The following is a 56,530-nucleotide window of genomic DNA, read 5'->3' as shown; positions in this document are numbered from 1 at the left end:
CACCGCAACCAGCAGGTCTCCGAGTTTCAGGGCCCTCAACACCAGCAGTTCCGGCTTGTTTTGCTGCACCGAATGACCGTTCAATCCGTGTCCTTTCCCCAAGCTTGGAGTCTAGCCCCAAGAGAAGTACTGCCCGACTTGTTTAGCAAGGACTGTAACGGGGAACGGACTGGATATGGGAAGTGACAACTCATTACCGCTTCGGGCTGTCCTGTTCGACCGGGACGGCACGCTGGTACAGGACGTGCCTTACAACGGGAACCCTGACCTGGTGGAACCTATGGGTCATGCCGCGCTTGTTTTGCGGGAGCTGCGTGCATTGGGACTGGCCACCGGCGTCATCAGTAACCAGTCCGGAATTTCCCGTGGTCTCTTGACCCAAAGCCAGGTCAGCAGCGTGAATTCGCGCATCGAGGAGCTGCTGGGGCCCTTCGATGTCTGGGAGATCTGTCCGCATGCGCCCGAGGACGGCTGTGGCTGCAGGAAGCCGGCCCCCGGAATGATCCTTGCCGCTTGCCGCCGTCTGGGAATCTCACCGGCGGAGGCGGCCTACATAGGGGACATCGGCTCTGATCTGCATGCCGCGGCAGCCGCCGGGGCCAGAGGTGTCCTTGTCCCGACGCCCGCGACCCGGACCGAAGAGGTGGAAGCCGCCGTCGGGAACGTTGCCGCTGACCTTAGCGCTGCCATCCGGATGCTCCTGGACGGTCCGCCGTGAGCCGCGTCCTGGTAGCCCGCCTCGACAGCGTGGGCGACGTCCTGCTCGCAGGTCCTGCCGTTCGGGCAGTTGCCCATGGCCGGCGCTCGGGCGCCGGACGCGCTAATGACGTTGTCATGCTGTGCGGGCCCCAAGGCGAAGCAGCGGCGTCCATTCTTCCCGACGTCACCGAGGTCTTCAGCTGGCCGTGCCCTTGGATCGCGAATCCCGCCCCACCTGTCAGCCCACGGCACCTGGACACCCTTACCGACTACATCCGGCACTCAAGGATTACCGAAGCAGTAATCCTCACGTCCTTTCACCAATCTCCGCTGCCCTTGGCACTGCTGCTCCGCCTGGCCGGAGTCATCCGCATTACGGGCGCCTCAACGGACTACCCCGGCTCTCTCCTGGACATCAGGCTGCGGCCCGGCGAAGATTTTCCCGAGGATCAACCCGAGGCCGAGCGCGCACTTGGCATCGCACGCGCTGCCGGATTCGAACTACCCCCGGGCGACGATGGCAAGCTCAAGGTGGTTCCCGTCCCCGACGTCACAGACCTTGTGGGGGAGGAGCCATACATCGTGGTGCATCCGGGGGCAACAGCGCCTGCGCGCGCCTGGCCGCCCCTGCATCACGCTGCCGCCGTGGAACTGCTCGAAGGTGCAGGTCACCGGGTGGTGGTGACAGGCGCTCCGGCGGAAAGGGCCCTGACGGCAACCGTCGCCGGGCCTTCCGGGATCGACCTCGGCGGCCGCACCGATCTGCGGACCCTGTCCGGTGTCCTCGCCCGGGCCAAGGCCGTGGTGACCGGAAACACCGGACCGGCGCACCTTGCCGCCGCTGTGGGAACACCCGTGGTTTGCCTCTTTTCCCCCGTGGTTCCCGCTGTCCGCTGGGCCCCCTATGGGGTTCCGCTGGAGCTGCTGGGTGACCAAAACGCCGCCTGCAGGCTCAGCAGGGCAAGGGAATGCCCGGTACCAGGGCATCCCTGCCTCAGCTCCGTGGCGCCTGAGCAGGTGGCGGATGCGGTGGAACGTCTGATCAGCGGAGTGTCTTCCCTCAGTACCCGGCGAAAGGTCTGGCACCCATGAGAATCCTGTTGTGGCATGTTCACGGCTCCTGGACGGACGCGTTCGTCCGGGGACGCCACGAGTACCTCCTGCCGGTCCTTCCCGAAGGAGGCCCATGGGGGCTGGGACGCGCAGGCAGGAACTGGCCTGCGGCGGTTTCTGAAGTCACGTTGGCGGCGTTGGACGCGGACAGCATTGACGCCGTCGTCCTCCAACGCCCCGAAGAGATCGACGAAGTCCAGCGTGTTCTGGGACGAAGGCCGGGTACGGAGCTTCCGGCTGTGTATGTGGAACACAACACGCCGAAGGGGGATGTGCCGTGGACAAGCCACCCGCTCTCTGGCCAGAACAACATTCCCATAGTCCATGTGACGCATTTCAACGACCTTTTCTGGGATAGCGGGGTGGCCCCCACCGCGGTAATTGAGCACGGCATCCCGGATCCGGGCTACCTCTACACCGGGGAGAGCCCCGATCTGGGCGTCGTGGTCAATGAACCGGTGCGCCGCGGAAGGGTGACGGGCACTGACCTGTTGGCTCGTTTTGCTTCAGTCGCTCCGCTTCAGGTGTTCGGCATGGGGGGAGACGGGCTGATGGCTGAAACGGGAATCTATCCGTCGCGATTGAAGCTTCGCGGGGACTTGCCGACGCCCTCCCTCCATCATGAACTGGCCCGCTGCCGTGTCTACCTGCACCCGATGCGCTGGACATCCCTTGGTCTGTCGTTGCTGGAGGCGATGCATCTCGGCATGCCCGTGCTTGCCCTGGCCACTACGGAGGCAGCCCGCGCTGTGCCTCGCGGGGCCGGCGTCGTTTCAACCGAGGTGGAGGAGCTCCGGCGCTGGGCGCACAGGCTGATCCTTGATCCCGAGGAAGCACGGCAGATGGGAACGGTGGCGCGGGAGGCAGCCCTGGCGAACTACAGCCTGGATGCCTTCCTCGGCGGCTGGGACGAACTGCTGGACGGCCTTCCGTGCCGGCGTTTCCGGAGCGGACAAGTACTTGTTCCGGCGCAAGAGAGGAAAATGCAATGAGAATATCCATGGTGTCAGAGCACGCGAGTCCTCTGGCCGCGCTGGGCGGAGTGGATGCGGGCGGGCAGAACGTCCACGTCGCAGCTCTCTCAACTGCTCTCTCCCGCCGCGGCCATCACGTCACTGTTTACACGCGCCGGGATGCCGCCGATCTGCCGGCCAGGGTCAGGATTATGCCTCGCCTCGAAGTGGTCCATGTTGATGCGGGTCCCGCGAAGCATGTTCCCAAGGATGAATTACTCCCGTTTATGGGCAAGCTGGCTGACGGGATTGCAAAGGATTGGGGAAGCCGGCGCCCCGACGTCGTCCATGGGCATTTCTGGATGTCCGGACTCGCTTCGCTGGATGCGGCCAGAAGGGGAGACTCCGGCCTGCACGTGCCCATGGTTCAAACCTTCCATGCCTTGGGAACAGTCAAACGACGCCACCAGGGCTCCCAGGACACCAGCCCTGCAGAGCGCGAGTGGCTGGAACCGTACGTGGGCCGGGCCGCTGACCGGATCATCGCCACATGCTCGGACGAAGTTTTCGAGCTGAAAGCCATGGGGATCAACACCGGGAAAATTTCGATTGCCCCCTGCGGCGTGGACCTGGACCTGTTTTCCGCCACAGGCGACTCCGAAGCGCGGCCGCGTACCTACCGCATCCTCTCCGTAGGGCGCCTGGTTCCACGTAAGGGCGTGGACTTGGTGATTCAGGCCCTGCCGCTCCTGCGGGCCGCGGGGTTCGACGACGTCGAGCTGCTGATCGTGGGCGGCGAGGGGGACGCAGCCGTCACCGGTGCCGACCCGGAAGGCAGCCGGCTCATGGCCCTTGCCGAAGAGCTTGGAGTGGCGAATCAGGTGAGCCTGCGCGGGCAACTGCCCAGGGAAGTTATGCCGGGAATCCTGCGCAGCGCGGACGCTGTGGTCTGCACACCCTGGTATGAGCCGTTTGGAATTGTGCCGCTCGAAGCCATGGCCTGCGGTGTCCCTGTTGTAGCTGCTGCTGTGGGCGGGCTGAGGGACACAGTGGTGGACCGCAAGACAGGACTGCATGTGCCACCGAAGGATCCGGAAGCCATTGCGGCCGCGGTGGCGGAACTCCTCGGGGCCCCGGGGCTGCGCTCCGACCTTGGCAAGGCCGGGGAGAAGCGTGCCAGGTCCCGCTACTCCTGGGACAGGGTGGCAGCGGAATCAGAGAAGGCCTATCAACAGGCGATGGCAGGAAACGCCGCATCCCGTGAGCTGGAGCACATGAAAGGAGCAGCGCTGTGACTACTGAATGGAAGGTTAAAGAGGATGTGGTTCCGGCATTGCTTCCGTTCCCGCCCCTGGCAACCGCGCCCATGGTGGATACCAACGGCAATCAGTCACTGGCGGCTGTGCAGGCTCACCTGCAGAACGTCCTTCCGGCCTTGGAATCCCTGCGCAGTCAGGCCGATCGGCTCGCTTCCTGGGGGCAGGAGCTGGCGCAGCGGCTGCTGCGCGGCCAGCGGCTTCTCGCCGCCGGCAACGGCGGTTCGGCTGCCGAGGCCCAGCACCTGACGGCGGAGCTTGTGGGAAGGTTCGACGGCGAGAGGGTGCCGTTTTCGGCGATCAGCCTGCATGCGGAGACGTCAGCTGTGACAGCAATCGCCAATGATTACGGGTTTGAGGAGCTCTTTGCCCGCCAGGTCAGGGCCCATGGCAGGTCAGGGGATGTGCTGATCCTGCTTTCGACGAGTGGCAAAAGCCCCAACCTTCTGAGGGCTGTTGAAACCGCCACCGCCCTCAACGTCAGCACATGGGCCTTAACCGGGCCTGGCCCCAATCCCCTGGCGGAAGCCTGCGATGAAGCGGTGGTTGTTGACGCCATTTCAGCCAATGCACAGGAGGGGCATTTGATTGCATTGCACGCAATCTGCCGTGCGTTTGACGTTGAGGTTGCGAGGCGGGCAGCGGGCTTTACCGCCGGCTCTCCCGCCCACTTTCGGTCCGGGGAGGTCCGGCCGTGAGGATAGTAGTGGTGGGGGATGTGCTGCTGGATGTTGATCTCGCCGGCCACGCCAGCCGTTTGTCCCCGGACGCCCCCGTTCCCGTAGTGGACGTTGGATCTGTCCACCGCAGGGCCGGGGGTGCCGGGCTCGTGGCGAAGATGCTGGCCGCTGACGGGCATCACGTCACCTTGGTGACTGTCTTGTCAGACGACGAATCAGCCTCGCACCTGGAACGCGCCTTGGACGGGGTCACCGTAATCGCCGGACCCTCGGGAGCGCCGACGCCGGTCAAGACCCGGGTGCGGGCCGACGGCCACCCGGTTGTCCGCTTTGACGAGGGCTGCGAGCCCCCGCCAGTGCCCGCGGTCACCCAACCGATGCTGCACGCCCTCGGACAGGCAAAGGCGATTGTGGTGGCGGACTACGGCAGGGGGCTGACGGCCGCGCCAGAGCTCCGGGTGATCCTGGAGTCCCTGGCTTCGAAGGTCCCCATCGTCTGGGACCCGCATCCGGCAGGGGCCGAGCCTGTCCGCGGCGTCCACGCCGTGACCCCCAACCTGACTGAAGCCCGCGGTTTCTGGGCACGGCCAGGGGAGCTCAGGAGCAGTGAGCCCAAGGGTGATGAACGAAACGAAGACCCCGGGTATATTGCGGCGGCACTCTTGCGGAACTGGCACAGTAAAGCGGTACTGGTAACAATGGGAGCGCGCGGCGCCGTGCTCGTGCGGGAGGACGGCAGGCCTGCCTTGACCATTCCCGCCCCGGCAACCTCGGTGTCAGACCCCTGCGGCGCCGGCGACCGGCTGGCCGCGAGCCTCGTTGTGCACCTGCTGGACGGCCACAACGTGGATGACTCCGCGGTCCTGGCCGTCCGGGAGGCAGCAGCGTTCCTTGGAGCAGGTGGGGTTGCCACCCTGGCGGGGGAGCGCCAACCCGTGAAACTGCACGGCAGCGGAACCGATGCCCTGGCCCTTGCCGGCAACGTCCACGCCGCGGGCGGGACTGTGGTTGCTACCGGGGGCTGCTTCGACCTGCTGCATGCTGGTCATACACGGGCGCTCGCCGCTGCACGAAAGCTGGGGGATTGCCTGATTGTGTGCCTCAACTCAGATGACTCGGTACGGCGCATCAAGGGTGAGCACCGGCCCATCATGAGCCAGGAGGACCGGACAGAGATGCTCCTTGCCCTTGAGTATGTGGACGCTGTGATGGTGTTCGACGAGGACACGCCCATAGTGTGCCTCGACAAGCTGCGGCCGGATCTATGGGTCAAAGGTGGCGACTACGACGTCACGGAACTGCCGGAAACGGCCATTGTTGAAAGCTGGGGCGGGCGGTGCACCACCGTTCCCTATCACCCTGCGAGATCCACGTCGAACCTTGCGGAAGCGCTCTTGAAAGTCGGCTGAGAACCACCCACATTTTTTACCAACGGAAGGAAAACCATGACTGCAGAATCAACGCGCCCTGGCCGGGTACTGGTGACCGGGGGAGCGTCCGGACTCGGTGCCGCCGTCGTCGACGCCGTCCTGAAAGCCGGCGGGACCCCCGTGGTGCTGGACCGCGACATCAGCAACGTCACGGCCGTAAAGGCTTACGAAGTAGACGTCTCTGATCGGAGGGCAGTCGAAGAGGCGGTGCGGCAGGCGGCGGAGACTCTCGATGGACTTGATGCCGTGGTGACTGCTGCCGGGATTGACCGCTGCGGAAAACTGGAGGACGTGGCCGCGGAGGATTGGGAGAAGGTTATCGGGGTCAATCTTTTGGGGACTGTCTCTGTTGTCCGCGCAGCCCTGCCGTACCTGAAGGCCAACCACGGCAGGGCGGTGACCGTTGCGTCCACGCTGGGAAAGCGGGCGCTGCCTGAAGCATCGGCCTACTGCGCCTCAAAGTTCGGAGTAATGGGATTCAGCCAGGCTCTGGCAGCGGAGACGGGCGGCGAGATAGGCGTCACCACCATGATCCCCGGCGGAATGAAAACCAAATTCTTCGACGACCGTCCTGAACAGTACAAACCCCAGGACGATTCCCGCTTGAATGATCCGGCCAATGTGGCGCAGGCCATTCTTTTCGTGCTGTCCCAGCCTCAAGGATGCGAAATCCGCGAAATGCTCATCTGCCACGAAGATGAAGGCTCCTGGCCGTAAGGCCCCGGACGTCCTCATAGACTGCGGTGACCGCTACCTCCTCCACCAGGGAATCGTTATGGCTGCAGCGGGGGGCCGTCCAGCCGACCTGGGTCACATCGATCCCGCAACGTGGACATTTTGTGGTCCAGGAGGGGTGCACGCGGTGGAGGCTCCGGCCTAAGGCGCCGGCGTTGATGACGTTTCCTGCCCAGTAAATGCCGACAGTGGGAGCGCCCAGCGCCTGAGCCAAATGCCGGGGCCCGCTGTCGTTGGCCACCATCACTGTGCACCTGGCCAGCAGTGCTGCCAGTCCGGACACATCAAGCTCGCCTGCCACTGACCTGACCATCCCGGGAGAGGAGACGGCGGCGAGTTCAGCGATCCGTTCTGCGAGGGGTTGCTCATTCAAATCGCCCACAACCAGCACCTGGCATCCATCCGCCGCACACGCTGCGGCCAGTTCCGCGAACCGTTCGGCAGGCCAACGCCGTCGGGGATCAGTGGCGCCGGGATGGATCACAACCAGCGCCTGGGCCTCGTTGTTCACCAGGTCCTCATCCAGGCTGGCGGAGGGGGCCAGTTTCGCCTCAAGGTCAACGGGAGGGGCACCGGCAAAGCCGGCCACCTCCAACGCGCGGAGCGGCTCATTCTGGTAATAGAGGTAGGGGACTGTGCGCTCCAGGCTGGCCGCGTCGACTGTCCGCGTGCCCACTGTGTGGCGGGCCCCCAGCCGCAGCAGGAACGGATTGGAGTAGCGCCCTCCTCCGTGGAGCTGCACGGCGAGGTCAAACCCTTCTGCACGCATCTCAGCAAAAAAGCGTTCCAACCCCTCCGGGTCCTCTTCGCCCGGACGGACCCCTTCCGCATAGGGCAGGATACGCACGCTATCGATGGGTCCGACCGTCGCCTTGACCACCTGCTCATGGATTGGCGTTCCCAGCAGCGTAACTTCCGCCCCGGGATAGGCAGCCTTCAGCGCGGTGATGGCGGGAACGGCAAACAGCAGATCCCCGAGCCCGCCTCCGCGGAGCACGGCAATCCGGGAGATTCCCTCGAACTTTTCCAAAACCGGACCAACTCCGGTCCCGACGATGCCCGCTCCTCCAAAATCTGCCGTCAGCTGCTCCACTCTGCTCTCCTTATGCTGCTGATCGTCTCTTTGGGGGCCTGGCCGCGGTTCCCCGTGCAGCCACCATACGGCCCTTCAGCGGCCTCTGGCTACTGGCAAAGGACCCTCTCGTTCCGCTTCAAAATGAGTCCCTGTTCCGGTGTCTAAACGGCCTTTTCAAAGGGTACGGATACGGGATAAGAACGTCTTGCAGACCCACTGCTTCCCACCCCTCACCCGGGGCTGGGCCACGACTTCCGAGGAGGAACGCGATGTCCACAGTTGTCCAGCGAGCCCGTATCGCCGCCGCGGAAGGAATCACCATTTATGATCCCCGGACCGGAGATCTGGTGGGTACATTGCAGGAGGCGGCTCCCTTGGATATCCGGCGTGCGGTCAATGCTGCCCGAGACGCCCAGGAAGAGTGGGGTGCCACGTCACCCTCCGACCGCGGAAGGTATTTGAGGAAAGCAGCGCTCGCCTTGGACTCTGCGGCCGCCGAGTTGGCCGATCTGAACGCCCGGGAGACCGGCAGGCCCGCGGAAGAAGCGTTGGCCGGAATTGCGGCAGGCGTGTCAACACTGGAGCAGTATGCGGAGCTTGGGCCTGTCCACCGCGGCCACAGCCTGAGGGGTAATCTCCTGGCGTCCGACTACACGGTTGCCGAACCCCGTGGCGTTGCCGCTCTGTTGACCCCTTGGAACGATCCGGTGGCTGTGGCCTGCGGCCTTATCGGGGCCGCCCTGGTCACCGGGAACACAGTGATCCACAAGCCCAGCGAACGGTGCCCGCACCTGGGCCGCCTGCTTGGCGAGGTTCTGGCTCCGGTCTTCCCTCCGGATGTCCTGATAACGCTCAACGGGGGCCCTGAGATCGGGACGCTCCTCACTGAGCAGGCAGGAGTGGCGGTGGTGGCGCACGTAGGTTCCAGCGAAGCAGGGGCAAAAATTGCGCGCACGTCACTGCAGAACGCGGCACATGTCATCAGGGAAAACGGCGGCAACGATCCTCTGCTGGTGGATGACGACGTCGACCCCGTCTGGGCCGCCCGGCAAGCGGCCATCGGCGCGTTCAGCAACAGCGGACAGATCTGCACGTCAGTAGAGCGGATCTACGTTCACCGCTCCATCGCGGAGGCATTCTGCACAGCACTGGAAGCGGAAGCGCGCCAACGGAACGATGCCGGTGCGTTGGCTCCGCTGGTGGATCTCCGCATGCGGGACGCTGTTCACGAGCAGGTGCAGGCAGCCGTGGAGCAGGGAGCCCGGGCGGTCGAAGGCGGCGAGGTGGCGGAGGGCCCGGGCGCTTTTTACCCCGCGACCGTTCTCCTGGACTGCACTGGGAGCATGGACATCATGACAAAAGAGACGTTCGGGCCGGTGGCGCCAGTACAGGTGGTGGACAGTTTCGATGAGGGCCTGGCCCTGGCTGCGGGAGGAAGCTATGGACTGGCCGCCACGGTACTGACGGGAAGGATCGCCCACGCCCAGCGCGCCATCGCCGGGCTGCCGGTCGGCACGGTCAAGATCAACGAGGTCTTTGGCGGTGCACCCGGGGGCTCTGCCCAACCGCGCGGCGCGAGCGGTGATGGTTTCGGGTACGGGCCGGAGCTGCTGGATGAATTCACCCGCGTCAAGGTGGTCCATATTGCCGTCCCTGAAACTCACCCTTCCCCAGAAGCTGATTCTTCTCTTGGAGCTGACTCTGTTGTCGCTGCTCCGGCGAGCATTGCGCTTGTTCACACAGAAGACGCCGACGTCGTCGACGGCAGCGTGGACGGTCAGCCATGACGGAGCTCTCCGAGCAGCGGGGCCTGGCGGAATGGCTGCCCGCCAGGCTCGCTGCTTCCTCTCCTGCCATTACGGTGATGGGCGACGTCATGCTCGATGGCTGGTGGAGCGGTGCCATCAACCGTTTGTGCCGTGAAGCCCCGGCACCCGTGGTGGAAATAAACCGAAGGGACTTCGCACCCGGCGGCGCTGCCAATACCGCCATGAACCTCGCTGCCTTGGGGGCCCGGGTCAGGATCGCGGGGATCATCGGCCAGGATGAGGCAGGCCGGGAACTCAAGCGGCAGCTGCAGGACGCAGGGGTGGACGTCCGGAATCTGGTGGCCCACCCGGACATGGTGACCACTACCAAAACCCGGATCAGCAGTGGCGGGCAGGTCCTGCTCCGTTTCGATGATGCCGCCCGGGCCATTCCTCTGGAGGCGTTGAACACACTGGCGGACGCAGTAGCCGATTCCGTTAGGGGCCAGGACGCCGTTGTCCTGTGCGATTACAGTTCCGGCGCGCTGGAAGGTCCGGTCCGGAGCGCGCTCCTGGATGTACTCTCCGGCCGGCAGGCAGGACCTCTCACGGTGGTGGACGCGCACGATCCCCGCCCGTGGGCCCACCTTCAACCGGACCTGGTGACTCCCAATGCGCAGGAGGCAGCACGGCTGCTGGACCTTCGGTTGTCCGACGAGGACGACCGTCCCGCCGTCATCGAGAGCAACCGGGACCGCCTGATTGAAGCAACGGGGGCAAAGGCCGTGGTGGTCACTCTGGACCGGGACGGCACGTTGCTGCTGCCCGCGGCCGGCACCACCCACCGCACCTGGGCGAGGCCGGCTACTGAAAAGCAGGCCTCGGGGGCCGGGGACACCTTCGTGGCTGCCCTGACGTTGGCCAGGACCGCCTCCCTGCCCCTCACCACCAGCCTTGACCTCGCACAGGCTGCCGCCGACGTCGTGGTTCACCATGCCGGCACCTCGGTGTGCGGCACAGCGGAGCTTAGCCGGTACCTCGAAAGCTTCGCGGATACGGCCCTCAGCGCAGAGGAGCTGGTGCGCCATGTCCAAGGTCACCGCAGCGAAGGCCGCAGGATCGTTCTGACGAACGGATGCTTCGACGTGCTGCACCGCGGCCACACAAGATACCTCAACCAGGCCAAGCAATTGGGTGACGTCCTGGTGGTCGCGCTCAACAGCGACGATTCCGTGCGCAAGCTCAAAGGCCCCGGCCGGCCGATCAACACGGTGGCTGACAGGGCAGCCGTCATCGCCGCACTGAGCTGCGTGGATTACGTAACGGTTTTCGACACCCCGACGCCCATCCCGTTGATTGATATGGTCCAGCCCGAGATCTACGCCAAAGGCGGCGATTACACGCCGGAAATGCTCGCCGAAACCCAGGCTGTTGAACGCTACGGCGGCAAGGTGACCATCCTGGACTACGTCGCGGAGCTGTCCACCACCGCCGTCGTGGAGCGAATCAGGAAAGGTGATAGCGCTGCACTTGGAGACAGTGCCGTGGAAGGTGCTGTTAACGGCGGTGCTGTGACCTAGCGTTCCTGCATCAGCAACTAGGGTTAAGGGCATGAGTAAAGCAGTGGCCGGCTGATGGGGCGGAAGGGCAGGGCCGGTAAAACCGCCGGAAGCGCGATGGCGGGAAAGTCAGTGCCGGGAGTTGTTGAAATACCCAAGGGAACCCGTCCGGCAGGGCCTGCGGAAGGTGTCTACTACATCGATACCGGCGACTGCCAGCTGATCGCTGACCAGGACAACTCAACTGGTTGGCTCCTGCGGATCAACGGTGTGATGAGCTCCCACATCGACCTGGCCGACCCGCTGCTTCTCGAATTCGAATACATGCGTTGGATGTCCGCTTTAGTTGAATCTCGCTGGCCGACGGAGTCCAGGCCAAAGCTGCGGCTTCTGCACCTTGGCGGTGGCGCGTGTTCCCTGGCCCGGTATTTCCATGCCTCCTATCCTGAGGCGCGCCAAGTGGTGGTGGAACTGGACGGCAAGCTGGCTGAATACGTCCGCGGCTGGTTCGATCTGCCGAAAGCCCCGATGCTTCGATTGCGGGTAGGGGAAGCCCGCCAGGTGACGGAAACCCTCACCCCGCAGACGAGGGACGTCATCATCAGGGATGTCTTCGCGGGGGCATTCACGCCGCGGCCCCTGACCACCAGGGAATTCAACCAGCATGCCCGCCGGGTCCTCGCGCCCGGAGGAATCTACATTGTGAACTCCGGAGATGCACCTGACCTGAAAAACGCGCGGGAGGACGCCGCCACCATTGCGGCTACCTTCGAGCACACCATGATCATTGCGGACCCGGCCATGCTGAAGGGCCGCCGCTACGGCAACATGGTCATGGCCGGAAGCGACCAGCCGTTCGACGACGATCCCCAGCTGACCCGCCGGCTCCTCGGCGGCGGCGTTCCCGCCCACATCTGGGACGACGCCAAGGTGCGTGCTTTTGCCGCCGGAGCACCGATCCGCCACGATCCTGTGGACCTGCAGGATCCGATGGAAACCGTGGACGTCCCCTAGGTAGTCCCCTGGGCCATACCCAGAAGTGTCTTGCGGTGCGCCACCGTCTGCTCGCGCAAGGCATGGACGACGGCGGCAACGGCGGGCCGCCGCATGGAATCCGGACGCAGGACCATCCAGTAGGGGAGGCGCTCGGCAAACTTCTCCGGCATCAGCCGCACCAGATCCTCATGGAGGTCGCCCATAAAGCACGGCAGGAACCCGATGCCGGCTCCGGCCCGGGTGGCCTCTACATGGACGAACACATTCGTGGAGCTGAGTCCATCCTTCATCTCGGGAACCAGCCTGCGCGGGGCATCCAGGTCATCCACCTGCAGCATGGAGTCGACGAAGTAGACGAGGGGATGTTCCGCCAGTTCCGCGACTGTGGCCGGGGTTCCGTTGGCGGCGAGATATCTCCTCGAGGCGTACATTCCGAGCACGTATTCGCCCAAACGGAAGGCTTCAGCACGGTGGACCTGCGGTTCTCCGACCACCACCTCAATGTCCAGGCCCGAGCGCTGCTGCAGTGCCCGCCTGGTCACCGTCACGATCTCCACGCTCAGCCCGGGGTGGTTCTTGCGCAGCCGGGCCACGGCGGGGGCGGCAATGTAGGCACTGAAGCCATCGGTAGCGGTCATGCGGACGACGCCGGTAATCGGGTCAGGTGCCTTGCCCGACGGCCCCAGCGTATCCACCGCCGCCTCCACCTGCTCCGCAACGGCGACAGCCTGGGCGCCCAGCTCGGTCAGTTCCCAGCCCCCAGCGGCGCGGGCCAACACCCGGCCTCCCAGGGTTTTTTCCAATGCCGCTATCCTGCGCGAGACGGTGGTGTGGTTCAGCCCCAAAGCCTGGGCCGCCGTCGTGAATTTTGCCGAGCGGGATACCGCGAGCAGTACCAGCAGATCGTCAGGATTAATGTCCATATCTGCAATTCTGCACACGAGTGGTGCTTCATTGCCCATTGAACCGCGACATTTGGAAAGTAATACTCAGGAATGCACAAACCTGCCTGATGGGAGGGCTGGAGCTAAGGATTGACTGACCCATGGAGAAGGAAAACATGCTGAACGGCAGGAAAGCGCTGGTCACGGGCGGCGCGAGCGGAATCGGAGCCGCCTGTGTGCGGGCACTTGCGGAGGCAGGGGCAAAAGTGGTGGTCGCCGACGTCGACCAGGCCGGCGCCACTGCTTTGGCAGACGAAGTGGGCGGCACTGTCTGGCCGGTTGACCTGCTTGACGTGGGATCGTTGGAGTCACTGAGCCTGGACTCCGACATCCTCGTCAATAACGCCGGAATCCAGCGGATTAACCCCCTGCACAAGTTTGACCCCGCCGATTTCCGGCACCTCCTCGCCCTCATGCTGGAAGCACCTTTCCTCCTCATCCGCGCAGCGCTGCCGCACATGTATGCCAACGGCTTTGGACGCATCATCAATGTCTCCTCGGTCCATGGGATCCGCGCGTCTCCCTTCAAGGGCGCCTATGTCGCCGCCAAACACGGACTCGAGGGGCTGAGCAAGGTGGCGGCCCTTGAGGGCGGCGAGTACGGGGTCACGTCCAACTGCATCAACCCGGGCTACGTTCGCACGCCGCTGGTGGAATCGCAGATAGCAGATCAGGCCAAGGTTCACGGTATTCCGGAGTCCGAAGTCCTGGCCAAGGTCATGTTGACCGAGAGCGCAGTGAAGCGCCTCGTTGAACCGGAGGAGGTAGCTACATTGGTTGCCTGGCTGGCCTCCGAGCAGGCCGGGATGGTGACCGGAGCCAGCTACACGATGGATGGCGGCTGGTCAGCCCGGTAGCCGTCGGGAGGATCGAATAGTGGGAGCGGTAGCCGTGGGACGGTGGGGAACTAGGTCTTGGTGCCGGTCAGGGCAAGGGTTCCGCCCAAGCCGATCATCATCACACCGCCGGTAGTTCCCACAGCCGCAACCCTGCGGGGGGAGCGTGCAAACCATTGCCGGGCGGTCCCCGCGGCAAGGGCCCAGGCGCTGTCGGACACTACGGCTATCAGCAGGAACACCAGGCCAAGCGTGGCAAGTTGCCACGGGATCGCACCCGCGGAGTAGTCCACGAACTGCGGCAGAACGGCCACGAAAAACATCAATGACTTTGGATTGGTGACCCCTACAAAAGTGCCTTCCCTGAGGACCCGTGCCGTGGACGATCCGCGGACGGGCTCCGCCGCCGTCGTCGTTCCCTGTCCACGACGCCTGATGGCGCGGATGCCCAAGTAGACCAGATACGCTGCGCCAGCGAACTTGATCGCGGTGAACAGCACCACCGATTGGGTCAGGACGACGCCGAGGCCCACAGCCACCGCTGCCACCTGGACAAGTTCGCCGAGGGTATTGCCCAGGACACTCAGCAACCCGCCTTTGCGTCCCAGGGCCAGGGAGCGGCCCACCACAAACAGGACGCTCGGGCCGGGAATGGCAATGAGCACAAAGGCAGCAAGGGAAAACGCAACGAGGTTACTCAAGGGGACCATGTTTGATGGTAGTCCCCGGCGTTGGCTTGGGTCAGCACCTGCCGCGCGACCTGATTCAGCCGGCCGCTTTTCCCCGGTCCCGAGCGAGGAGAATGAGTTCCCTGGCAACAGCTTCCAGGCGGTCGGCACGGGTAGCGGGTATTCTCTTCGGGCGTTTCAGTCCGGGCTCACAATTGTGAGACACCGCGGGGACGCCGGAGAGGGCTGGTTGCTCAGGCCCGGGCTGGGAGGCAGGTGCGGAAGCATGGAGAGGGTCATGGAAGATCAGCTCGGGTCCATTTGGAGAGAGGGCTGCGGCCAGCAATGCCTCAGCCAAGGGACATCCCCAGATCAACGTGCACGGCGAAGAGCAGGGAGCTCAAAGCAAATGCACCATGGTTTTCCAGCATTCTCCTCTGCCTTTCCGGTTCTACCCTTGTCCAGTCGGGCGAAAATGCCCTTCAGTAATTCTATCGTCAACTGTTGACAATTGCTAGAGAGTAGAAGCATCGGATTGCGGATAGTGTTTTGGAACTATGCTCCGGACGTTTTTGGGGCCTTCTCTTCCCTCTGCGCGGTGAGATCGTCGACGGCCGATTGCATATGCCGTTTGATGGCCTTGAGGAGTCCCGCTTTGTTGCCCGACGCCAGGAGATCCAGCAGGTTCTGGTGTTCTTCCACCAGGGCGTCTATGCGGGGATAGGCCACTTCCAGGTTGAGGATGCACATTCTCGACTCCGCTGCCAGGGTCTGGTAAATCCGGATCAGCCGCGAGTTGCCTGTGCCGGACACGAAGGCGGTGTGGAATTGCATGTCCAGCCGGGCAATTGCCTGCCAGTCCGATACAGCAACCTGCTTTGCCATGTCTTCGATGATCCCCGTCAGGATCTGGCAGGTGTCCCTAACCCGTTCCGCGCCGGCAGCCAGCAATGCCTCAGCAGCCGTTGTTTCCACAGCTTCGCGTACCGCATAGATTTCCTTGATGTCGTCGTTGGAGAGCTCCAGGACGAACACCCCCCGGTTGCGATGGCTGACCAGGAGCCCCTCCTGGGACAGCCGTTGCAATGCCTCCCGGACCGGGCCCCTGGAGGAATGCAGCTGGCCTGCCAGGACAGATTCATTGATCTGCTCACCTGGACGGAAGATCCCCTGGACAATCTGTTCCCGCAACTGATCAGCGATCAGCTGCGCGGTGGGTCTTCCTTCCAGTGCAAACAGTCCCTCAGGTGCCGCCATTGCTATCCCCTCACTTCGTTCTTGGGCTATTACCTTCATAGACAGTATTGGACCCGGAGCCCTTCACACCGCATCAGGCGCGGGGCCTGGCAGAATCACTTTTCTGAAGCGCCCCATTCATGTCCCCCTGAACCGTTGGGGCCTCAGGAACCCGAGGCCCTCAAAGGTCCGTTTCCCCAACGCCTCGCTTGCTGCGATCTGTCCGTAGCCGGTCGCCATTTTGAAGCCCGCGCCGGAGAACCCTGTGGCGAGGTAGATTTTGCTCTGCTCATTCAGGTGCCCGAGCAGGGGATTGCCGTCTTTGGTGTAGAGATCAGGGAAGGCGTCGGAGCGGACGATGTTGGGAAAAAGGCCAGGGAAGAATTCCGTGACGGTTTCGGTGGTTTCTGTGATTTCTGTCTGAGTCAGTTCCCTGGGCACTGCATCAGCGAGCGGGGTTGCTCCGCCGCGGCCATCGAGGGTCGCCTTGACGGTTGCGCCATCGACGCTTGGAGCCCCGTACATGGACTGGTCACCGGAGATTCGGATGAAGATCGGGAACAGCTCCGGGGAAAATTCCACTGGATCCCGGGCGACGAACCAGGTCAGGAAAATCCGTTTGGTCTGAGTGGCCATCTGCAGGTAGTCGGGCAAGAGCTTCCCGGACCAGCCGCCGGAGGAGATGATGACGTTCTCGTAGGTCCAGGACTTTTCACCTGAGGTGATGATGACGCCGTCGGCTGTTTCGGTGATGCTGTCGATCGGGGTGTTGGTGTGGATCGTCGCGCCGTTCGCTTGGGCTGCGGCGATGGCGGCAGTGACTGCACGGTCGGTGCGCAGGGCACCGCCGTGGGGGTCGTAGACGGCGATGTCGTCCGGGCGGAGGTTGTGCTGCGGATAGCGTTCGGCCATCTCCTCGCGGCTGAGGATCTCGTGCTCGGCCCCATTGGTCCTGGTGGTTGCGAGCAGGCTTGGGATGTAGGGCCCGTCTTTGGTGCCGATGGAGAGTCCGCCGCAGCGGGTCAGGATGCTCTGGCCCGTTTCGGCTTCGAGCTCCGCCCAGAGGCTGCGGGAGCGCTCGAGGATGGGGTAGAAGCCAGGGACTCCGCGGTAGAGCATGCGGAAGAGTCGGGTGTCACCGCCGACGGCGCTGCGGGCGTGGGCGGGGGCATGGGCTTCGAAGCCGACGACGGAGTCGGACAGGCGGGAGGCCTGCCAGAGCGCCATGGAACCGATGCTGCCCAGGCCGATGACGGCGAGTTGTCCGTCCATGGTCAGAGCACCTGCTGCAGGAAGGCCTGGGTACGGGGTTCCTGGGGGTTGGACAGGACTTCGCGGGCATCGCCGCGTTCGACGACGTAGCCGTCGTCCATGAAGATCAGGGAGTCGGCCACTTCGCGGGCGAAGCCCATTTCGTGGGTGACCACCACCATGGTCATGCCCTTCTTCGCGAGGTCCTTCATGACGGCCAGGACCTCACCGACCTTTTCCGGGTCCAGCGCGGAGGTGGGTTCATCAAAGAGCATGATCTCCGGGTCCATCGCCAGGGACCGGGCGATCGCGACGCGTTGCTGCTGGCCACCGGAAAGCTGCGCGGGGTAGTAGTCCCCGAACCCGGCCAGGCCGACGCTGGCGAGCAGTTCCTGGGCCCGCTTGGCTGCCTGCTTCTTGTCGGCGCCCTTGACCAGGACGGGTCCGGACATGACGTTTTCCAGGGCGGTCATGTTCGGGAACAGGTTGAACGACTGGAACACCATGCCAACCCTGGTGCGCTGCTCGGCAAGCTTCTTGGGGCTGTGGGCGTGGTAGGCGTGCGCAGTCTCGTAGTAGCCGAAGTCCTCGCCGTTGACTTTCAGAACCCCTGAGTCCACTGTTTCCAGGCCGTTGATGCAGCGCAGGATAGTGGACTTTCCCGAGCCGCTGGGACCGATGATGCAGCAGATCTCTCCGCTGGCGATGTCCAGGTTGATGTCTTTCAGGACTGTCTTAGGTCCGAAAGACTTTCGGATTTTCTGGGCAAGTATCGTGCCGTCTTTGCTCATCGGAGGGTACCTTCCGGTTCTGTCAGCACAACCTTCTTCGCCTTCCGGGGAAGCCGGGACGTTGCGCGGGAGTATTTCTGTTCGAGCTTGGACTGCGGGTAGCTCAGCAGCAGCGTCATCACGAGGTACCAGAGGCTGGCGACAAGCAGCAGCGGGATGGTCTCGTAGGTGCGGGCGTAGATCAGCTGGGCACTCTGAAGCAGTTCGGCCACACCGAGCACACTCACCAGGGAGGTTCCCTTGAACATGCCAATGACCTGGTTTCCGGTGGCCGGGATGATCGAGGGCATCGCCTGGGGAATGATGACCTTGCGCATCCTGGTGCCGGCGCTCATCCCGAGCGAGTCTGCTGCTTCAATCTGGCCCTTGCCGACCGAGGAGAACCCGCCACGGATGATCTCGGCCATGTAGGCGGCCTCGTTCAGGGTCAGGCCCACCAGGGCTGCGGTGATGGGTGCCATCAGGGCGTTGGTGTCGATCGCGGTGCCGATGTTCGTGAACGGGATCCCGATCGTCAGGTTCGGGTACAGCGCGGAGATGTTGAACCAGAAGATCAGCTGCACCAGGACCGGTGTGCCGCGGAAAAGCGTGATGTAGATATTTGCGGCGATGGAAATCGGCTTTACATGGGATGAGCGCATGATGGCCAGGCCCAGCCCCAGCAGCGTTCCCAGGGCCATGCTGGCAAGGGTGAGGAAGATGGTGAGCATGAGCCCGCGGATGATTGTTTCGTGGGTAAAGTACCGGGCGACCACACCCCACTTGAAGTTGGGGTTGGTTGATACGGAGATCAGGATGCCCAGCCCGATCAGGGTTGATAGCACCCATGCGACGTACTCGAAGGTACTTCGACGTCGAATTCTCGGCTTGAGCGCTGAGTCCATGGCACCCGTGGATGTCTCATTTGATCGGCGAACCATTTTCAGCACGGGCGTCTCTCTAGTCGAGCTTGGCTTCGGTGATGGCGCCTTCTTCGAGGCCCCAATTGGCGAGTGACTTCTTGTACTCCGGGCTGTCCAGGACAGCCTGCGTGGCCTTCTGCAATGCCGGCGTCAAGGGCGATCCCTTTTTCAGGGCAATGGCAACTACATGGTCTGAACGCGTGTCCACCTGCGGAGTCAGGACCGTGAAAGTATCCGGCTGCTGTTCGTCTGCCCAGACGAGCGAAACAGTGTCATACAAGACACCGTCGACGCGCTTGGAGGCCAGCTGGGTGAGGGCTTCCTGGACGTTGGGAAGTGTAACGCCGTTGATGGCGGGCTTGCCCTTTTCCTCACAGGTCCACTTCGAAACGTTGGGCAGGTGCTTCAGCTGGGCATTCGAGCCCTTGGTGACGGCAATGTTCTTGCCGCACATGTCATCGTTCGTGATGTTCAGCGGGTTGCCGTGAGCAACTGCAAGAGAAAGCCCGCCATTGAAGTAATCGATCATGTCCAGGACTTTCAGGCGCTCTTCAGTGGGGGACATGGTGGTGGCGGTGAAGTCGTAGCGGCCGCCGTCGATGCCGGGAATGATGGTATCGAAAGCGGTGTTCTCGAACTTCAGCTTGAGTCCAAGCTTTTTGGCAATCAGGCGTGCCATATCGGGGTTCAGCCCGATAGGGGTGGTGTTGTCATCTGCCAGGAACGTCGTCGGCGGGTAGTGCAGATCCATTGCCACTGTCAGTTCGCCCTTGTCCTTGAAGGACTGCGGCAGGAGCTTGACGGCGGCCTCGTCAGGCTGGACCCCTTCTGAGATGTCGGTGGTGTTCGAGGTCTTGGAGCCGTTACCGCCGGGGTCGTTGCTGGCGCTCGGCCCGCACGCGCTGAGTACCAGCAATGCTGTGACTGCTGCAGCGAAAGCCCTGACTTTGATGCTGGTTTTCATGCTTACCTCGTTTGCACGTCCCCGCCGCTCTGTAGTTACAATGCAACCACCCAAATAGCAGATCGTCGACAGTTAACCCATCTTTCTTGTGGTTTCCCGTCGGGCGTGGCCAGCAGGCAGCCAGTAAGCAAAGAAAAGGCCGGATCCGACGGATCTGACCTTCTCTGTTAAGGCTTTATGAAATTATGGCCAGGAGGCCTAGACTGCGCTTCCCTGATCTTCTGTGGACGACGTGAGGTCCTCAACGGCCTTTTGCATGTGCCGTGCGATGGCTTCGTGGAGGGCTTCCCTATCGCCCGCCGCCAGGAGATCCAGAAGATTTTGGTGTTCCTGGACCAGAACGTCAATCCTGGGGTAGGCGACGGCCAGGTTGAGGATACACATCCTCGATTCCGCTGCGAGGGTCTCGTAAATGCGGATGAGGCGGGTGTTGCCTGCCCCGGACACGAAGGCGGTGTGGAACTGCATATCCAGCCGCGCAATTGCCTGCCAGTCCGATACCGCTACCTGTTTGGCCATGTCTTCGATGACTGACGTCAGGACCTGGCACGTGTCGTCCACCTGGTCCTGGCCGGCGTCCAGCAGTGCGTCTGCAGCGGTTGTTTCCACAGCCTCTCGCACGGCATAGATCTCCCTGATGTCATCAATGGCAAGCTCCAGGACAAAGACACCCCGGTTCCTGCGACTGACCAGGATCCCCTCCTGACACAGCCGCTGCAACGCCTCACGGACAGGTCCGCGGGACGTGTTGAGCTGGCTTGCCAGGACAGATTCATTGATCTGTTCTCCCGGACGGAACATCCCCTGGACAATTTGTTCCCGCAGCTGGTCTGCGATCAGCTGCGCGGTGGGTCTTCCCTCCAGTGCAAACAGTGCTCCTGGTGCCGCCATTGACATCCCCCTCATCTCACTTTTTGGCATTACTGCATAATCTCTAGATTGCTATTGCGGTGTATTTGTATTCAAGGAATTCTTCGATGCCGATCTTGCCGCCTTCGCGTCCGAGCCCGGATTGTTTGATGCCGCCGAAGGGGGCGATCGGGTTGGAGACGAGGCCGGTGTTGATGCCGACCATTCCGACTTCGAGTTCGGCGGAGAAGCGCAGGGCCTTGGCGGTGCTTTCGGTGAACACGTAGCCCACGAGGCCCCATTCGGTGTCGTTGGCTATGCGGAGCACGTCGTCTTCGCTGTCGAAGGTGGTGATGGCCGCGACGGGTCCGAAGATTTCGGTGTTCATCAGGTCCGCGTCCAGGGTCACGTCGGTCAGGACGGTGGGGGTGTAGAAGTAGCCGGGTCCTTCGGGGCGTTTTCCGCCGGTCAGGACGCGGGCGCCCTTGGCGAGGGCGTCGGCGACGAGGCTTTCGACCTTGTCCAGGCCCTTTTGCTCGATCAGGGGTCCGACGTCGGTTCCGGTCAGGGCGCCGTTGCCCACCTGCAGTTCGGACATTTTCTTGGCGAACTTCTCGCTGAATTCCGTGACGACTGAGCGGTGCACGAAGAAGCGGTTCGCGGCGGTGCATGCTTCGCCCATGTTCCGCATCTTGGCTTTCATGGCCCCGTCGACGGCCTTTTCGATGTCGGCGTCGGCCAGGACGATGAACGGGGCGTTGCCGCCCAGTTCCATCGAGGAGCGCATCACGTTCTCCGCGGCCTGGCGCAGGAGGATCTTCCCGACTCCTGTGGAGCCGGTGAAGCTGATCTTGCGGGCGATACCGCTGGCGGTCCAGTGCTCCACCACGGGCGCTGCGCTGGCGGTGGTCACGACGTTCAGGACACCGTCTGGCAGGCCTGCCTGGCGGAAGATGTCGACCAGGGCGAGGGAGGTCAGCGGGGTCAGTTCGGCGGGTTTGAAGACCATGGTGCAGCCGGCCGCGACCGCGGGGGCGATCTTGCGGGCGCCCATGGCCAGCGGGAAGTTCCACGGGGTGACCAGCACGGAGGGCCCCACGGGTTCCTTGGTGATCATGATGCGGGTGTTGCCGTCCACCGAGGTGGTGTTGTCCCCGCCGATCCGGACGGCCTCTTCGGAGAACCAGCGGAGCATCTCGGCCCCGTACGCCACCTCGCCCTTCGCCTCGGCCAGGGGCTTGCCCATCTCCGCAGTCATGATCGCGGCGAGCCGGTCGGTGTTGGCAATGACCAGCTCAAAGGCACGGCGCAGGATGTCAGCCCGTTCCCGCGGCGTGGACCTGCCCCACGCCGCCTGGGCACGGCCCGCTGCCTCGATGGCCAGGGCAGCATCTTCCGGTCCACCATCGGCCACGTGGGCAATGACTTCATTGGTGGCCGGGTTCTCAACAGGGAACGTGGCTCCGCTGCTGGCCTTTTGCCAGGCGCCATCTATGAACAGGTCGGTGTAGAGGGTACTGGAATCAAATGAAGTGCTCATGTCACGCTTTCAATGATCGAAGGGAAAGATTAGGAGGTGGCCGTCTTCAGGGCCTGGGTGAACCTGGTCAGGCCGGCCTGGATCTCGTCGCTGGTGACGTTAAGCGCCGGGATGATGCGGACCACGTTGCCGTGGGGTCCGCAGGTGAGGAGGAGAAGCTCTTCCTTGATAGCGGCTTGCTGGACGGCCAAGGCTGTTGCAGCGTCAGGCGTGTTGTCCGCAGCGGTGAATTCGACACCCTGCATGAGACCGCGGCCGCGAACATTGCCGATTTCGGCGAATTCTGTCTTGAGCAGGTCAAGTTTTGCGCGGAGTTCGTCGCCCCGGAGCAGGGCGTTCTGGACCAGGTTCTCGCGCTCGATGACGCCGAGGGTTGCGACGCCGGCTGCGGCTGCGACGGCGTTTCCGCCGTAGGTGCCGCCCTGTGAACCTGCCCAGGCTTTGCCCATCAGGTCAGTGGAAGCTGCAATGGCTGAGATGGGGAAGCCACTGGCGAGTCCCTTAGCGGTAATGACCACGTCAGGGGTGATGCCTGCCCAGTCGTGGCCCCAGAACTTTCCGGTGCGGCCAACGCCGGCCTGGACCTCGTCCAGGATGAGGACGATGCCGTGGCGGTCAGCGCGTTCCCGCAGTCCCTGCAGGAAGGCCGGGGGAGTGGGGATGTATCCGCCGTCGCCCAGTACGGGTTCAATGATGAAACCTGCAGTATCCGCGGGGCTGCTGATGCTCAGGAGGAGGTGATCCAGTTCCTTCAGTGCGAAGTTGACCGCGGTTTCCTCATCCCAGCCGTACCGGTAGGAGTGCGGGAAGGGTGAGATGTGGACTCCGCCCATGAGGGGGGAGAAGCCTGAGCGGAATTTCGTGCCGGCGGTGGTGAGCGAAGCGGCTCCCACTGTGCGGCCGTGGAAGCCGCCGTGGAAAGAAATGATGTTGGGGCGTCCGGTGGCCATGCGTGCCAGGCGTACTGAAGCTTCCACTGCCTCGGAGCCGGACGTGGCGTAGAAAACGCTGTCCAGCCCCGAGGGCAGGAACTCTCCCAGTTTCTCGGTCAGCTCAAGCAGGGGCTTGTGCATCACGGTGGTGTACTGGGCATGGACAATCTTGCCCACCTGCTCGCGTGCTGCCGCTACGACGTCGGGGTGGCAATGACCCGTGCTGGTGACACCGATTCCAGTGGTGAAATCGAGGTACTTTTTGCCGTCGGTCGCGTGGATCCAGCTGCCAAGTGCATGGTCTACGACGACGGGGGTAGCTTGCTTGAGGAGGGGACTGAGAGTTGCCATGGCTTCATACTTTCGTAGGGGTTGTAGATTGTCAACAATTGGCGGAGTGATCCGCTCAAGCGCTTTGGACGATTAGCTCGTCTTGAAGCGTTCGGGCCTGACGAAACCCAGGCCCTCAAAGGTCCGCTTGCCCAAGGCTTCGTTTGCTGCGATCTGTCCGTAGCCGGTCGCCATTTTGAAGCCCGCGCCGGAGAACCCTGTGGCGAGGTAGATTTTGCTCTGCTCATTCAGGTGCCCGAGCAGGGGATTGCCGTCTTTGGTGTAGAGATCAGGGAAGGCGTCGGAGCGGACGATGTTGGGAAAAAGGCCAGGGAAGAATTCCGTGACGGTTTCGGTGGTTTCTGTGATTTCTGTCTGAGTCAGTTCCCTGGGCACTGCATCAGCGAGCGGGGTTGCTCCGCCGCGGCCATCGAGGGTCGCCTTGACGGTTGCGCCATCGACGCTTGGAGCCCCGTACATGGACTGGTCACCGGAGATTCGGATGAAGATCGGGAACAGCTCCGGGGAAAATTCCACTGGATCCCGGGCGACGAACCAGGTCAGGAAAATCCGTTTGGTCTGAGTGGCCATCTGCAGGTAGTCGGGCAAGAGCTTCCCGGACCAGCCGCCGGAGGAGATGATGACGTTCTCGTAGGTCCAGGACTTTTCACCTGAGGTGATGATGACGCCGTCGGCTGTTTCGGTGATGCTGTCGATCGGGGTGTTGGTGTGGATCGTCGCGCCGTTCGCTTGGGCTGCGGCGATGGCGGCAGTGACTGCACGGTCGGTGCGCAGGGCACCGCCGTGGGGGTCGTAGACGGCGATGTCGTCCGGGCGGAGGTTGTGCTGCGGATAGCGTTCGGCCATCTCCTCGCGGCTGAGGATCTCGTGCTCGGCCCCATTGGTCCTGGTGGTTGCGAGCAGGCTTGGGATGTAGGGCCCGTCTTTGGTGCCGATGGAGAGTCCGCCGCAGCGGGTCAGGATGCTCTGGCCCGTTTCGGCTTCGAGCTCCGCCCAGAGGCTGCGGGAGCGCTCGAGGATGGGGTAGAAGCCAGGGACTCCGCGGTAGAGCATGCGGAAGAGTCGGGTGTCACCGCCGACGGCGCTGCGGGCGTGGGCGGGGGCATGGGCTTCGAAGCCGACGACGGAGTCGGACAGGCGGGAGGCCTGCCAGAGCGCCATGGAACCGATGCTGCCCAGGCCGATGACGGCGAGTTGTCCGTCCATGGTCAGAGCACCTGCTGCAGGAAGGCCTGGGTACGGGGTTCCTGGGGGTTGGACAGGACTTCGCGGGCATCGCCGCGTTCGACGACGTAGCCGTCGTCCATGAAGATCAGGGAGTCGGCCACTTCGCGGGCGAAGCCCATTTCGTGGGTGACCACCACCATGGTCATGCCCTTCTTCGCGAGGTCCTTCATGACGGCCAGGACCTCACCGACCTTTTCCGGGTCCAGCGCGGAGGTGGGTTCATCAAAGAGCATGATCTCCGGGTCCATCGCCAGGGACCGGGCGATCGCGACGCGTTGCTGCTGGCCACCGGAAAGCTGCGCGGGGTAGTAGTCCCCGAACCCGGCCAGGCCGACGCTGGCGAGCAGTTCCTGGGCCCGCTTGGCTGCCTGCTTCTTGTCGGCGCCCTTGACCAGGACGGGTCCGGACATGACGTTTTCCAGGGCGGTCATGTTCGGGAACAGGTTGAACGACTGGAACACCATGCCAACCCTGGTGCGCTGCTCGGCAAGCTTCTTGGGGCTGTGGGCGTGGTAGGCGTGCGCAGTCTCGTAGTAGCCGAAGTCCTCGCCGTTGACTTTCAGAACCCCTGAGTCCACTGTTTCCAGGCCGTTGATGCAGCGCAGGATAGTGGACTTTCCCGAGCCGCTGGGACCGATGATGCAGCAGATCTCTCCGCTGGCGATGTCCAGGTTGATGTCTTTCAGGACTGTCTTAGGTCCGAAAGACTTTCGGATTTTCTGGGCAAGTATCGTGCCGTCTTTGCTCATCGGAGGGTACCTTCCGGTTCTGTCAGCACAACCTTCTTCGCCTTCCGGGGAAGCCGGGACGTTGCGCGGGAGTATTTCTGTTCGAGCTTGGACTGCGGGTAGCTCAGCAGCAGCGTCATCACGAGGTACCAGAGGCTGGCGACAAGCAGCAGCGGGATGGTCTCGTAGGTGCGGGCGTAGATCAGCTGGGCACTCTGAAGCAGTTCGGCCACACCGAGCACACTCACCAGGGAGGTTCCCTTGAACATGCCAATGACCTGGTTTCCGGTGGCCGGGATGATCGAGGGCATCGCCTGGGGAATGATGACCTTGCGCATCCTGGTGCCGGCGCTCATCCCGAGCGAGTCTGCTGCTTCAATCTGGCCCTTGCCGACCGAGGAGAACCCGCCACGGATGATCTCGGCCATGTAGGCGGCCTCGTTCAGGGTCAGGCCCACCAGGGCTGCGGTGATGGGTGCCATCAGGGCGTTGGTGTCGATCGCGGTGCCGATGTTCGTGAACGGGATCCCGATCGTCAGGTTCGGGTACAGCGCGGAGATGTTGAACCAGAAGATCAGCTGCACCAGGACCGGTGTGCCGCGGAAAAGCGTGATGTAGATATTTGCGGCGATGGAAATCGGCTTTACATGGGATGAGCGCATGATGGCCAGGCCCAGCCCCAGCAGCGTTCCCAGGGCCATGCTGGCAAGGGTGAGGAAGATTGTGAGCATCAGCCCACGGAGGATGGATTCATGCGTGAAGTACTGGGCAACCACGCCCCACTTGAAGTTGGGGTTGGTCAGGACCGAGACAAGGATCCCGATGCCAGCGAGAATGCTGAGGACCCAACCCGCGTACTCGCCGGGAGTCCGAAGCCGAATCCGTGGCTTGAGCGCTGCTTCAATGCTACTCATCGTCGCTTCCTTTCCTCTATTAGTAGCTGTGACCATGGAGGCGTCCCGCTAGTTCAGCTTGGCATCGGTGATGGCCCCGGACTCGAGACCCCAGTTCTCGAGGGACTCCTTGTACTCGGGAGTTTCAAGGACGGACTGCATGGCCTTCTGCAGGGCCGGGGTCAGTGCAGAGTTCTTCTTAAGGCCGATGGCAGTCATGTCACTGTTGCCGACGTTAACCCGGCCGATGATGGTGAATGAACCCGGCTGCTGCTTCTCGGCCCATCCGAGCGAGGTGGTGTCGTAGAGGACGCCGTCGATCCGCTTGGAGTGCAGCTGGGTCAGGGCCTCCTGAACGTTGGGCAGCGTCACAGCGTTGATCGCCGGCTGTCCCTTGGAGGTGCAGGTCTGCTCGTTGAGGGCAGGGAGGCGCTTGAGCTGGCCGGTGGAGCCCTGGGTGACGGCGATGTTCTTGCCGCACAGGGTCTCGACGGTTAGCTTCAGCGGGTTCCCGGCAGCTGCGGCCACGGAGGTGCCGGCCTTGAAGTAGTCGATCATGTCGAGGACCTTGAGCCGCTCTTCGGTCTTGGACATGGTGGTAGCGGTGAAGTCGAAGCGGCCACCGTCGAGGCCTGGGACGATCGTGTCGAACTTCGTGTCCACGAACTTCAGCTTCAGATCAAGCTTCTTCGCAAGGAGGCGGGCGACGTCCGGGTTGAGGCCGATCGGGGTGGTGTTATCCTCAGCGAGGAAGGTGGTGGGCGGGTAGTGCAGGTCCATTGCGACCGTGAGCTCGCCCTTGTCCTTGTAGGACTGTGGCAACAAGGCAACCGCCGCCGCGTCCGGCTGGATGCCCTCCGAGATGTCAGTCGTGTTTGAGGTCTTTGACTTTGTGTCTTCAGAGGCCGGGGTGCCGGTGGCAGTGCCGCCACAGGCGCTTAGGGCGAATACGACGGCGAGCCCTGCGGCTGCGGTCTGAACTTTGTTGATGGTCTTCATGGTGCTTCCCTTCGAATGGTTCAGCTGAAAGTGATCTGCTGAAATGGGGGCATTCTTTTCCAGGACTTTCCGTGTCGGGATCCCTTGCTGCAGGATCTCCCGGGCGGTGCTGGTAGTTCTTGCTACATGCGGTTGTGATCAGGATCTCGTTCCGCATCTAAAGCAATGCAACAGTCAGAATCGCCGATTGTCAACAATTGACGATAAAAAACTCAGTATTTCTCTCGTCCCGGGCTACTTGCGAAACGATCTCAAAAAGAACTGTTGACAATCTACAATTGCGGATCTAGAGTCGAGAACAGCCGGCAAAGAAGCCCTGACGAACCCCAGGAACACGCTGGTGCAGACTTACAGGAAGGCGGCAGGCCATACATCCGGGCCTCCCGTTCAAGACTCAATGAAACGGACGAATCATGGCAGACACCAACTCCCGGCCGAAGTACATCTCTTTTGATATCTACGGCACGCTGATCAACTTCGACATTGATCCCACCACGCGTCGCCTCCTTGATGGCCGCATCTCGGAAGAGCAGTGGCCTACCTTCAAGAAGCAGTTCCGCGGGTACCGGTTCGACGAGGTCTGTGGCGACTACAAGCCCTACGAGGCCATCCTTCAGGACTCCTTTGACCGGGTGTGCAAGCGCTGGGGCATTGGGCCCACTGAAGGCGCCGGCGCAGCGTTCGCTGACGCCGTACGCGGCTGGGTTGCCCACGATGACGTGCCGGCTCCGCTGAAGCTCATGGGTGACAACTACAAGCTGGTGGCTCTGTCCAACGCGGACACCAGCTTCCTTGACATCAGCATTCCTAAGCTCGGCGCTGACTTCCACGCCGTGTTTACCGCTGAGCAGGCGCAGGCCTACAAGCCGCGCTACCAGGCCTTCGAGTACATGCTCGACACCCTGAACGCCAAGCCGGAGGACTTCCTGCACGTCTCCTCGCACACCCGCTACGACATGCACCCGATGCACGACATGGGCTTCCGGAACCTCTGGATGCTTGACCGTGGCTACGACCCCATTGGCCCGGGCTACGACCTCACCACTGCCAAGTCCCTGGACGAGATCAACAAGCACCTCGGTCTCTAACCGACTTCGAGGCGAAAGGTCAAACCGTGAAACTCATTCCTTACTGGCTGGATACAGCCGAAGCATCCGGAGACTACCGGCAGACACCGGTACCGGAGAATGTCGACGTCGCCATCATCGGCGCCGGATTTACCGGGCTGTCAGCGGCCTTGGAATTTGCCAAGCAAGGCGCGAGCGTTGCCGTTTTCGAACGTCACACTGTGGGGTGGGGCGCCTCGGGACGCAACGGGGGAATGGCGACTACCGGGTTGGCCATCAGCTTCAGCACGGCCGTGAAGCGTTACGGCCCCACGCGTGCCGTGGAGATGTTCCAGGAATACAACGACGCCATCGACACCATCGAAAAACTGGTGCATGACAATGGCATCGACTGCGACTACAACCGCTTTGGAAAGCTCTCACTGGCGTTCCACAAGTCCCACTACGAGGGCTTCCTGAAGTCGCAGGAGAAGCTGGCAAAACTGGCTGACCATCACGTCACCGTTATTCCCAAGTCCGAGATCCACAGCGAAATCGGCACGGACTTCTACCAGGGGGCCATGGTTGATCCGCTCGGGGCTGGCCTGCACGTGGGCAAGTTCGTGCATGGCCTGGCCGGAGTGGCTGTTGCAGCCGGAGCCGATATTTGCGAGAACGCTGCGGTGACCGAGCTGAAGAAGGTCTCCGGCACCGTGCACGACGTGCACACCACCCGGGGCATCACCCGTGCCAAGCAGGTCCTGGTTGCTACCAGCGGCTATACGGGCAACGTGACGCCGTGGCTGCAGCGCCGGGTTATTCCGGTGGGAAGCTTCATCATTGTCACTGACCCGCTGCCCGAAGACGTGGTCAACCGGATCCTGCCCAACCGCCGTCAGGCTTCGGACAGCAAAATGCTGACGTACTACTTCCGGATCACCCCGGATAACAGGCTGCTGTTCGGCGGCCGTGCCCGTTTTGCCCTGTCCAGCCCGGATTCGGACGTGAAGAGCGCCGAGATCCTCCGCAAGGCCATGCTCGAGCTCTTCCCGTACCTCTCCAACGCCAAGGTGGACTACATCTGGGGCGGACTGGTGGACCTGTCCATGGACCAGATGGTGCATGCAGGCCAGCATGATGGGCTCTTCTACTCCCTCTGCTACAGCGGACACGGCGTGCAGATGGCAGCGCACATGGGTAAGCGGATGGCCCACTACATGGCCGGCGACAAGTCAGCGAACGTGTGGGAAGACCTGAAGAATCCTCCCGTCCCGGGACACTTCGGCCCGCCCTGGTTCCTGCCCTTCATCGGCGCAGCGGCAAAAATTATCGACCGAGTCAAGTAGACGTTTCCCACCTCCAGGCAAGATAAGGGTCCCCATGTCATCACCAACTGTCGCTGAAGCGCGCCCAAAAACTACAGAGGAATCTGCCTACAGGCGTGCACGATTTGCCAACCTGCCAGGGGGAGCTTTTTTCGAAGGTCAGTGGCAGACCTCCGAGATGACCTTGGAGGTGCGGGATCCAGAAGACGGTGTCCTGCTCGGCCGGGTGTGCACCTCCACGTCACAGGACGTGGAGCGTGCCACCCTGCACATCCACCGCCACCTCCAGGCGGACGAGTGGCCGCTGCGTTTGCGCCGTGAGGCGTTGGAGCGGGCGGTGGTGCTGTTGGGGGAGCAGGCTGAGCGGTTCGCCAACATCATTGCTGCTGAGAGCAGCAAGACGATCACTGAGGCGGAGCGTGAGGTGCGGCGTTGCGCGGAGACCTTGCGGCTGTCCGCTGCTGCGTCTGGGGAGCTCGCGGGGGAGACCCTGGGGTTTGAGGACAGCATGGCCGGGGCCGGTAAGATCGGCTGGTACAGCCGCAAACCGGTGGGGATTGTCGCGGCGATCACGCCGTTCAATGATCCGCTGAACCTCGTGGCGCACAAGCTGGGACCGGCCATCATCGGTGGCAACGGTGTCCTGCTGAAGCCGTCGACCCGCACACCTTTGGTGGGCCTGGCTTTTGTGCAGTTGCTGCTGGAGGCGGGTGTCCCGTCGGGGCGGATCGCCGCAATCGTGACCGGCCCCGGCGTGTCCGAGGCCGTTGTCACTGACCCGCGGGTGGACCTGATTTCCTTCACCGGCGGCCCGGCGACGGCCGAACGCATTGCCGCGGCGGCCGGGGCGAAAAAGATCCTCTCCGAGCTCGGCGGGAACAACGCCACCATCGTGTGCGCTGACGCCGACGTGGCAGCCGCGGCGAAGGCCATCGTGGCGGGCGCATTCGGGGTGGCCGGGCAGAACTGCCTGTCCGTGCAGCGCGTCTATGTGCACACTTCCCTCTTCGAGCAGGTCCTGGAGTTGGTCACGGCGGGGACCGGGGCGCTGCGGACGGGACCGAAGCTTGACCGGTCCACGGACGTGGGCCCGCTGATCTCCGAAGCCGAGGCACGGCGGGTAGAGGAATGGGTGGAAGAAGCCAAAGCCGCCGGCGCAACAGTCCACAGTGGCGGGACCCGCCGGAACGCCTACTACGAACCGACGGTCCTGACCGACGTCCCCTCCAAATGCCGGGTGATCCGGGATGAAGTCTTCGGCCCCGTGGTGAGTATCCTGCCCTTCATTGAGGTCCGGGACGCCGTGTTCGCGGCCAACAACACCGAGTTCGGCCTCCAGGCCGGGGTCTTCACCAGGTCCATCGACTTGGCCCTGGCCATCGCCGAGAAACTCCACGTCGGCGCCGTGGTCATCAACGAGACGTCCGACGTCCGGATCGACTCCATGCCTTTTGGCGGGTTCAAAAAATCCGGGGTAGGCCGGGAAGGCGTCCGCCACGCGGTCCGCGAAATGACCGAACCCAAAAACACCATCATCAACCTCGGCGAGTCACAGGCCCGCTGGCAGGTCCTCGGCGGCCTGACGGAACGGACTACACCATGACCAACGAAACCAGCCGCCACAGCATCGCGGTGATCGCCGGGGACGGTATCGGCAAAGAAGTCGTCCCCTCGGCGATCACCTGCCTGGAGCGGATCGCCTCGATCCATGGACTGGACCTGGTGTTCACGTATTTTGACTGGGGGTCGGACTTCTACGGCCGGCACGGGCGGATGATGCCCATTGACGGGCTGGACCAGCTCGCCAGGCATGACGCCATCTTCCTGGGCGCTGTCGGCTCTCCCGAGGTCCCTGACACCGAATCACTCTGGGGCCTGCTGATCCCCATCCGCCGGGAATTCCAGCAATACATCAACCTCCGCCCGGTCAAAACGCTCGACGGCGTGAAGTCGCCGCTCGCCGCGGCCAATCCGATCGATATCCTGATCGTCCGGGAAAACAACGAGGGTGAATACTCCGAAGTCGGCGGCAGGATGTATCGTGGCCTGCCCCACGAAAGCGCTGTCCAGGAAACCATCTTCACCCGCCTGGGCGTCTCCCGCGCGGCCCGCTACGCCGCCGCCCTCGCAGCTACCCGCACGGGCAGGCTGACGTCCGCGACCAAGAGCAACGGCATCGTGCACACCATGCCGTTCTGGGACGAAGTGGTCGCCGAAACCGTGGCCCAGTACCCGGGCGTAACTGTTACCCACGAACTTGTGGACGCCCTCGCCGCGCACCTGGTGCTGAAGCCCTGGACCCTTGACGTTATCGTCGCATCCAACCTCTTCGGAGACATCCTCTCTGACCTGGGCAGCTCCGTGACCGGTTCCATCGGCCTGGCACCGAGCGCGAACCTGAACCCCGAAGGGGACTTTCCCTCCCTCTTCGAACCCGTCCACGGCTCCGCCCCGGACATTGCCGGGAAGAACCTCGCCAACCCGGTAGGGCAGATCTGGTCCGGGGCTATGATGCTCGAACACCTCGGCCACCCCGACGCCGCCGCGCACCTCCAGTCAGCGTTCGAATCGGCGCTGCGCCACGGCCACGGCACCCGCGATATCGGCGGCACGTCAACCACCACCGAATTCACCCAGGCCATCCTGACCGCCATCGACGCCCTCGCCCCGGTAACAGCATGACAAGCGGTGAGAGCCTGATGACGGGCCCCACCGGCGCAGGGCCCAGGCGCCCGGTCGTCGCGGCCCTCTACCGCGAGGCGCTGCCGCCACGCATCGCTGAAGTCCAGGAACTCGCAGAGGTCCGCCTCACCAAAGCCGACGGACTAGCCGAAGCCATGGACGGCGCGGACGTGCTCTACCAGTGGCACTCCTTCTCACCCGCTCTGCGCGAGAACTGGGCCGCCGCGTCCACCCTGGAATGGATCCACGTCTCCGCCGCCGGCGTCAGCCAGCTCCTCTTCGACGCCCTCGTCCGCAGCGACGTCGTCTACACCAACTCCCGCGGAGTGCTCAGCCGGGCCATCGCAGAGTTTGCCCTGGGCTTCGTCCTGGACATGGCCAAGGACTCCCACGGGTCCTACCGTTTACAACAGGAACAGCGCTGGCAGCACCGGGTCACCCGCAAAATCCAAGGCCAGACCGCCCTCGTGATCGGCACCGGCTCCATCGGCCGCGAAATCGCCCGCCTGTTCCGCGCCGTCGGCATGGACGTCAGCGGGGCCGGCCGGACAGACCGCCCAGGAGACGCCGACTTCGACGTCATCCACTCCTCACGGGACCTGGCCAGCGTCGCAGGAGAATACGACTACCTCGTCCTCGCCGCGCCGCTGACCGCCAACACCACACGCCTCGTGGACGCCGGCGTGTTCGCCGCGATGAAACCCTCAGCCCGGCTCATCAACGTAGGCCGCGGCCAGCTCGTGGACACCAACGCCTTGACCGATGCGCTGGCCACGGGCTCGATCGCCGGCGCCGCCCTGGACGTTGTGGACCCCGAACCACTCCCCGCCGGACACCCGCTCTGGAGCATGGACAACGTCATCATCACCCCGCACATGAGCGGCGACACCGAAGACTACCTCGATGACCTCGGCAGGCTCTTCGTGGACAATCTCAAACGCTACTGCAACGGCGAACCACTCGAAAACATCGTGGACAAACAACTCGGATTCGTCCCCGCACCCTGATTTGTGCCTCGCCAGGAGGCTAGGCCTTTCTGCGCATCCCTTCCTGCTCCACAAGTTCGGCCAGCCATGGCCGGTGCCCCTGGTGGAACATCATTCCATCTGGCAGGTTCTGGACTCTTGGCACAGAATTGGCGATGTCTATGGTGATGCGTCCACCGGCCATTGGCGCATTGGTGATGTGAAGGTCCCCGTAGGATTCGGGAATTACAGGGTCGAGCCACACTCCGCCGCGGGAAACGTGGGCGTCATACCGCATCAGGCTCGTCACCAGTTGGATTGGTGTTGTGGCTGCCCAGGCTTGCGGCGAGCACGCTGTGGGGTAGGGGACCGGTTCGGCGAACTGCTCCCGGCTGAAGCCGCAAAACAGTTCCGGTAGGCGGCCGTATGAATAGTCTGCCGCTTCCAGCAGGGCCGTGGAGATCCGCTGTGCCTCTGCCACAAAGCCGTAGCGGAGCAGGCCCGCCTGGATGATGGCGTTGTCGTGTGGCCAGACAGAGCCATTGTGGTAGCTGGCAGGGTTGTAGGCACCCATATCGCTTGCCAAAGTCCGGATGCCCCAGCCGCTGAACATTTCCGGGGACATCAGGCGCTCCACTACTTGAGGCGCTTTGTCCTCATCCACGAGGCCGTGCCACAGACAGTGGCCCATGTTGGAAGCGCACGCATCCACCTGCCGCTTCTTGCCGTCGAGTGCCACGGCGTAGTAGCCACGGTCGGGTATCCAGAATTGCTCGTTGAACCGTTTCTTGAACGCTGCAGCCTTGTCGGCGAGTTCGGCCGCGAAAGTCACGTCGCCGGTGTCGTACGCCAGCCAGGAACGCGCCATGTATGCGTCGTAGACGTAGGCCTGCACCTCACAGAGCGCGATTGGCCCTTCGGCCATCTTGCCGTTTGCAAAGTTAATGCCGTCCCAGGAGTCCTTCCAGCCCTGGTTGATTAGCCCCTGGGGGTTGAGGCGCTCGTACTCAACGAATCCGTCGCCGTCCTTATCCCCGTAGTCAGCCATCCACTCGAGCGCACGATCGGCGTGGGGCAGCAGGGCGGCGATGGTGTCGGGGTCAAATCCCCAGCGGCTGACGGCTCCGAGGACAATGACGAACAGCGGCGTCGCGTCCACACTGCCGTAGTAGATGGACTTGCCGCCAAGCGACAAGCCGCTGGAGACGTCGAGCCTGACCTCGTGAAGGATCTTTCCCGGCTCTTCCTCACTCATGGGATCCACCACGCTGCCTTGCCGGTCTGCCAGCGTCTGCAGCGTGCCCAGGGCCAGGGAGGGATCAACGGCCATCGCCATAATCGAGGCCCAGAGGGAGTCACGGCCAAACAGGGTCATGAACCAGGGCGCGCCGGCGGCCACCACCACACGTTCAGGATGGTTAGGGTCCTCGATGCGGAGGGCGCCCAGATCGTCGTAGCTGCGCCGCAGCGTCCGCTCGATGGAGCTGTTGGTCATGTGAAGTTCGGGGATCTTCTCAACCCACTCCCGCCGCCTCAGGTCCCGGGGGGACAGCCCTTCCGCGTCAGTATGAATAAACGACGGCGGCGGAGGACTCGCTGCTTCGCTGCTGGGCACTACCGTGAGGACTGTGCTCCACTGACCGTGCGGTGCCACGGTCACGCGGTAGGCCAAGCCTTCCGGTGTGACCTCGGCTCCAGGAGCCTGGACCAGAATGCCCTTCCGGATGTCCTGCCAGACAGAGCGCACGGAAAGCGTATCTCCGTCGACCTCCCGGGTTTCTTTCCAGTGCCGCTGGATCCGCGCCTCCTTCACTTCAAAAAGGTCGGCAAAATCTGCCTCAACTTCAACCCTTATCAGGCATTCGGCGGGTTCCACCGAGTAGTTGCGAACTGTGACCTGCTCCTGGATGCCGGCACCCACTTCCCGCAGCCGCTCCACGATGAGCGGGCTGTCGGCATACCCGTCCGCGCGGGGAATCCGGCCGCCGAGCAGTGCCCGGTATGGCTCCTTCGTCTCCGCAGCCAAGGGTTCAACCGCCTGGCCGTTTACGGTGAGGCGCCAGCCTGACAGGATACGGGTGTCGAGGTAGAACGCGCCATGCGGATGTTCCGGAAAAATGTCCCCGTTTGGCAGCGAGATGCAGAACGAAGAACCTTCCACCAAAGTGACCGTGGCCCCCAGAGGACCCGCCGCCGTGTCAGCATTCCATCCAGCCATCCTAGGCTCCTTCAACAGACTGGCACCAGCGAACGTTCGCCCCCGACCTGCCGGGGATCCTGCTGCTGAACCTGCTTGACGCATTCTTCAATCGACGCTACTCCCGCTTGCCCTCTGATGCCAGACCCGGCTGGCTGTTGCAAGGGAGTGCTCCAGTGGTGCGGTTGAGCTGGCTGCGCCAGTGATTCTGTGCCTGATGACGGGTTATCCGAATCCACCTGATCGTCAGAGGGGAGGGGGTGAAAAATAACTACCCTTATGACCTATCGTAGATTGTTGACAATTGCTAGGATGGAACCAAGCAGTTGCTCCGGCTGGAGACCCCAGCTCGGGTGCGAAGAGCGAGTCCTGCGTCTTGTCACAGCCGGTTATCCTCCGGTTGGCGCACCCCTTTACCACCAGCTCTCCCCAACTTCCCCCAGTACATGAGGTAATCCAATGTCAATTCATTCCTCCCTCTCAAAGACCAAACGTGTCAGGCGAGGCCTGGTACGGACACCCCCTCCCAAGCCAATAAAAGGTGAGGTTCTGCCGGTTCTGGAAGTCAGCAAGCTTGATGAAGCCCGACTTTCCAGTGCTGCAGAAAGAAAAGATCAGCCCCACGGCTTTTCTGTTGGTAACCGCGTGCTGTTTGAAGCAGATGGCTTCAAGGGCGCCGGCGTAATCGACGATGTCATGCATGACGGCTCGATTGTGTGGATCTGGCCCGACGACGGCATGGGTCGCAAAATGTTGTGCGTGGCTGATGCCATAGTGATCACCTGCGAGGAGCCGGTCTTGTGATGCATTCAATCGGCCCCATGAAACAGCATGTTTCCCATCGAGCGAGCAACCGTGTTGAGGTGCTTGTCGGCGACGCAGAACAGCTGCATAACCTTCTCTCAAACGCGGAAGCTGCGCTTCTGCCGAGTGCCGTCATTGCAGGCACCGCAGGTGTACTGGTCACGCGCCACGGCCCTAACCGTTACACGGTTGCCCTTTGTGACTCTGTTCCTTTTGGTGAGACCCGCGAACTCGACGCAGGTTAACTCGTCAGTTCGCCTTGCCCGAGCATGCCCGGCCGGAGCACCTCCCGCTCCTGAACGCCTCTGCGCTGAACTCCCGAGGTAATTGCCCTTGCCGCGAAGCTTAGAAACGCATAAGGACCCCTCATGAAGAAGCGAGAATTAGTCTCCATAGCCACGGACCGCTTGGCGGTTTCTGCAATGAAGTTTCCGCACCCGAAAATGAGTGGGGGAAACGGCGAACGGCACACCGCATTCGGATGGCCTGCGGGGCCGGCGGCGGATTTCATCGTCGGACTGTTCCCCGAGGATTCTGAGGAATTCAATGCGGCAGAAGACATCCGCCGGCTCTCATGGTGAGAGTAATCTGGGGGTAAGTGTCTGCAAGGTCTGGAAGGCCTATGAATAACGTAGCTCTGGCTCGACTGCACGGGATCTTCAACGTACTCAACGGTTTGTGGCCACTCCTGCACATGCACAGTTTTGAAGCTGTCTTCGGTCTGAAGACGGACAAGTGGCTCGTCCGTACTGTCGCAAGTGGAGCTTGCCTGGATCGTCATGTGGAGCCGCCGGAAGATCGCAAAAGTAGCTGACACCAAATAGTAAGCATGATTACTATTGGAGGACTGCAAGCAACTTCAAGGCGGCAATGATGCGGGCGATGGTGTATCGCGGTCCTTACAAGGTACGCGTGGAGGAAAAGGACCTTCCACGGATTGAGCATCCCAATGATGCGATAGTCCGTGTGTCGCTGGGGGCCATTTGCGGTTCAGATCTGCACCTGTACCACGGGATGATGCCCGACACCCGGGTGGGAATGACCTTTGGGCACGAGTTCGTTGGAGTTGTCCACGAGATTGGCCCGTCGGTGCAGCACCTTAAAGCAGGCGACAAGGTGATGGTTCCCTTCAACGTCTACTGTGGCTCCTGCTACTTCTGCTCTCGGGGTCTCTACTCCAACTGCCACAACGTCAACCCCAATGCCACCGCCGTCGGCGGTATCTACGGCTACTCCCACACCTGTGGAGGGTACGACGGCGGGCAGGCGGAGTTTGTGCGCGTCCCCTTCGCTGACGTCGGGCCCTCCATCATTCCCGAGTGGATGGAGGAAGAAGACGCCGTCCTGCTGACAGATGCACTCGCCACCGGATACTTCGGGGCGCAGCTTGGCGATATCAGTGAAGGCGACACCGTGGTGGTATTCGGCGCAGGCCCGGTTGGCCTCTTTGCCGCCAAATCATCCTGGCTGATGGGCGCCGGGCGCGTCATCGTGATTGACCATCTCGAGTACCGGCTGGAAAAGGCCCGGAGCTTCGCGCATGCCGAGACGTACAACTTCGTGGAGTACGACGACCTTGTGGTGCACATAAAGAAGATCACAGAATACCTGGGGGCGGATGTCGCCATCGACGCAGTGGGTGCAGAAGCGGACGGAAACTTTACGCAGCACGTCACCTCCACCAAATTCAAGCTTCAGGGTGGCTCGCCGGTGGCGCTCAACTGGGCCATCGATTCGGTGCGCAAGGGCGGGACTGTATCGGTAATGGGGGCCTACGGGCCGATGTTCAGCGCAGTCAAATTCGGTGACGCCGTGAACAAGGGACTGACGCTCAGGATGAATCAGTGCCCTGTGAAGCGGCAGTGGCCACGCCTGTTTGAGCACATCCGCAACGGCTACCTCAAGCCAAGCGATATTGTGACCCACCGAATTCCGCTGGAGCACATCGCGGAGGGCTACCACATCTTTTCTGCAAAGCTCGATAACTGCATCAAGCCACTGATCGTTCCGGGCGCCAGTTGAGAATGGAACTTTTGGATCAGGTGCTGAACTGATGTGCAACCCACGCTGAGAGGAGGACTTCATGCCGTATCTGGCAGCCAAGCCCGGGCAGGGAAGGTCGAGCAAGGAACTGCGGGCCACTATCCTGGGCTGGGGGGTGGACTTGGATCCCCTGGACCGTCCCGCCGTTCCAAGGGAGCGGATGGACCTGGTAAGCGGCGCGCACTGGGATTTTCCGGACCGCCAAGAGGAGAAGCAGCCGCGTGAACGGTCAATCGAGCACAAGATCCTTCCGCCGGTCTTCGGTACTTCCTGTCCGCCGAAGGGATTCTCCGGAGCCGTTCGTAAATACGCGTACCGGTACAGCGAGGGACGGGCGGCGCACTGGCTGCTCCTGCTGGCGGGTGACCGGATTGATGCCTGGGAAAGTCATCTGCGGTCATTCGTTTCAATGAGGCCGGACAACCCGGTAACCGAGACAGGCGTGCTGAGTGAGTTCACCAGCCACGGCGTATCCTCCAGATTCGGGAAGAAGCGTGCTGACTTGAGCCACCAGTGGATCGATCCTTTGATAGTCGCCGGTCCGTGGATGGTCACCGGCGGCGGGTTGGCGATTGCGCTCCGTTACCTGAACAGGGTCCGGCGGCGCCGAAGGTGACTGGAGGTGGCGGGATCCACCTTGGCGGCAGGTGCGCCGTAGTGCATCCTTGAGTACGGGATACCGGACACACAGGAGCGAAGAGAACCATGCAAGCCAGCGCCACCACCCCAGCAAGCCCCAGAACCTCCCAACGCAAGGCGGCGTCCAAAGTCCCCGCCGCTGAAAACACTCTCCGGATCCTCAAACTGCTGGCCTCCAAGCGTGGGCCGATGGCGGCGTCGAACATTGCGACCGCACTGGGCTTGCCGCGCTCCAGCGTCTATCACCTGCTGGGCGTGATGGAGGCCAATGGATTCGTCCTGCACCTGCACGAAGAGCAGCGCTACGGCTTGGGTATCAGCGCCTTCGAGCTGAGCTCGGCCTATTCCCGGCAGGAACCCCTCTCGCGCCTTGGCCGTCCGATGCTGGCCTCCCTCGTTGACGTTCTGGGGGAGAGCGCCCACCTGGCGGTGCTCCACGGCAGGGACGTGCTGTACATCGTGGAGGAACGCGCTAAGAACAGGCCCTCCCTCGTGACCGACGTCGGCGTCCGCCTGCCCAGTCACCTCACGGCCAGCGGCCGCGCCATCCTTGCTGCCTTGCCGAAGTCACAGGTCCGCGCGCTGTACCCAAACGCTGCCGCCTTCACCGCGCGCCACGAAGTGGAGGGCGCCATCATGAAGTATTCCGCTTTGTCCTCGCATCTGGATCAGGTCCGGCAACGAGGCTACGCCACCGAACACGGTGAAGTGACGCCCGGTTTCGGTTCCATCGCTGCCGCCGTGACGGATCATGTCGGGTGGCCGACGGCGGCAGTCGCCGTGACGTTCCTGGAGGACAAACTGCCGGCGGATCAATGGCCCGAGCTCGCAGGGCGGATCCACAAGGTAGCCGACGATCTCTCGATCCGTATCCATGGCCGCCCGCAACCCACCTAGCCCGCTCCCACCAGGGAGCAGCAGGGGTTGTTTTGGCCGCTCAAAAAAGCCTCAGCTGCTACCTGGCTCGGGTACGAGGGGAGGCGTCTGGAATACCGGACACCACCCATGCGGAACCCCTGTCAAGGCTCTTCCGGGCAGGCTTTAGTAGATACAGGAGAACTTATCCGTTGAACCACACCTGACATCTGAAGGAGCCACCATGGCAACCGCCGATTTCACCACCGGTGCCCGCCCGGTCAAAGCTGCCCGGGGCACTGAGTTGACCGCTAAGTCCTGGCAGACCGAAGCCCCGTTGCGGATGCTGATGAACAATCTGGATCCTGAGGTTGCTGAGCGTCCGGATGACCTGGTGGTCTATGGCGGCACGGGCCGGGCTGTCCGGTCCTGGGCTGCCTTTGATGCGATCACCCGGACACTGGAGACCATGGAGGCGGATGAGACCCTCCTGGTCCAGTCGGGCAAGCCGGTGGGGGTGTTCCGCACCAATGAGTGGGCGCCGCGGGTGCTCCTGGCGAATTCGAACCTCGTGGGGGACTGGGCGAACTGGCCCGAGTTCCGCCGGCTCGAGGCCGAGGGCCTGATGATGTACGGGCAGATGACGGCGGGTTCGTGGATTTACATCGGCACGCAGGGCATCCTGCAGGGCACCTTCGAGACGTTCGCCGCGATCGCCCGGAAGCTGACCGGGGACGGGAACGGCACCCTCGCGGGGACGTTGACGCTGACCGGCGGCTGCGGCGGAATGGGCGGGGCACAGCCGCTCGCCGTCACCCTGAACGACGGCGCATGCCTGATTGTCGACGTCGACGAGACCCGCCTTCGCCGCCGCGCGGGCAAACGCTACCTGGACGAGGTCGAAACGGACCTCGACGCCGCCATCGCCAAAGTGCTCAAGGCCAAGGAGGAGCGTCGGGGCTGGTCGGTGGGGTATGTGGGGAACGCCGCGGAGGTGTTCCCGGAGATCCTGCGCCGGCACAAGGCGGGCGAACTAACCGTGGACATTGTCACGGACCAGACCTCCGCCCACGATCCGCTGTCCTACCTCCCCGAGGGCATCTCCGTGGCAGAGTGGCATCGGGAGGCGGAGGCGGACCCGGAAGGTTTCACTAAGAAGGCCCAAACCTCGATGGCCCGGCACGTGCAGGCGATGGTGGAGTTCCAGGACGCCGGGGCCGAGGTCTTCGATTACGGCAACTCGATCCGGGATGAGGCCCGCAAGGGAGGCTACGCCCGGGCGTTCGAGTTCCCCGGCTTCGTCCCTGCCTACATCCGGCCGCTGTTCTGCGAGGGCCTGGGCCCGTTCCGCTGGGTGGCGCTCTCCGGCGATCCCGAGGATATCGCAGTGACGGATGCAGCCATCAAGGAACTCTTCCCGGAGAACAAGCACCTGCACCGCTGGATCGACGCAGCCCAGGAACGGGTCGAGTTCGAAGGCCTCCCGGCGCGGATCTGCTGGCTCGGATACGGGGACCGGGCCAAGGCCGGTCTGCTGTTCAACCAGCTCGTCCGGGACGGGAAGGTCAAGGCCCCCATTGTGATCGGCCGTGACCACCTGGATTCGGGTTCGGTGGCTTCCCCGTACCGGGAGACCGAGGCGATGGCTGACGGTTCGGACGCGATCGCGGACTGGCCCATGCTCAACGCGCTGCTCAACACCGCATCGGGGGCGACCTGGGTCTCGCTGCACCATGGCGGTGGCGTGGGCATCGGCCGGTCCATCCACGCCGGGCAGGTCTCTGTGGCCGACGGCACCGACCTCGCAGCCCAAAAGCTCGAACGGCTCCTCACCAATGACCCCGGCATGGGGGTCATCCGTCACGCCGACGCCGGCTACGGCCGCGCCCTCGACGTCGCCAAAGAACGCGGCGTCCGCATCCCGATGCAGGAGTCCTCAGACTCTGCAGAAGCAAAGAAGTAGGAACACCACCATGACAACGATTACCCATGAACCGCTGACCGTTACCCTCGGCTCCAGCGGCGTCACTCCGGAAGATGTCCTCGCCGTCGCACGCCACAACGCGAAGGTGACAATTTCAGAGGAAGCCCTGGCTGCAGTGGCTAAAGTCCGCGCCCACATTGATGGTCTGGCCCACAGCGACGTCCCCGCCTACGGCATCTCCACCGGCTTTGGTGCCCTCGCCAACCGGCACATCCCCAACGAGCTGCGCACGCAACTGCAGAAGTCGCTGATCCGCAGCCACGCAGCCGGCATGGGTCCGGCAGTGGAGCGCGAAGTGGTGCGCGGCATCATGTTCCTGCGTGCGAAGACGCTTGCTTCCGGCCGTACCGGCGTCCGCCCCGTGGTCCTGCAGACCATGGTGGACGTGCTGAACGCCGGCATCACGCCGGTGGTCCGTGAATTCGGTTCGCTGGGCTGCTCCGGCGACCTTGCTCCGCTGTCGCACTGCGCCCTGGTGCTCATGGGTGAAGGGGAAGCGGCAGGACCCGACGGCGTGACGTACGGCGGGCGCGGCGAAAGCCCGGTTGCCGAACTGCTCGCCGCGCACGGCATCGCCCCCGTGACTCTCGCCGAAAAAGAGGGACTGGCGCTGGTCAACGGCACCGAGGGAATGCTTGGAATGCTTCTGATGGCTATCGCGGACATCCGGCAACTGCTGACGACGGCGGATATCACCGCAGCGCTCAGCGTGGAGGCCCTGTTGGGAACGGACCAGGTGTTCCTCCCCGAGCTCCACGGCGCGCTCCGGCCCCATCCTGGCCAAGCGGCCAGTGCGGACAACATGCTTCGGGTTCTCTCCAAGTCACCTATTGTGGCCTCTCACCGCATCAACGACACCAAAGTCCAGGACGCGTACTCATTGCGCTGCGCACCCCAGGTGGCCGGTGCAGTCCGGGACACCGTTGATCATGCGGCCCTGGTGGCCTCGCGTGAACTGGCGGCCGCCATTGATAACCCCGTAGTCCTACCGGACGGACGCGTCAGCTCCAACGGGAACTTCCATGGGGCACCGGTTGGCTACGTGCTGGACTTCCTTGCCATCGCTGTCGCGGACCTCAGTTCCATCGCCGAACGCCGCACGGACCGGATGCTGGACCCCGCACGCTCCCATGGATTGCCCGCCTTCCTCGCGAGCGATCCCGGTGTCGATTCCGGAATGATGATCGCCCAGTACACGCAGGCGGGGCTCGTCTCCGACAACAAGCGGCTGGCTGTGCCGGCGTCGGTGGATTCCATCCCCAGCTCTGCCATGCAGGAGGACCACGTGTCCATGGGTTGGCATGCGGCACGAAAGCTTCGCCGGGCCGTGGAGAACCTGCGCCGCGTGCTGGCAATCGAGCTGGTTACCTCAGCCCGCGCCCTCGACATCCGCATGCAGGGCTCTGGTGGGGAACTTACCCCGGGACCCGCGGGCTCCGCGGTTATCGCCGCGTTGCGCGCCGTCGTCGATGGCCCCGGCACCGACAGGTTCCTCTCGCCGGAACTGGAAGCGGCTGACCGGCTGGTCGCGTCAGGAGCGGTTCGCGAGGCTGCCGAATCGGCCGTCGGAAATCTCGCCTGAAGCCGAAGGTGATTCAGAGAAGCTGCAGAACCACCGGCGCCCCTGAAACAAGAGACGACACGGTCAACGGGGGCCCGGAATCTGTAGTAGAAATGAAGGTGTAACAAAAGGCCGCACCAAAGATGTTGTGGCAGCGAACATCCACAAAGGGGTAGAAGTTCAATGAAAGCACGCGGGACAGTTCTGTCCAGGCGCATCGCGCACGCCGGCACGGTTTCCGACTGGGGAACATTGAAGCCGGGGGAGCGGGTAGAAATTCTCAAGCACGCACATGTCGTCGCCTCAGGCGAAGTAGAGGAAGTCTCGCTCAGCGGCCAAGTCTTGTGGCTGGTGCCAACGGGGCCCTCGGAGACTCAGTTGTTTATGAAGTCCGACGGCGTCAGGGTGCGCCGGAGCTAAACACCGAATAACCAGGCGCTCAAGCGGGCGCTCAGAAAATCCCCGCCTTCTCAGCAGTTCCCCCAGGACGGGGTGCTGAGAGGGCGGGGATTTTCCGTTTAAGGTCCGAGTCCTGGTTGAAACTGTCGGGCCCGGAATCAGGCGAGGTCCTCGTACGTTTCGCCGAAGGGCACTGTGTCATCCAAGGCAACGGTGAAGGCGCCGGGCTCATGGCGGGTTACCCGGATGCCACAGGTACCGTCCTGGCTGGCTGCGATGATGAGGGTCTTGACGGCGTTTTCGATTCCGACGTGGATTTCGTCCGCGGCTGCAAAGTTGAGGCTGATTGACCGTGGCGGGATGGCCAGGGGATCGATGGCTGCAGAGCTCATGGTGTCGGCTTTCTTGTTGGGGCGTGCCCTTAAGGGACTAGGCAATTTTAGACCCTGCGCCTATCGGAGGTAAGACGTCTGGCATATCTGCTGCCCTTATGGCCCTCTCACCAGCCTCGCCTACGCCCTTTCCCCACCAGGTGTTGGGACACCCGGAAGGAACTCGGGAGGCAAGGCGGTGAGGATCGACACGGTTGGGCCAGTTCGCATACCGTCACTGGTGTAGCTCAGATTGAAGACGGGCGGGCAGTGCCGACGCTTCGAGGCGGTTCCATGCGCAACCTCACGAAAATACTGGTGGTTCTGCTATTGGTGCTGTTGGCCGTCGGAATCCAGCCGCCCCAGGCTTCTTTTCCCCGGAGCATGGCCGCGTTGGGGGATTCCATCACGCGTGCCCACTCAGCCTGCTGCCACCCCGGGGACCAGCCGGAACTGTCCTGGTCTACCGGCTCGAGTGCTGCGGAAGGCATTTACAGCCACTACAGGCGTCTGCTCGAGCTGCAACCCGGGCTCTCCCGGAACAACAATGCTGTCAGCGGATCCACGGCAGCTGACCTCCCGGCCCAAGCCAATGCTGCGGCATCCCAAGGCGCCGAATATGTCACCATACTGATTGGAGCGAATGATCTTTGTGCTTCGTCCCCCGCCAGCATGACGTCGGTCGAAGAGTTCGAAGGGCACGTTATGAGCGCTCTCGCCACTCTTGACGAGAGGCTGCCGCGATCCCGCATATTCCTCAGCAGCATCCCGGACCTCTATCAATTGTGGGCGGTGCTGCACGGAAACCCCTCGGCCAGCGGGAAGTGGGCGGGCTCGAACACTTGCCAGTCAATGCTGAGCCCGTCCAATACCGAAGCAGACCGGCAAATGGTGGTGCAACGTCAGCAGGCGTTCAACGTGGTCCTCGCGAGGTCATGCTCCCGGTTTCGGAACTGCAGGTGGGACGGCGGAACTGTTTATGGCTACAGGTTCGCGGCTGAAGATGTGAGCACTCTTGACTACTTCCACCCGGGGCTTCGGGGCCAGGAGGCTCTGGCCGAGTTGACCTGGAAGGCTTCATACTGGGGTTCCTGAGCAACCGCGGGATTCGCGAATGCCCGGATTGGAGCGGGCCGGGCGTTGGGCAGGAGGGGAAGTGGAGGGTGTTTGAGGTTCCCAGCATCATTTTTGTAGCAGCGGGAATAGCCGTTTTTGTCGCTGCCATTGCTCCGAAGCTGCTGCATAAGGCCCCGTTCTCCATGCCTATGGTGTTTCTTGGTTCGGGGCTCCTGGCGTTCAGCATCATCCCGGAGTTGCCCAATCCTGACCCTATGGCCCACGGCGAATTGGTGACGCACCTGACTGAAGTCTGCGTCATCATCTCGCTCATGGGGGCAGGGCTTGCGCTGGACAGGCCGTTCGGCAGGTTGAGATGGTCCACCACCTGGCGCATGCTGGCGGTCGCCATGCCCCTGTCCATCCTTGGGTTGACGCTGTTAGGTCTCTGGCTCCTGGGGCTCAGCCTGGCGGCCGCCGTCTTGATTGCGGCAACCCTGGCGCCCACGGATCCTGTGCTCGCCTCCGAAGTTCGGGTGGGGGAGCCTGCGGACCAAAAGGAGGATGCCGATAAGGAGGATGAGGTCCGGTTCGGGCTGACATCAGAAGCCGGGCTCAACGACGGCCTTGCCTTTCCCTTCGTGTACTTGGCCATCGCCCTGAGCGTCGTGGGCACGTCACCGGACGCCTGGTTCCCCCAGTGGTTTGGCGTGGATGTACTGTGGCGCATCGGCGTCGGCCTGGTCCTGGGATTTGCTGCAGGGAAAGTCTTCGCCCGCATCTTCTTTTCCACCCGCCACGAAAGTGTGCGGCTGTCGAATCACTCAGAGGGATTCGTTGCGTTGGCGGCAACGTTCCTCGCCTACGGGGTGACCGAGATGGTGGAAGGCTACGGGTTTATCGCCGTGTTCGTTTGCGCTGTGACTATCAGGGCAGCTGAACACACACATGGGTACCACCGGATTTTGCACACCTACGTCGAACAGCTGGAGCGGTTGCTTACGGTGGTCATCCTGGTCCTGTTGGGCGGCGCCATCGCCAGAGGTCTCCTTGCCGGAATCGGATGGCCCGAAGTAGCATTGGCCGCGATGTTCCTGTTGCTGGTGCGCCCTCTCGCAGGCTGGCTCGGCCTCTTGGGGGGAACAACCGGCCCCCGGGAACGCATCGCCATCTCCTTCTTCGGGATCCGTGGTATCGGCTCCCTCTACTACCTCGCATATGCCCTTGGTAAAGGCGAATTCGGCGGTCAAGCCAGCCAGCTATGGGCCCTTGTTGGCTTGGTGGTGGCGGCGTCGGTGGTCCTTCATGGAGCCACCACAGCACCGGTGATGAACTGGCTTGACCGCCTTCGCGTGGAGAAGGCAGTGGAGAGGTTTGGCGACGAGGGCGAAGCGCCCCGCACTGCTGTCTAAGCAGCTGCCGTCGAACGGGGGAAAAGTACCTACTTGAGGCTGCCCATGGCCACACCGGAGCGCCAGTAGCGCTGCATTGCAATCATCAGGATCACCATGGGAATGGTGGCCACGAGGGAACCGGTGATCACGAGGCCGGTCAGGTCCACAGTGGAGTCGGTTCCGCGCTGCAGCCATGAGTAGAGACCAAGCATGACGGGCCACTTGTCCGCTCCGCGCAGGAACACCATCGGGCCGAAGAAGGCGTTCCAGGAGCCTACGAAGTGCAGGAGGAAGATAGTGGCGCCCGCGGTGGTCATGAGCCGGAACGCGATCTGGAAGAAGATCCGGTATTCACCTGCGCCGTCAATCCTTGCGGCCTCCAGCAACTCACCGGGCACCGCCCCCTCCGCATAAATCTTGGCAAGGTATACCGCAAACGGGCTGAAGAACGCCGGGATAATCATGGCCCAGATGGTGTCGTACATGCCCAACTGCACAAAGAGCAGGTAGGACGGAATGGTCAGCAGGGCCCCCGGAATCAGGAACGAGCCGATGATAAAGCCCATGGTGGTGCCCTTGCCCCGGAAGGAGTACATGGCCAGCCCATACCCCGCCGCCAGGGAGACCAGGGTATGGCCGATGGAACCCGCAAAGGCATAGAGGGTGGAGTTCCACATCCAGACTCCGAAGATGCCGTCCTGATAGGTGAAAAGGGAGGACAGGTTATCGAACAGGCTGAAGTTGGCGAACCACATTGCGTCAGTGGTGTAGAGGTCTTCCTTGGTTTTGGTGGATGAAACTATCAACCACCAGGCGGGACCTATGGAATACAGGGCGAACAACACCAGACCGATGATGACCACCATCCGGGAACCGCCACGCCTGCCGTTCAGTTCGGAGGAGTCATCGGCCTCCCGGATATTCTTCGGACGCGGGCGACGGCGGGACTTGAGGACGGATTTCTGCACCTCTTCTTCGGTTCGAGGTGAGTCGGCAGTGACGGAAGTGAGGGTCATGAGTCGACCTTTTTTGTCAGTCGGTAAATGATCACCGAAGCTACCCCCACCACGGCGGCGAGGATGATGGACTGGGCTGCGGCATAGTTAAGGTTTCCCACCTGGAATGCCTGGTTGTAGATCACCATGCTGGGAGTGAAGTCCTTGGTGATGGTCTCCGGTGAGATGGACCGGAACAGCGTGGGCTCAGCGAAGATCTGCAGTGTTCCGATGATGGACAGGAGCCCTGTCAAGACCAGGGACGCCTGGACATAGGGCACCTTGATGGACGTCGCGATCCGGAATTCAGAAGCGCCATCCACTCTGGCGGCGTCAAAGATTTCCCGGGGGACAGCCTGCAGTGCGCCGTAGAGGATCAGCATGTTGAAGCCTATGGCACCCCACAACGCGAGGTTTCCGATGGACACCCAGATCATGCTGCCGCTGAAGAAGTCGACGTCAAGCCCGAAGAATCCGAGGAAAGGCTTCAACGGCCCCACGACGGGGCTGTAGAGATAGATCCAGATCATGGTGGCCACAATCCCCGGAATCATGTAGGGGACCAGCAGGATCAGGCGGAACCTGTTGGCTATGCGGCGCTGAACGGCATCGATGAGGAGAGCCAGCACCAGGCTGACTACCTGGATCACCGGGACGATCACCACGGCGTAGATGCTTACCCGCAGCATGGAGTCCCAGAACACCGGGTCCACAAGGCCGCGCGCGAAGTTGTCGAAACCAGCAAAGCTGACTGTCGCGGCTCCGAAGCCAAGGCCGCTCGTCTTGGACGTGTACAGGCTCTGGGCGAGTCCGACGATGACCGGCAGGATGGTGAAAACTGCGAAACCAACAACGAATGGCCAGGTGAACGATGCCCCTTTGATCCGTTGGATGCTGCGCCACGACCAGCGGGGAGACGCGGAGCTTCCTTGTGTCCGTGCCGGCCTGGAGGGCTCCTGCTTTTTGCCGTCTAGGGTATTACGGACTTCTAAACTGGAAGACATCCGCGTCTCCTCTCTGTAGCGGATCTCCGAAGAGAACCGGGTGGTTACTTGCTGACCTCGTATTTGATGCCCTTGGTCTCAAGGTCCTTCGTGATGAAGGCCTGGACGTTGGCCATGGCTTCCTTGAGGGTGATCTGCTTGGCCATGGCCTTGCCCCACTGGTCCTGCAGTTCGGGGAACCAGGCGTCGTAGTTCGGGCCGCGCTCGAACTTCCCGACGGCGGCATTCTGGGCCTTCGAAATCACCTTGCCTACCTCAGCGGCGGGCTGGGCGCCAAAGATCTTGTCCGGCACTACGTCCTCTGTGTAGGTGGACACATCCGCGAGGTGAGCGGGAACACCGATTGCCCCTGTTTTCTTGTTCCGGCCGGCTTCCAGGGCTTCCTTTGAGGTGGCGGCCCAGTGAACGTATTCGATGGCGGCTGCAGGGTTTTCGCAGCCAACGGGGACGAAGCCGGGATCGGCCACGCCGGAGCTCACAAACTCTTTGGCGTCCTTGAACTGCGGTACGTCAACCGCTTCCCATTGACCGAGGGAGGCCTTGAAGTTGGTCTGGTATCCCGTCATTGACCACCACGCCAGCGGCACGGTGGCAAGCTGGCCGCTGTCAAAGTAGGAATACAGAGCAGGCCTGTCCTGGTAGGTCTGGTGAGCCACAAGGTCGTTGTCCACCATCTGCTGGATGATGTCGACGGCCTTCAGTGTGGGTTCGTCCTGCAGGTTGACCTTCCACTTGTCGCCGTCGATTTCGAACCAGCTGGCTCCTGCCTGCTGGGACATCTGCACCAGGGTCGAGGGATCCTCTCCGGCGAGGTTCATCACCGTGACGCCATGGGTTTTCAGCTCCTTGCCGGTGGTGACAAACTCCTCCCAGGTTTTCGGAACAGCCAGCCCGTACTTCTCATAAACGGCCTTGTTGGCCATCATGAACGTTGCCGCGGGTCCTGCCGGAAAACCAAAGAACTTGCCATCAATCTGGGCCGCAGCCTGCGCCCCCTTGCTGTACTTGTCCTTTATCGGTTCTACGTACTGGGTGATGTCCTGGGCCCAGCCGTTGACGAGGGCCGTGGTGATGGGGCCGGTGCCGGGCATCCAGCAGGGAATGTCCTTCTTCGATTCCATAACGTTCCGGAAGTTCGTCTGAGTTGCCTTGTTGCTGGCCTGAAGTACGTAGTTGACCTTGATCTTGTCCTGGCTGGCGTTGAATGTATCAACGACCTGCTGGGTCGTCTCGGCGTCCCACCCCCAAACGTCGATCGTTACCGGACCAGCGTCCGCTGATGGGGCTGCCGGGGCAGCGGCACTGCCGCAACCGCTGACAAGGCCGATTGCTGCGATTGCTGCAGCTACTGAAAGCACCTTCTTGTGTGCTGTTCTCATCTGTTCACTTCCTTGGGATGCAGGTCTTACTTACGCTAAAGGGATGCAAAAATGCTAAGGACAGGGGAATTTCCCAGATCCGGTGAATCAGGAACCTCAACCTCGAGGACCGCTCCCAAAAGCTTTGAGGAAATCGTTATCCTGTGGCCTGATGATGTCATGTGTCGGGGCCCACATTCAAGACGTCACCAAAAGTTTCCTTTTTTGCCTGCATGTTTCTGCGTACGGCTCCCGCTTTGCCGCACGGACATTTTCTCCTACACGAATCTCCCCTCCCTCCGTTGAGGGCCCGGCCACGTTCGGATAGTGTCAAAGCCATGAGCCTTCCGGACCTGAACCACGCCACTGCGCTGCAGAACCGCTTGACCCCCGAGGCCCGGACATTCGTGGTCGGCAACTGGACCGCTGGGCTCGTGGGGGACGAACTGGCTAACATCACTTATGCCGGCCGTCCCGTACTTCGGGCCATCAAGGGAGTGGTCCGGGACCACCAGTGGCGCACACTTCAGCCGGCGGTCCGGGACCTGGCGTTTTCGCAGGACGACGACGGCGTCAGCGTCAGGTTCCATGTGGACTATACCGGCGGGGAAGCCCGTTACGAGGCGATGCTCAAGGTGCGCTTGACCCCGCTGACAGTGGACGTGGAGTTCAACGGGAGGGCCAAGACGCCTTTCCGGCGAAACAGGATCGGTCTTGTGGTGCTGCACCCGGCGAATGAGTCAGGCCGGGAAGTCACCGCCGTTTCGCCGGCAGGCAATATCACCACCAGGCGCTTTCCCGAGGACATCAGTCCAGAGCTGATTTTCACTGATGTCGCGTCCCTTGAATGGGCGGACGCTGGAACAGCCTTTGACCTCTCCTTTGCCGGAGACGTGTTCGAGACTGAGGATCAGCGGAACTGGACCGACGCCTCCTTCAAGACCTACAGCACGCCGTCTGCAGATCCCATTCCGGTTGACGTTCAAGCAGGCGATGTTGTCCGTCAATCGGTAAGCCTTGAAGCTGCCAGCATCGAGTCCCCGGACGCGACGGCTGTATCCCTGGAGCAGGCCCTGTCGGTCTTCTCGGTGGGCCCGGCAGCTGCCACCGTCCCTCCCCTCGGCGTCTCGGTCGATCCAACAGGGACCCAGGGGGAGGTGGCCGCGACCCACGCCGAACCGGTGCCGGCTCTCGAAGGTCTGGACGCCGTCGTCGTCGAACTTTACGGGCCTCCTGAGGTTCGGGCCGCACGCCTCCAGGCCGCGGCCGCTGAGGCTGCCGTTCACGGCGCCGCCCTGGATGTGCGGATCGTGGCTGAGGATCTGGGAGGGCTGCCCGAGCTGTTTGCAGAAGCGGAAAAGCTGAGGCCCGTCCGGAGGCTGGGGATCTTCACCCCGGAAACGGACTGCACCGACCAGGCTTTGTTCCCCGATCTCAAAAGAACCCTTGAGGCCACGGGTTTCAGCGGCGAGATACTCGCCGGAACGCGTTCCCATTTCACTGAACTGAACAAATGGGCCAAGGACGCGGCGGCGTTCCGCGAGGCCGATGCACTGACGTACAGCCTCACACCTCAGGTCCACAGCACGGAGATTGCGCACATCGTGGAAACTATTCCCATTCAGCGGCTCACGGCCCTGAATGCGCTGCGCCTCGGGGGCGGGAAGCCGGTACACGTCGGACCCATCACCCTGAAGCCTCGGCTTCACGCACCAGGTCAGGTGCCCGATTCCGATGAGCTGCAGGATCACGTCTTCACGGCGGCGTGGACCCTCGCCAGCATCAGCAGTCTGACCCTTGACGGAGTGGCATCCATTACCTATTTCGAGGCCGGGCCCCCTTCCAGGGGAATCCGTACGGATGATGGCCGGCTGACGCCTGCCGGCGAGCTGCTGAGGCAGTTGGCAGGATTGAAGGGCGAAGCCGTGCATTCGGTCCGGACGGACTCTCCTGAGGAAAGCCCGGTGACTCTCTATCCCGTCTCTGGCGCCGCCGGCTTACGGTTGTTCGCGGGGAATCTGGGGCCGCGGAACGAGACGGTGCAGGTGTCTTTCGCGGACGGGACGCCGGGCCGATCCAGCACTGCTTCCGCCCGGCTCACTCTGATCGGGGAAGAAGCAGGCTCTGGCGAACGCATCGAACCGGGCCACGACGGCGTACTCACCTTCGAGCTGGCGCCCTGGTCCACTGCAGTGGTCGAATTCCCCTGAGTCGTAGTCGCCCCGAATCTAGTACGACAACAAAGTGTTGATGAGCCGGGCCGCCACCCTGGCGGTCCGCTGATCGATGTCCACAGCCGGATTCAGCTCAGCCACATCAAGGTGGAAAAGCTTGCCGCTGGCTGCTACCTGTCGGCAGATGGCAGTGATGACGGGTAGTGGAACGCCGTAAGCCGCGGGCGCGCTGACACCGGGTGCCACGGCGGCAGGTAGGACGTCCAGGTCGATGGTGAGATACACGATGTCCACGTCGGCCAGGAATTCGGCTATGAAGTCCTGCGTCCGCTCCACCGAGCAATCTTCATCCAGCAGGTACTTCACTCCCAGCCGCCTTGCGGTGTTGAACAGTGCCCCGGTGTTGTTCGGCTCGGAGATCCCGACGACGGCGTAATTAAGTTCGCGCTCAGCGGCGGCCTCGGCCTTGGCCATCTGGAGGAACGGGGTGCCCGAGGTCGGTTCCGGATGGTCCCTGAGATCGAAGTGGGCGTCCAGGTTGAGGACTCCCAACCGCTTGCCCTGGAGTGCCGCCGCCGAATGCGCAACACCCAGGTAACTGGCGAACGCTGTTTCGTGGCCCCCGCCCAGCACCACCGTGAGGTTTCCGGCGTCGAGCATTGCAGACACTGCCAGTCCTGCGCGCGCCTGCCCCGCCTCCAACCGCGTGCCGGCCACCACGATGTCGCCGGCGTCAAAGACCTGGCGGTGCAGGTGGAAGGCAAGTGAACCTAAGGAACCACGGAGGGCAGCCGGAGCGGCAGCTGCCCCAACACGGCCATTGTTCCGCCGGACGCCTTCATCACTGCTGAAACCCAGCAACACTGCCGGCCGGCTGTCCGGAACGGACGGAAAAGCTGCTGGGAGGGCATATGCAGCGGCTGCGGCCGTTCCGCTGGCAGCCGAAGCAGGCGGAGTCCCCGGGTACGGCCTGACAACCTGCCACCAGCGGAGGTGCTCCTCTTCTTCGCCATCAAAACGGCCCGTCCAGGGCTGCGGCGGCACGTCCACTACGAGCGCAGTAAAATCCATAGTCCAAGCTCACACCAGCCGTGGCGCCAAAACCAGCCGCGCAGCCGTCGTCCTGTCCGGAATACCGGAAAGTGCCACCGGGACCCCCGGTGGATCGCTAATGATCCAGGTGGATCGCTGGTGAAAGCTGAGGGTTCGCTAGTGGATCCCAAGGGCCTGTTCTATGGGGCCGATCGCGAAGAAGAGCAGGAAAGCCGCTGCCACAGCCCACATTAGGGGGTGGACATCCCGGCTGCGGCCCTGGAAGGTGCGGATGAGGACAAACGCAACGAACCCTGCGCCGAGGCCGTTCGCGATCGAATAGGTGAACGGCATGAGCGTGAAGGTCAGGAAGGCGGGAATGGCGATTCCCCAGTCCTGCCAATCGATCCTGCCGACCTGGGACACCATCATGAAGCCCACCACCACCAGGGCAGGGGCTACGGCTTCGAACGGAACAAGGTTGATCAGTGGTGTGAAGAACATTGCCACGAGGAACAGCAGGCCTGTAACGATGGAGGCCAGGCCGGTGCGGGCGCCCTCGCCGATTCCTGCGCCGGATTCCACGTAGATCTGATTGGAGGAGACGGAGGCGCCACCACCGGCAATGGCACCTACGGCGTCGACCATCAGCACGCGGTCCACATTTGGGATGTTGCCCTTCTCGTCCACGGTGCCGGCCTCATTGGCCAGGCCCACCATGGTGCCCATGGCATCAAAGAAAATGCTCAGCAGGATCACGAAGGCCAGCAGGCTTGCGGCCACGAAGCCCAAGTGGTCAAAGGCTCCGAGCGGGTTTGCCTTGCCGATCAGTGACAGGTCAGGTGCCGCCCATTCCGTAAAAGTGGGAGCCACCAAAGACCAGCCCTGCGGGTTGACGTTCTTGCCGTCGAAACTCGGGCCGATGTGCAGGGTGAATTCGAGGATCACGGCGAGCACCGTGGAACTGATGATGCCGATGAGGATGGCACCCTTGACCTTCCGGACCACAAGCGCGATGGTCAGGATCAGGCCGAAGACGAACACCAGCGTGGGCCAGCCCAGGAGCTTTCCGTCGAAGCCCAGCCCCACCGGCACAGTGGTGCCAGCGACGTCCGGGATCCGCCGCACGAAGCCTGCGTTTACCAGGCCGATCAGGGCGATAAACAAGCCGATGCCCACCACGATGGCGGTCTTCAAGCCGTCGGGTACAGCTTTGAAGACAGCCGTGCGGAAGCCTGTCAGCACCAGGATGAGCATGGTGATGCCCGAGATCACCACAAGGCCCATAACGTCAGGCCAGGTGAGGCCCGGGTTGGTGGAGACAGTGACAGCGACGAAAGCATTGACTCCAAGTCCGGTGGCCATCGCGAAGGGATGTTTGGCCCACGCTCCCATGAGGATGGTCAGGATGCCGGCCACGAACGCGGTGACGGCGGCCACTGCAGGGAAGCCCAGGGTGGCGCCGCTGGAATCCGCTCCGGAGAGAATCAGCGGGTTGAGCACCACGATGTAGCTCATGGCGAAGAATGTGGCGAAGCCGCCACGGATCTCGCGGGATAGGTTGGAACCACGTTCCGAGATCATGAAGTATCGGTCCAGGGCCGAGCCCTGCTTGAGACTGAGACCACCGCGCATTGAAGTCATGCAATGAATCCTATTAGGGCGCCCGGAGCCGACGCGCAAAATCGCCTAGTCTGTAAGGAAGCCAACACACAGGAGCAGTCCCGTCATGCGTTTTATCCGCCAGCCGCTGGGGATTTTCCTCGGCCTTTGTTTTCTTGCCGCCGCCATCCTTCTAGGGGCTGTACCGGCATCAGCCCATGACGCTGCCGAATCCAGCAGCCCGGCGCAAGGCGCCACAGTCCCGACGCCGCCCGAGCAGATCTCCATCACGTTCAACAACAACCCGTTGGCCCTCGGCTCGCAGGTCCGGGTCAATGACGCCGCCGGAACGGACTGGGCTGAAGGCGACGTTGAGATCGTGGACAACGTTGCATCCCAGAAGCTCAAGGAGGGTGCCCCGGCGGGGCAGTTCACGGTGATCTGGCGGGTTGTCAGCTCAGATTCGCATCCCATCGAGGGAAGCTTCACTTTCACGGCCACTTCCGGCGCTGCTACCCCGGGCGCTGCTACCCCGGGCGCAGCGGCTCCGGGAGCAGGTTCGACGGCGGCAGTTACGTCACCGCCCGGGACCCGGGGGGCTGTCCCTACCCTTGGGACCGCCCAGCCAGGCGTTACTCCACCGGAAGAATTCGAGGCAGATTCTTCGGAGCCGTTTCCATGGAGCCTGGTGATTTTCGCCGCGGTTGCGCTGGGCATCCTGGTGGCGCTCGCTGTTCTGGCCAAGCGCCGGCTTGCTCCCTCTGACGAGGAGGATTTGGAGCAGGATGACCAGTTGCCGTCCTCACGGCCCTAAGGGCCTGACTCAGTCCACGGCCCTGAGTCAGGTGAGCGATAACACTTCTAGGCCGGAGAAGGCAAGGCGGCAAAGCTGCCGGTAAGGATGGATGGAACCCGGTCCGGATGCACCTTGGCAGCGATGGCCTGGCCTACTACTTTGGCCTGCCTGAGGACTTCCTTCGGGGTGGGAGCCACCAACTCACCAACGCCCACCAGGTAAATGCCAACCGCACGCATGGCCGCCGCAAAATTCTGGCCAACGGTCATGCCCAACTCGGACAACATCCGGCGGAGCTGGCTTTGCCCGCACCGGGTGAGCACAATGTGGTCTGCAAAGAGCACACCGTCGGCAGTGTGGATGGCCCATTGATGCACTGAACCGTCGGAGCTCCCAGATGCAATCCTGTTCAGCTGCACGGCGAACGTCTGATTGCGGATGTCGAGGTGATGGCTGGCTGCGTAGTTACGCAGATGCCGGAGGATCTCGTTTCTTTCCTGCCTGCTCCCGGCATCTCCGGCGTCGCAGCGCGGGAGCGAAGAGGTTAGGGGTGAGGAGGAGCCACCCGCGGCGTCGAGTCCTTCGACGATGATGGAGTCCACGCCATGGCGGCGAAGTTCACTGGCAACGGCCAGTCCGGAGAGACCCGTGCCGATGATCACCGTGGTGGTCTTCTCGGCCCCGTCGTATATAGGCATGCTTGACACTACCGGGATCCTCCTTGATGGTTCGAAATGCGGAGCGGTACTATTCCGCACGCGCTCCGTTACCCCCAAAGTGCGGCCGCCTGACTGAATTGGATTCATGTTCCGGAACACGCATCCGCTTCAACA

General features: G+C 62.7%; 53 protein-coding genes (1 of these 53 cut by a window edge). 29 read left to right on the top strand and 24 right to left on the bottom strand.

Annotation, left to right across the window (positions count from 1 at the left end; translation table 11 throughout):
• Positions 1–102, bottom strand: partial view of a glycosyltransferase family 9 protein gene (locus RIN13_RS02335; protein WP_309105721.1) — the 5' end (the start) only. The gene continues 861 nt to the left of window position 1, outside the view; the window shows 102 of its 963 coding nt (coding positions 1–102); it begins with the start codon at positions 100–102; the stop codon falls past the left edge of the window.
• A gap of 73 nt (positions 103–175) precedes the next feature.
• Here RIN13_RS02335 and RIN13_RS02330 point away from each other — a divergent pair, with 73 nt between their 5' ends.
• From RIN13_RS02330 to RIN13_RS02300, 7 genes are read left to right on the top strand one after another with little or no spacing between them, the layout of a single operon-like run.
• Positions 176–718, top strand: a complete 543-nt coding sequence (locus tag RIN13_RS02330; RefSeq protein WP_309105720.1) for an HAD-IIIA family hydrolase — start codon at positions 176–178, stop codon at positions 716–718.
• The gene (locus tag RIN13_RS02325) at positions 715–1,791 is read left to right on the top strand and encodes a glycosyltransferase family 9 protein (RefSeq protein ID WP_309105719.1); all 1,077 of its coding nucleotides are present in this window, start codon (positions 715–717) and stop codon (positions 1,789–1,791) included. Before RIN13_RS02330 ends, RIN13_RS02325 begins: the two co-directional genes overlap by 4 nt.
• On the top strand, positions 1,788–2,804 hold the full coding sequence (locus RIN13_RS02320; protein WP_309105718.1) for a glycosyltransferase: 1,017 nt from the start codon (positions 1,788–1,790) through the stop codon (positions 2,802–2,804). Before RIN13_RS02325 ends, RIN13_RS02320 begins: the two co-directional genes overlap by 4 nt.
• Positions 2,801–4,060: a glycosyltransferase gene (locus tag RIN13_RS02315; protein ID WP_309105717.1), complete on the top strand. Its 1,260-nt coding sequence runs from the start codon at positions 2,801–2,803 to the stop codon at positions 4,058–4,060. Before RIN13_RS02320 ends, RIN13_RS02315 begins: the two co-directional genes overlap by 4 nt.
• Positions 4,057–4,779, top strand: a complete 723-nt coding sequence (locus RIN13_RS02310) for an SIS domain-containing protein (RefSeq protein WP_375164642.1) — start codon at positions 4,057–4,059, stop codon at positions 4,777–4,779. Before RIN13_RS02315 ends, RIN13_RS02310 begins: the two co-directional genes overlap by 4 nt.
• Positions 4,776–6,170 carry a PfkB family carbohydrate kinase gene (locus RIN13_RS02305; RefSeq protein ID WP_309105716.1) on the top strand — a complete coding sequence of 465 codons (1,395 nt, stop codon included), beginning with the start codon at positions 4,776–4,778 and terminating at the stop codon, positions 6,168–6,170. Before RIN13_RS02310 ends, RIN13_RS02305 begins: the two co-directional genes overlap by 4 nt.
• Positions 6,171–6,206: 36 nt before the next feature.
• Positions 6,207–6,908 (top strand): SDR family oxidoreductase, encoded by a 702-nt coding sequence (locus RIN13_RS02300; protein WP_309105715.1) that lies wholly within the window; start codon positions 6,207–6,209, stop codon positions 6,906–6,908.
• Here the strand turns inward: RIN13_RS02300 and RIN13_RS02295 are convergent.
• A complete protein-coding gene (locus RIN13_RS02295) occupies positions 6,874–8,019 on the bottom strand; it encodes a glycosyltransferase family 9 protein (RefSeq protein ID WP_309105714.1) in 1,146 nt (381 codons plus the stop codon). The genes RIN13_RS02300 and RIN13_RS02295 overlap by 35 nt on opposite strands.
• A 251-nt stretch (positions 8,020–8,270) precedes the next feature.
• Here RIN13_RS02295 and RIN13_RS02290 point away from each other — a divergent pair, with 251 nt between their 5' ends.
• The 3 genes from RIN13_RS02290 to RIN13_RS02280 are packed head-to-tail and all read left to right on the top strand — an operon-like array spanning position 8,271 to position 12,322.
• Positions 8,271–9,788 carry an aldehyde dehydrogenase family protein gene (locus RIN13_RS02290; RefSeq protein WP_309105713.1) on the top strand — a complete coding sequence of 506 codons (1,518 nt, stop codon included), beginning with the start codon at positions 8,271–8,273 and terminating at the stop codon, positions 9,786–9,788.
• On the top strand, positions 9,785–11,329 hold the full coding sequence (rfaE2, locus tag RIN13_RS02285) for a D-glycero-beta-D-manno-heptose 1-phosphate adenylyltransferase (protein ID WP_309105712.1): 1,545 nt from the start codon (positions 9,785–9,787) through the stop codon (positions 11,327–11,329). Before RIN13_RS02290 ends, rfaE2 begins: the two co-directional genes overlap by 4 nt.
• 54 nt (positions 11,330–11,383) lie before the next feature.
• The gene (locus RIN13_RS02280; protein WP_309105711.1) at positions 11,384–12,322 is read left to right on the top strand and encodes a fused MFS/spermidine synthase; all 939 of its coding nucleotides are present in this window, start codon (positions 11,384–11,386) and stop codon (positions 12,320–12,322) included.
• On the opposite strand, the gene RIN13_RS02275 is transcribed toward RIN13_RS02280, so the two are convergent.
• Entirely contained in the window at positions 12,319–13,227 is a 909-nt protein-coding gene (locus tag RIN13_RS02275) for a LysR family transcriptional regulator (RefSeq protein ID WP_309105710.1), read from the bottom strand. The two genes, RIN13_RS02280 and RIN13_RS02275, sit on opposite strands and share 4 nt — an antisense overlap.
• Before the next feature lie 122 nt (positions 13,228–13,349).
• Here RIN13_RS02275 and RIN13_RS02270 point away from each other — a divergent pair, with 122 nt between their 5' ends.
• Positions 13,350–14,105 (top strand): 3-hydroxybutyrate dehydrogenase, encoded by a 756-nt coding sequence (locus RIN13_RS02270; RefSeq protein ID WP_309105709.1) that lies wholly within the window; start codon positions 13,350–13,352, stop codon positions 14,103–14,105.
• A 50-nt stretch (positions 14,106–14,155) separates the two neighbouring features.
• Here the strand turns inward: RIN13_RS02270 and RIN13_RS02265 are convergent, their stop codons facing one another.
• The 13 genes from RIN13_RS02265 to RIN13_RS02205 all read right to left on the bottom strand — a co-directional run bounded on the left by RIN13_RS02265 (position 14,156) and on the right by RIN13_RS02205 (position 27,415).
• Complete coding sequence (locus RIN13_RS02265; RefSeq protein ID WP_309105708.1) at positions 14,156–14,794, bottom strand: LysE family translocator; 639 nt, start codon at positions 14,792–14,794, stop codon at positions 14,156–14,158.
• A gap of 513 nt (positions 14,795–15,307) precedes the next feature.
• Complete coding sequence (locus RIN13_RS02260) at positions 15,308–16,009, bottom strand: GntR family transcriptional regulator (RefSeq protein ID WP_309105707.1); 702 nt, start codon at positions 16,007–16,009, stop codon at positions 15,308–15,310.
• A gap of 117 nt (positions 16,010–16,126) precedes the next feature.
• Positions 16,127–17,260 carry an N-methyl-L-tryptophan oxidase gene (gene solA, locus RIN13_RS02255; RefSeq protein ID WP_309105706.1) on the bottom strand — a complete coding sequence of 378 codons (1,134 nt, stop codon included), beginning with the start codon at positions 17,258–17,260 and terminating at the stop codon, positions 16,127–16,129.
• A gap of 2 nt (positions 17,261–17,262) precedes the next feature.
• Positions 17,263–18,030: an amino acid ABC transporter ATP-binding protein gene (locus RIN13_RS02250; protein ID WP_309105699.1), complete on the bottom strand. Its 768-nt coding sequence runs from the start codon at positions 18,028–18,030 to the stop codon at positions 17,263–17,265.
• Positions 18,027–18,854, bottom strand: a complete 828-nt coding sequence (locus RIN13_RS02245; protein ID WP_309105705.1) for an amino acid ABC transporter permease — start codon at positions 18,852–18,854, stop codon at positions 18,027–18,029. The genes RIN13_RS02250 and RIN13_RS02245 overlap by 4 nt, the downstream gene beginning before the upstream one ends.
• 115 nt (positions 18,855–18,969) lie before the next feature.
• Positions 18,970–19,896 carry an ABC transporter substrate-binding protein gene (locus RIN13_RS02240; protein WP_309105704.1) on the bottom strand — a complete coding sequence of 309 codons (927 nt, stop codon included), beginning with the start codon at positions 19,894–19,896 and terminating at the stop codon, positions 18,970–18,972.
• A 198-nt stretch (positions 19,897–20,094) separates the two neighbouring features.
• On the bottom strand, positions 20,095–20,787 hold the full coding sequence (locus tag RIN13_RS02235; protein WP_309105703.1) for a GntR family transcriptional regulator: 693 nt from the start codon (positions 20,785–20,787) through the stop codon (positions 20,095–20,097).
• A gap of 43 nt (positions 20,788–20,830) precedes the next feature.
• Positions 20,831–22,285 carry an NAD-dependent succinate-semialdehyde dehydrogenase gene (locus tag RIN13_RS02230; RefSeq protein WP_309105702.1) on the bottom strand — a complete coding sequence of 485 codons (1,455 nt, stop codon included), beginning with the start codon at positions 22,283–22,285 and terminating at the stop codon, positions 20,831–20,833.
• A gap of 29 nt (positions 22,286–22,314) precedes the next feature.
• Positions 22,315–23,568, bottom strand: coding sequence for an aspartate aminotransferase family protein (locus RIN13_RS02225; RefSeq protein WP_309105701.1), 1,254 nt, complete (start codon positions 23,566–23,568; stop codon positions 22,315–22,317).
• 72 nt (positions 23,569–23,640) lie between these two features.
• Entirely contained in the window at positions 23,641–24,774 is a 1,134-nt protein-coding gene (gene solA, locus RIN13_RS02220) for an N-methyl-L-tryptophan oxidase (protein WP_309105700.1), read from the bottom strand.
• Positions 24,775–24,776: 2 nt separating this feature from the next.
• Positions 24,777–25,544 (bottom strand): amino acid ABC transporter ATP-binding protein, encoded by a 768-nt coding sequence (locus tag RIN13_RS02215; protein WP_309105699.1) that lies wholly within the window; start codon positions 25,542–25,544, stop codon positions 24,777–24,779.
• Complete coding sequence (locus tag RIN13_RS02210; protein WP_309105698.1) at positions 25,541–26,437, bottom strand: amino acid ABC transporter permease; 897 nt, start codon at positions 26,435–26,437, stop codon at positions 25,541–25,543. The genes RIN13_RS02215 and RIN13_RS02210 overlap by 4 nt, the downstream gene beginning before the upstream one ends.
• Before the next feature lie 48 nt (positions 26,438–26,485).
• Entirely contained in the window at positions 26,486–27,415 is a 930-nt protein-coding gene (locus tag RIN13_RS02205; protein WP_309105697.1) for a transporter substrate-binding domain-containing protein, read from the bottom strand.
• Between the two features lie 413 nt (positions 27,416–27,828).
• On the opposite strand from RIN13_RS02205, the gene RIN13_RS02200 reads away from it, so the two are divergent.
• The 5 genes from RIN13_RS02200 to RIN13_RS02180 all read left to right on the top strand — a co-directional run bounded on the left by RIN13_RS02200 (position 27,829) and on the right by RIN13_RS02180 (position 33,475).
• Positions 27,829–28,503 carry a haloacid dehalogenase type II gene (locus RIN13_RS02200; protein WP_309105696.1) on the top strand — a complete coding sequence of 225 codons (675 nt, stop codon included), beginning with the start codon at positions 27,829–27,831 and terminating at the stop codon, positions 28,501–28,503.
• A 26-nt stretch (positions 28,504–28,529) separates the two neighbouring features.
• On the top strand, positions 28,530–29,807 hold the full coding sequence (locus tag RIN13_RS02195) for an FAD-binding oxidoreductase (RefSeq protein WP_309105695.1): 1,278 nt from the start codon (positions 28,530–28,532) through the stop codon (positions 29,805–29,807).
• Positions 29,808–29,964: 157 nt separating this feature from the next.
• Positions 29,965–31,389 carry an aldehyde dehydrogenase family protein gene (locus tag RIN13_RS02190; protein ID WP_309105694.1) on the top strand — a complete coding sequence of 475 codons (1,425 nt, stop codon included), beginning with the start codon at positions 29,965–29,967 and terminating at the stop codon, positions 31,387–31,389.
• Positions 31,386–32,468, top strand: a complete 1,083-nt coding sequence (locus RIN13_RS02185) for a tartrate dehydrogenase (RefSeq protein ID WP_309105693.1) — start codon at positions 31,386–31,388, stop codon at positions 32,466–32,468. The genes RIN13_RS02190 and RIN13_RS02185 overlap by 4 nt, the downstream gene beginning before the upstream one ends.
• Positions 32,465–33,475 carry a D-2-hydroxyacid dehydrogenase gene (locus RIN13_RS02180; RefSeq protein WP_309105692.1) on the top strand — a complete coding sequence of 337 codons (1,011 nt, stop codon included), beginning with the start codon at positions 32,465–32,467 and terminating at the stop codon, positions 33,473–33,475. The genes RIN13_RS02185 and RIN13_RS02180 overlap by 4 nt, the downstream gene beginning before the upstream one ends.
• Positions 33,476–33,494: 19 nt before the next feature.
• Here RIN13_RS02180 and RIN13_RS02175 read toward each other — a convergent pair whose 3' ends face one another.
• Entirely contained in the window at positions 33,495–35,651 is a 2,157-nt protein-coding gene (locus RIN13_RS02175; RefSeq protein ID WP_309105691.1) for a glycogen debranching N-terminal domain-containing protein, read from the bottom strand.
• A 438-nt stretch (positions 35,652–36,089) separates the two neighbouring features.
• Here RIN13_RS02175 and RIN13_RS02170 point away from each other — a divergent pair, with 438 nt between their 5' ends.
• From RIN13_RS02170 to RIN13_RS02130, 9 genes are all read left to right on the top strand, one after another.
• A complete protein-coding gene (locus tag RIN13_RS02170) occupies positions 36,090–36,434 on the top strand; it encodes a hypothetical protein (RefSeq protein WP_309105690.1) in 345 nt (114 codons plus the stop codon).
• A gap of 17 nt (positions 36,435–36,451) precedes the next feature.
• Positions 36,452–36,679: a hypothetical protein gene (locus tag RIN13_RS02165; RefSeq protein WP_309105689.1), complete on the top strand. Its 228-nt coding sequence runs from the start codon at positions 36,452–36,454 to the stop codon at positions 36,677–36,679.
• A gap of 123 nt (positions 36,680–36,802) precedes the next feature.
• Positions 36,803–37,015 (top strand): hypothetical protein, encoded by a 213-nt coding sequence (locus tag RIN13_RS02160; RefSeq protein WP_309105688.1) that lies wholly within the window; start codon positions 36,803–36,805, stop codon positions 37,013–37,015.
• A 292-nt stretch (positions 37,016–37,307) separates the two neighbouring features.
• A complete protein-coding gene (locus tag RIN13_RS02155; RefSeq protein ID WP_309105839.1) occupies positions 37,308–38,456 on the top strand; it encodes a zinc-dependent alcohol dehydrogenase in 1,149 nt (382 codons plus the stop codon).
• Between the two features lie 61 nt (positions 38,457–38,517).
• A complete protein-coding gene (locus tag RIN13_RS02150) occupies positions 38,518–39,093 on the top strand; it encodes a hypothetical protein (RefSeq protein ID WP_309105687.1) in 576 nt (191 codons plus the stop codon).
• 89 nt (positions 39,094–39,182) lie between these two features.
• On the top strand, positions 39,183–40,013 hold the full coding sequence (locus RIN13_RS02145; RefSeq protein WP_309105686.1) for an IclR family transcriptional regulator: 831 nt from the start codon (positions 39,183–39,185) through the stop codon (positions 40,011–40,013).
• Positions 40,014–40,215: 202 nt separating this feature from the next.
• Complete coding sequence (gene hutU, locus RIN13_RS02140; RefSeq protein WP_309105685.1) at positions 40,216–41,934, top strand: urocanate hydratase; 1,719 nt, start codon at positions 40,216–40,218, stop codon at positions 41,932–41,934.
• A 10-nt stretch (positions 41,935–41,944) separates the two neighbouring features.
• The gene (gene hutH, locus RIN13_RS02135; protein WP_309105684.1) at positions 41,945–43,537 is read left to right on the top strand and encodes a histidine ammonia-lyase; all 1,593 of its coding nucleotides are present in this window, start codon (positions 41,945–41,947) and stop codon (positions 43,535–43,537) included.
• Positions 43,538–43,699: 162 nt separating this feature from the next.
• Positions 43,700–43,936, top strand: a complete 237-nt coding sequence (locus tag RIN13_RS02130) for a hypothetical protein (RefSeq protein ID WP_309105683.1) — start codon at positions 43,700–43,702, stop codon at positions 43,934–43,936.
• A gap of 137 nt (positions 43,937–44,073) precedes the next feature.
• On the opposite strand, the gene RIN13_RS02125 is transcribed toward RIN13_RS02130, so the two are convergent.
• The gene (locus RIN13_RS02125; RefSeq protein WP_309105682.1) at positions 44,074–44,307 is read right to left on the bottom strand and encodes a hypothetical protein; all 234 of its coding nucleotides are present in this window, start codon (positions 44,305–44,307) and stop codon (positions 44,074–44,076) included.
• 273 nt (positions 44,308–44,580) lie between these two features.
• Here RIN13_RS02125 and RIN13_RS02120 point away from each other — a divergent pair, with 273 nt between their 5' ends.
• On the top strand, positions 44,581–45,381 hold the full coding sequence (locus RIN13_RS02120; protein WP_309105681.1) for an SGNH/GDSL hydrolase family protein: 801 nt from the start codon (positions 44,581–44,583) through the stop codon (positions 45,379–45,381).
• A gap of 68 nt (positions 45,382–45,449) precedes the next feature.
• Complete coding sequence (locus RIN13_RS02115; RefSeq protein ID WP_309105680.1) at positions 45,450–46,754, top strand: cation:proton antiporter; 1,305 nt, start codon at positions 45,450–45,452, stop codon at positions 46,752–46,754.
• A 29-nt stretch (positions 46,755–46,783) separates the two neighbouring features.
• Here RIN13_RS02115 and RIN13_RS02110 read toward each other — a convergent pair whose 3' ends face one another.
• From RIN13_RS02110 to RIN13_RS02100, 3 genes are read right to left on the bottom strand one after another with little or no spacing between them, the layout of a single operon-like run.
• The gene (locus RIN13_RS02110; RefSeq protein WP_309105679.1) at positions 46,784–47,752 is read right to left on the bottom strand and encodes a carbohydrate ABC transporter permease; all 969 of its coding nucleotides are present in this window, start codon (positions 47,750–47,752) and stop codon (positions 46,784–46,786) included.
• The gene (locus tag RIN13_RS02105) at positions 47,749–48,735 is read right to left on the bottom strand and encodes a sugar ABC transporter permease (RefSeq protein ID WP_309105678.1); all 987 of its coding nucleotides are present in this window, start codon (positions 48,733–48,735) and stop codon (positions 47,749–47,751) included. Before RIN13_RS02105 ends, RIN13_RS02110 begins: the two co-directional genes overlap by 4 nt.
• A gap of 44 nt (positions 48,736–48,779) precedes the next feature.
• The gene (locus RIN13_RS02100; RefSeq protein ID WP_309105677.1) at positions 48,780–50,114 is read right to left on the bottom strand and encodes an extracellular solute-binding protein; all 1,335 of its coding nucleotides are present in this window, start codon (positions 50,112–50,114) and stop codon (positions 48,780–48,782) included.
• Positions 50,115–50,431: 317 nt separating this feature from the next.
• Here RIN13_RS02100 and RIN13_RS02095 point away from each other — a divergent pair, with 317 nt between their 5' ends.
• Positions 50,432–52,303 carry a hypothetical protein gene (locus RIN13_RS02095; RefSeq protein WP_309105676.1) on the top strand — a complete coding sequence of 624 codons (1,872 nt, stop codon included), beginning with the start codon at positions 50,432–50,434 and terminating at the stop codon, positions 52,301–52,303.
• An 18-nt stretch (positions 52,304–52,321) separates the two neighbouring features.
• Here the strand turns inward: RIN13_RS02095 and hutG are convergent, their stop codons facing one another.
• On the bottom strand, positions 52,322–53,338 hold the full coding sequence (hutG, locus tag RIN13_RS02090; protein WP_309105675.1) for a formimidoylglutamase: 1,017 nt from the start codon (positions 53,336–53,338) through the stop codon (positions 52,322–52,324).
• 138 nt (positions 53,339–53,476) lie between these two features.
• A complete protein-coding gene (locus tag RIN13_RS02085) occupies positions 53,477–54,934 on the bottom strand; it encodes an NCS2 family permease (RefSeq protein ID WP_309105838.1) in 1,458 nt (485 codons plus the stop codon).
• 94 nt (positions 54,935–55,028) lie between these two features.
• Between RIN13_RS02085 and RIN13_RS02080 the strand changes: the two genes are divergently transcribed.
• Complete coding sequence (locus RIN13_RS02080; RefSeq protein ID WP_309105674.1) at positions 55,029–55,715, top strand: copper resistance protein CopC; 687 nt, start codon at positions 55,029–55,031, stop codon at positions 55,713–55,715.
• A 47-nt stretch (positions 55,716–55,762) separates the two neighbouring features.
• Here the strand turns inward: RIN13_RS02080 and RIN13_RS02075 are convergent, their stop codons facing one another.
• Entirely contained in the window at positions 55,763–56,395 is a 633-nt protein-coding gene (locus tag RIN13_RS02075; protein WP_309105837.1) for an NAD(P)-binding protein, read from the bottom strand.
• Positions 56,396–56,530 lie beyond the last annotated feature (135 nt).

The organism is Arthrobacter sp., assembly GCF_031179985.1.
In the GTDB taxonomy this organism is placed as follows: Bacteria; Actinomycetota; Actinomycetes; order Actinomycetales; family Micrococcaceae; genus Arthrobacter.
Note: the sequence above shows the minus strand (reverse complement) of the source record. Positions and strands in the feature narration are given on the sequence as shown.

Excerpts from the sequence above, each read along its gene's own strand:
- RIN13_RS02330 (WP_309105720.1), top strand. The coding sequence starts at position 176 with ATGGGAAGTGACAACTCATTACCGCTTCGGGCTGTCCTGTTCGACCGG.
- RIN13_RS02320 (WP_309105718.1), top strand. The coding sequence starts at position 1,788 with ATGAGAATCCTGTTGTGGCATGTTCACGGCTCCTGGACGGACGCGTTC.
- RIN13_RS02315 (WP_309105717.1), top strand. The coding sequence starts at position 2,801 with ATGAGAATATCCATGGTGTCAGAGCACGCGAGTCCTCTGGCCGCGCTG.
- RIN13_RS02300 (WP_309105715.1), top strand. The coding sequence starts at position 6,207 with ATGACTGCAGAATCAACGCGCCCTGGCCGGGTACTGGTGACCGGGGGA.
- RIN13_RS02290 (WP_309105713.1), top strand. The coding sequence starts at position 8,271 with ATGTCCACAGTTGTCCAGCGAGCCCGTATCGCCGCCGCGGAAGGAATC.
- rfaE2 (WP_309105712.1), top strand. The coding sequence starts at position 9,785 with ATGACGGAGCTCTCCGAGCAGCGGGGCCTGGCGGAATGGCTGCCCGCC.
- RIN13_RS02280 (WP_309105711.1), top strand. The coding sequence starts at position 11,384 with ATGGGGCGGAAGGGCAGGGCCGGTAAAACCGCCGGAAGCGCGATGGCG.
- RIN13_RS02275 (WP_309105710.1), bottom strand. The coding sequence starts at position 13,227 with ATGGACATTAATCCTGACGATCTGCTGGTACTGCTCGCGGTATCCCGC.
- RIN13_RS02270 (WP_309105709.1), top strand. The coding sequence starts at position 13,350 with ATGGAGAAGGAAAACATGCTGAACGGCAGGAAAGCGCTGGTCACGGGC.
- RIN13_RS02265 (WP_309105708.1), bottom strand. The coding sequence starts at position 14,794 with ATGGTCCCCTTGAGTAACCTCGTTGCGTTTTCCCTTGCTGCCTTTGTG.
- RIN13_RS02260 (WP_309105707.1), bottom strand. The coding sequence starts at position 16,009 with ATGGCGGCACCTGAGGGACTGTTTGCACTGGAAGGAAGACCCACCGCG.
- solA (WP_309105706.1), bottom strand. The coding sequence starts at position 17,260 with ATGGACGGACAACTCGCCGTCATCGGCCTGGGCAGCATCGGTTCCATG.
- RIN13_RS02250 (WP_309105699.1), bottom strand. The coding sequence starts at position 18,030 with ATGAGCAAAGACGGCACGATACTTGCCCAGAAAATCCGAAAGTCTTTC.
- RIN13_RS02240 (WP_309105704.1), bottom strand. The coding sequence starts at position 19,896 with ATGAAAACCAGCATCAAAGTCAGGGCTTTCGCTGCAGCAGTCACAGCA.
- RIN13_RS02235 (WP_309105703.1), bottom strand. The coding sequence starts at position 20,787 with ATGGCGGCACCAGGAGCACTGTTTGCACTGGAGGGAAGACCCACCGCG.
- RIN13_RS02230 (WP_309105702.1), bottom strand. The coding sequence starts at position 22,285 with ATGAGCACTTCATTTGATTCCAGTACCCTCTACACCGACCTGTTCATA.
- RIN13_RS02225 (WP_309105701.1), bottom strand. The coding sequence starts at position 23,568 with ATGGCAACTCTCAGTCCCCTCCTCAAGCAAGCTACCCCCGTCGTCGTA.
- solA (WP_309105700.1), bottom strand. The coding sequence starts at position 24,774 with ATGGACGGACAACTCGCCGTCATCGGCCTGGGCAGCATCGGTTCCATG.
- RIN13_RS02215 (WP_309105699.1), bottom strand. The coding sequence starts at position 25,544 with ATGAGCAAAGACGGCACGATACTTGCCCAGAAAATCCGAAAGTCTTTC.
- RIN13_RS02210 (WP_309105698.1), bottom strand. The coding sequence starts at position 26,437 with ATGAGTAGCATTGAAGCAGCGCTCAAGCCACGGATTCGGCTTCGGACT.
- RIN13_RS02205 (WP_309105697.1), bottom strand. The coding sequence starts at position 27,415 with ATGAAGACCATCAACAAAGTTCAGACCGCAGCCGCAGGGCTCGCCGTC.
- RIN13_RS02200 (WP_309105696.1), top strand. The coding sequence starts at position 27,829 with ATGGCAGACACCAACTCCCGGCCGAAGTACATCTCTTTTGATATCTAC.
- RIN13_RS02190 (WP_309105694.1), top strand. The coding sequence starts at position 29,965 with ATGACCTTGGAGGTGCGGGATCCAGAAGACGGTGTCCTGCTCGGCCGG.
- RIN13_RS02185 (WP_309105693.1), top strand. The coding sequence starts at position 31,386 with ATGACCAACGAAACCAGCCGCCACAGCATCGCGGTGATCGCCGGGGAC.
- RIN13_RS02180 (WP_309105692.1), top strand. The coding sequence starts at position 32,465 with ATGACAAGCGGTGAGAGCCTGATGACGGGCCCCACCGGCGCAGGGCCC.
- RIN13_RS02175 (WP_309105691.1), bottom strand. The coding sequence starts at position 35,651 with ATGGCTGGATGGAATGCTGACACGGCGGCGGGTCCTCTGGGGGCCACG.
- RIN13_RS02170 (WP_309105690.1), top strand. The coding sequence starts at position 36,090 with ATGTCAATTCATTCCTCCCTCTCAAAGACCAAACGTGTCAGGCGAGGC.
- RIN13_RS02165 (WP_309105689.1), top strand. The coding sequence starts at position 36,452 with ATGAAACAGCATGTTTCCCATCGAGCGAGCAACCGTGTTGAGGTGCTT.
- RIN13_RS02160 (WP_309105688.1), top strand. The coding sequence starts at position 36,803 with ATGAAGAAGCGAGAATTAGTCTCCATAGCCACGGACCGCTTGGCGGTT.
- RIN13_RS02155 (WP_309105839.1), top strand. The coding sequence starts at position 37,308 with ATGCGGGCGATGGTGTATCGCGGTCCTTACAAGGTACGCGTGGAGGAA.
- RIN13_RS02150 (WP_309105687.1), top strand. The coding sequence starts at position 38,518 with ATGCCGTATCTGGCAGCCAAGCCCGGGCAGGGAAGGTCGAGCAAGGAA.
- RIN13_RS02145 (WP_309105686.1), top strand. The coding sequence starts at position 39,183 with ATGCAAGCCAGCGCCACCACCCCAGCAAGCCCCAGAACCTCCCAACGC.
- hutU (WP_309105685.1), top strand. The coding sequence starts at position 40,216 with ATGGCAACCGCCGATTTCACCACCGGTGCCCGCCCGGTCAAAGCTGCC.
- hutH (WP_309105684.1), top strand. The coding sequence starts at position 41,945 with ATGACAACGATTACCCATGAACCGCTGACCGTTACCCTCGGCTCCAGC.
- RIN13_RS02130 (WP_309105683.1), top strand. The coding sequence starts at position 43,700 with ATGAAAGCACGCGGGACAGTTCTGTCCAGGCGCATCGCGCACGCCGGC.
- RIN13_RS02125 (WP_309105682.1), bottom strand. The coding sequence starts at position 44,307 with ATGAGCTCTGCAGCCATCGATCCCCTGGCCATCCCGCCACGGTCAATC.
- RIN13_RS02120 (WP_309105681.1), top strand. The coding sequence starts at position 44,581 with ATGCGCAACCTCACGAAAATACTGGTGGTTCTGCTATTGGTGCTGTTG.
- RIN13_RS02110 (WP_309105679.1), bottom strand. The coding sequence starts at position 47,752 with ATGACCCTCACTTCCGTCACTGCCGACTCACCTCGAACCGAAGAAGAG.
- RIN13_RS02105 (WP_309105678.1), bottom strand. The coding sequence starts at position 48,735 with ATGTCTTCCAGTTTAGAAGTCCGTAATACCCTAGACGGCAAAAAGCAG.
- RIN13_RS02100 (WP_309105677.1), bottom strand. The coding sequence starts at position 50,114 with ATGAGAACAGCACACAAGAAGGTGCTTTCAGTAGCTGCAGCAATCGCA.
- RIN13_RS02095 (WP_309105676.1), top strand. The coding sequence starts at position 50,432 with ATGAGCCTTCCGGACCTGAACCACGCCACTGCGCTGCAGAACCGCTTG.
- hutG (WP_309105675.1), bottom strand. The coding sequence starts at position 53,338 with ATGGATTTTACTGCGCTCGTAGTGGACGTGCCGCCGCAGCCCTGGACG.
- RIN13_RS02085 (WP_309105838.1), bottom strand. The coding sequence starts at position 54,934 with ATGCGCGGTGGTCTCAGTCTCAAGCAGGGCTCGGCCCTGGACCGATAC.
- RIN13_RS02080 (WP_309105674.1), top strand. The coding sequence starts at position 55,029 with ATGCGTTTTATCCGCCAGCCGCTGGGGATTTTCCTCGGCCTTTGTTTT.
- RIN13_RS02075 (WP_309105837.1), bottom strand. The coding sequence starts at position 56,395 with ATGCCTATATACGACGGGGCCGAGAAGACCACCACGGTGATCATCGGC.